A 56,718-nucleotide genomic window follows, 5' to 3' on the forward strand; every position below is an offset into this window, starting at 1 on the left:
TATTGCTCCTGCAGGCTGGCCAGGAGCTCCAGCTCCTCCTTCAGGCTCGTGAAGAGCCTCTCGCGGGTCTTGATAGCCGTATCTGACGTGTCGAGCAGCTTGGCGAAGAGCTCGTTCGCCTTGTCGGGGCTGGTTTGGCTGAAACGTCTGTTGGTGTTCATCTTTCCTCGCAAGACATCAAGAAATGGGTCCTGCCGACTGCGGCATGCGACGGTCGTCGCGCTCGCACGCAAGAAGGAGGTCCGGATATGGAACGCAGTGGAAACGAAGCCGCAAACTTCAACGCCGGCCCGTGGACTTGCCTTCTGACATAGGGCGAGAGCCAGTCTGCGGGCTCAATGCTGCCGATGTCCAGGAGACGAGCGGCCGCATGTTGCAATGCGGCATGAAGGAAGAACCGCGATGCGCTCAGGCAGTTCCCTTCTGAAGCTCAGGCAACGGTCGAGAGGCGCACGAGGGCATCGACGAGCGGATCATCCGGCTCGGCGAGGCCGTTGATGACGTCGAAGTGGTGGGCGCCCGGAACCTCGTACAGGTTCGTCACGACCCCGGCCTCTCCCCATTGCTCCGCAACCATGCGGCTCTGCCGCCGGAATTCATCGCTCTCCGCTCCGCCGACGGCTGCGATCAGATGGCTTCCGACGGGAGCCGGGCTGTGGATCGGGCTCAGGCGACGGGCCTCCTTCGGGATCAATCCGAGCGCTTTGTTGATCGAGGTCGGCACGAGAGGGACAAGGTCGAACAGGCCCGAGATCGGGAGCGCGGCCCGTATGGCCCTCCTCGCGGCTGCCTCGGGCCCTGCCATCAGGCAGGCAGAAAGGTGGCCGCCGGCCGAATGCCCCGAGGCCACGATCGCCCGGCCCGTCCGGTTTATGACGAAGTCCGCCGCCGCTTCGATCTCGCTGACGATGGTTGCGAGGCTGACCGCCGGAGCGAGGCTGTAGCTCGGCACCGCCACGGTCAGGCCGCGAAGGTTGGCCCCTCGGGCGAGGTGGCTGGCCGATGACTTGTCGAGGGCCTGCCAATAGCCGCCATGGATGAACAGGACCACGGGACCCCCGAGATCGCCGCCCGCAGGATAGAAGAAGTCGATCCTGTTGCGCTCGCCGGCCCCGTAGGGAAGATCGAGCTCGCACTTGGCCGAGGCCCGGTAGGCGGCCGCATCCCGGTGCCAGGCTGCAATGTGGGCCGGATGGTCCGGCACTCGGGCGCGATTGTTGTATTCGGCTTCGAGATCGATCTCGGGATGCAACATGGCGTCGGCTGCTCCGCTCAGACGTGGAGATAACGATCCTTCAGGGTCGTGTCGGCCGTGAGTTCGGCGCTGGTGCCCGTCCAGACGGAGCGCCCCTTCTCGACGATCACATGTCGGTCGGCGAAGCCAGCCAGCGCATCCACGTTCTTGTCAATCACCAGGATCGACTGCTTCTCGCCCCGAAGACGCTTGAGGCAGGACCAGATTTCCGCCCTGATCAGGGGAGCGAGACCCTCAGTCGCCTCGTCCAGGATGAGGAGCTTTGGGTTCGTCATGAGCGCTCTTCCGATGGCAAGCATCTGCTGCTCGCCTCCCGAGATCTGCGTACCCAGGTTGCTCCTGCGCTCCTTCAGGCGTGGAAACAATTCATAGACCGACCCCAGGGTCCAGCGGCGGCCGGTGCGGGTTGCCGATGTGGCGATGAGATTTTCCTCGACCGTGAGCGTCGGGAAAATCTGCCTGCCCTCCGGGACGAGGCCGATTCCCGTCTGCGCGACCCGGTAGGGCGCCTGCCCGGTCACCGCCGCCCCATCGAAGCGCACCTCGCCCCCCATGGGACGGAGCAGTCCCATGATCGACCGGATGGTGGTGGTCTTTCCCATCCCGTTGCGCCCTAGAAGGGTGACGACCTCTCCGGCGCCGACGTCGAGGGAAATGTCGAACAGGACCTGGGCCGCACCGTAGCCCGCCTGCAGATGCCGGACCGACAACATCAGACCATCTCCTCCTCGCCCAGATAGGCGGCGCGCACCTCGGGATTTGCCCTGATCCGTTCCGGCGTATCGGTCGCGATCAGCCTGCCGTAGACGAGAACACTGACGCGGTCTGCAAGGGAAAAGACCGCATCCATGTCATGCTCGATGAGAACGATCGTCATCTGTCCCTTCAGCCGCTTCAGCGTCTCCACCACGCGTTGGGAGTCGTCGTGGCCCGTTCCCGCGAGAGGCTCGTCGAGGAGCAGCAGCTTCGGCTTGGTTGCCAGCCCGATCGCAAGCTCGAGCTGTCGTTTCTCACCGTGCGAGAGGAGGCCTGCCGGCACGCGCGCTCTGGTCGCCAGGCCGACGAGGGACAAGCACTCCAAGGCCTGCTCGTTCAGTCCGTCCTCACGAGTGGCGTTGCCGAAGAAGCGGAAGCTGGAGCCCGACCGGGCCTGCACCGCCATCGCGACGTTCTCCAGCGCCGAGAAGCCGGGGAGAACCGACGTGATCTGGAACGATCGGGCGAGCCCCAGCCGTACCCGCTGGTGCATGGGCAGGCGCGTGATGTCCTGGCCGTCGAACAGGATCTGCCCGGAATTCGACCCAAGCATGCCGGAGATCTGGTGGATGAGCGTCGTCTTGCCCGCGCCGTTCGGCCCGATGATGGCGTGAAGCTCTCCGGGGCGGACGCCGAGGCTCACATCGTCCGTGACGACCAAGGCTCCATAGGTCTTTTTCAGGTTGCGGATGTCGAGCAGGTTCTCAGCCATGACGGCCTCGCCGCAGAAGTCCCATGATGCCGCCGCGGGCGAACAGCACGATCAGGATGAGGATTGGGCCGAACACCATCTTCCAATTCTCGGCCAGATGGGAGCGAAAGGCGTCGTCCATCATGAAGCTTGCCCCATGGAGGATCTCCGGCAGGAATTCCTCGAGCAGAAGGAAGAGGGCCGCGCCGATGATGGCTCCGTGAAGCGATCCGAGGCCGCCTAGCACCACCATGAAGATCAGCTCGCCGGAGCGCTGCCAGGTCATGAAGGCCGGGCTTACGAACTCGGCCTGGTTCGCCATCAGGCAGCCCGCGAGTCCTGCTATCATGCCGCTGATCACATAGGCCGCCAGCTGGTACCGGAAGGGATGAAAGCCGATGGCCTCCATGCGAGCCGGGTTCTCCTTGGCGCCGCGAAGAACCCGCCCGAAGCGGGAGGCGACGACCGATCGGGAGAACGCATAGCTCCCGAAAAGGCAGAGCAGGCTCACCCAGTAGAAGGCGGCGTCGCTCTTCAGGAGCGGAAAGCCCCCTACGAGGCTGCGCGACGGGAGCGTCATGCCGTCATCACCGCCGTAGGCCGCAAGGGACGTGGCGAGGAAGAACAGCATCTGGCCGAAAGCCAGGGTGATCATGATGAAGTAGACGCCCTTCGTTCGGAGGGAGATCGCCCCCGTCACGAGCGCGAACAGGGCCGAGCCGATGAGGGCGACGGGAACCTGGATCAGAGCGTCCTCGATGCCGTGGCTGGCAAGAATGCCCACCGCATAGGCTCCGATCCCGAGGAAGGCCGCATGGCCGAAGCTGACCAGGGCTCCGTAGCCGAGGATCAGGTCGAGCGACATGGCCGCGATGCCGAAGATCATCACGCGGGTCAGCAGGGACAGGACATAGCCTTCCGCGCCGGAAGCGGGCGCCAGGAGCGGCGCCGCCGCGAAGGCGGCGAAGAGGACGATGGGGACGAGCTCCGGCCGCCAGCCTGGGGAGCGGACGGAAACGGGTTGAGTCTGGGCGAGTTCGGTCATGGCTTCGCCCTAGCGTTTAGCGGGGAAGAGGCCCGAGGGCCGGAAGAACAGGACGGCCGCCATGAAGATGTAGATCAGCATCGGGGCGATGGCGCGTCCGGTCTGGCTCGCCGTTGCGGGGTCGAGGAAGATCCGCAGGAGATTGGGCGCGAAGGTGCGCCCGACCGTATCGACCAGGCCGATCAGGAGGGCGGCCAGGAACGCTCCGCGGATGGAGCCGACGCCGCCGATGACGATCACCACGAACGCCAGGATCAGGATGTTGTCGCCCATGCCGGGTTCCACCGACAGGATCGGCGCGACCATGGCGCCTGCAAAGCCTGCCAGCATGGCGCCGAAGCCGAAAACCACCATGAACAGCCGCTGGATGTTGACCCCGAGAGCCGAGACCATCTGGGCGTTCGTGGCGCCGGCGCGAACCAACATGCCGACCCGGGTATGGCTGACGAGCACATAGAGCAGGCCCGCAACCGTGAGGCCGGCCGCAATGATGGCGAGACGATAGACCGGATAGAGAAGGCCGTTCGCGATCTCGACGGAACCCGACAGGATCTCCGGCACCGGCACGTTCAGCGGGGCGGCGCCCCAGACGAATTTCACCGCCTGGTTCAGGAACACGATGACGCCGAAGGTGGCGAGAACCTGATCGAGATGGTCGCGGTCATAGAGATGCCGGAAGATGAGCACCTCGAGCAGCAGGCCGAAGGCGAGGGCCGTCGGGAGCGCAAGAAGAAGCGCTAGCGCGAAGTTCCCGGTCCAGGCGCTGAAGGCGGCAACCAGATAGGCCCCGACCATGTACTGCACGCCGTGGGCAAGGTTGATGAAGTCCATCACGCCGAACACCAGGGTCAGTCCGGCCGCGATGAGAAAGAGAATGAGCCCAAACTGTATGCCGTTCAGGGCCTGGACGAGAAGGAGGGTTGTGGTCATCGGCGCTTCACTGACGGCGGACGAGCATCAAGCGTGACTCCTTTGGGGAGCTTTACGAGCCGAAGCGGCTCAAGGCGCGTTTCGAAAGCGGTTGCGCCTCGCCCCGAGACTGCAAGGGGCGAGGCGCAGAACAATGCTGCCGCTTAGTTGGTGGCAGCGCATTCCTTCGCATAGGCGTCGGCGTAGTCGTCGAACACCTTCTCGACGATCTCCGTCTGGAACTTGCCGTCGGAGCGCTTGGCCGCCTTCACGAGGTAGAAGTCCTGGATCGGGAAGCCGTTCGCCCCGAACTTGAAGTCGCCGCGCAGGGACTTGAAGTCGGCCTTCTTGATCGCGGCGCGGACCGCGTCCTTGTTGTCCATCTTGCCGCCGGTCGCCTTCAGGGCGCTGTCGATCAGCAGCGCGGCGTCATAGGCGTGCATCGAGTAGGAGCCGGGCACGGAGTTGTAGGCTCCCTCATAGGCAGCCACGAACTTCTTGTTCTCCGGCGTATCGAGGTTGGGCGCCCAGTTCGAGCCGCCGAGCATGCCGATGGCTGCGTCCTGCTGCGCCGGCAGGGTCGACTCGTCGACCGTGAAGGCGGACAGGAACGGAATCCGGTCGGCGAGGCCCGCGGCGCGGTACTGCTTGACCAGGTTCACGCCCATGCCGCCCGGCATGAAGGTGAATATGGCGTCGGGGCTCATCGAGGCGATCTTGGCGAGCTCCGACTGGAAATCGAGCGTGTTGAGGGGAACGTAGGATTCCTCGACGATCTCGCCCTTGTAGTGGCGCTTGAAGCCTGCGAGGGCATCCTTGCCGGCCTGATAGTTCGGCGCAAGGAGGTAGACCTTCTTGTAGCCGCGGTCCTGCGCGACCTTGCCGAGCACCTCGTGGTTCTGGTCGTTCTGGTACGAGGTGGCGAAGAAGTAAGGATTGCAGCTCTTGCCGGCGAGGTTCGAGGGGCCGGCATTCACGCTGATGTAGAAGGTGTTCGCATCGACGATCGGCTTGTGGACCGCAACGGCGACGTTGGAGAAGATCGGTCCGACCACGAAATCGACCTTGTCGCGCTCGAGGAGACCTTTGACCTTCGTCACGGCGACGTCGGGCTTCAGCTCGTCGTCGACGATGATGACTTCCGCCTCGCGACCGCCGAGCTTGCCGCCGAGGTCCTTCATGGCGAGCTGGAACCCGTCGCGTGCCTGCTGACCGAGAACGGCGGAGGGGCCGGAAAGGGTCAGGAGCAAGCCGATCTTCAGCTTTTCCTGCGCCAGAACCGGCGAGGCAGCCAGGCCGAGAGCCGCTGCGATGCCGAGGGTCTTGATCGTCCGATTCATCATGTACTCCCGAATGGCTGTTCCCTGCGCGCGTTGTGCCGCGCTGCGTGATTGTGTCCGGCGGGGACGCGAAGGAGCGCCTCGCCGGAGAGCGGCGGTACTGTGCCGCAAAATCGGCCTGCCGAACACTCCCTTTCGGCGGCACCGGATGCCTGCATCCCCATGTTTGGGATTGCCAAGCAATATTTGAAGCTTTAAATAATTTTCGGAATTCTTCAAGCGGATTGTTCCGCATGGCGACCGTGACGACGAGGCTGTGATTTCGAGGCTGCGCCTTGGTTTGCGGGGCGGGAGCGATCGGTCCTCATCCCTCCGGGAATCACGTTTCGCCGACGACCTGAGAGGACAAGGCGATGGCATACACGGCCCAAGTCGACACCTTCGCGAGGGACAATCTCCCGCCTCAGGAACAATGGCCGGCCTTCCTGTTCACCCGGCCCGAGCTGAACTATCCGGACCGGGTCAACTGCGCAGTGGAGTTTCTCGACCGATGGGTGGCGGAGGGGCGAGGCGAGGAGGCTTGCCTCATCAGCCCCCACGAGACTCTGACCTATCGCCAGTTGCAGGAGCGGGTGAACCGCATCTGCAACGTCCTCGTGAACAAGCTCGGCTTCGTGACCGGCAACAGGGTCCTCCTGCGGTCCGCCAACAACCCGATGATGGTGGCGCTCTACCTTGCAGTGCTCAAGGCCGGAGGCGTCGTCGTCGCGACCATGCCGCTCCTGCGCGCGAAGGAGATCGCCTACCCGCTCAACAAGGCGAAGGTCACGCTGGCATTCTGCGACCATCGCCTGTCGGACGAGATGGAGCGGGCCCGCACCCTCGCGGCGGATCTGAAGCACCTCGTCTATTGGGGCTCAGGTGCGCCCGACAGTCTGGAGAGCCTGATTGCGGACGCTTCGCCCGAATTCCAAGCTGCCGATACGGCCGCGGACGATGTCTGTCTCATCGGCTTCACCTCAGGCACGACCGGCGAGCCCAAGGGCACGATGCATTTCCATCGGGATATGCTGGCCATCTGCGACGGCTATGCCCGCAACGTGCTGCGCGCGCAGGCAAGCGACCGCTTCATCGGCTCGCCGCCGCTCGCCTTCACCTTCGGGCTCGGCGGCATCGTCCTATTTCCGATGCGGATCGGTGCTTCGACCGTGCTGCTGGAGAAAGCCGGTCCGGACGAATTGCTGGACGCCATCACGGAGCACAAGGCGACGGTCTGCTTCACGGCGCCCACCGCTTATCGCGCCATGCTGGGCAAGCTCGAGGGGCATGACATCTCGTCCCTGCGGAAGTGCGTCTCGGCTGGCGAGCCGCTGCCGAAGGCAACGTTCGATGCCTGGTTCGAAACCACTGGCATCAAGCTGATGGACGGCATCGGCGCAACGGAGATGCTGCACATCTTCATTGCCGCCACGGAGGACGAGATCCGCCCCGGCTCGACCGGCAAGCCTGTTCCCGGATACGAGGCACAGGTCATCGATTTGGACGGACGTCCCGTTCCTCCCGGCACGATCGGCCGCCTTGCCGTCCGGGGCCCGACCGGATGCCGCTATCTCGCGGACGAGCGGCAGCGCAACTACGTCCGCGACGGCTGGAACGTCACCGGCGACACCTATGTCATGGATGAGGACGGGTACTTCTGGTACCAGGCGCGGTCCGACGACATGATCGTGTCATCGGGCTACAACATCGCTGGCCCGGAAGTCGAGGCAGCCCTTCTGACCCATCCCGCCGTCGCCGAATGCGGCGTGGTCGGCGCCCCCGACAATGGGCGCGGTATGATCGTGAAGGCCTATGTGGTGCTGAGCGAAGGCTATGAGCCCGGCCCGGATCTGACGAAGCTGCTGCAGGAGCACGTGAAGGCGGAGATCGCTCCCTACAAGTACCCGCGGGCGATCGAATACGTCGAGGCCCTGCCGCGCACGCAGACCGGCAAGCTCCAGCGTTTCGCGCTGCGGCGGTTCGCGGAGGAGGGCGCTCGTCCGGAGCGTGAGGTCTCGCACGCCTGAAAGCCTCGATCAGCAGGCTTGAACAAAAATTACTTTAAGCTTAAAATAAATTCGACATCGGCCCAGGTGGGGTTCTCATGAAGACGGCGATCATCGGCGGCGGCCCGGCGGGACTTTACCTCGCGATCCTGCTCAAGAAGCAGTGGCCGGATACGGACATCACGGTCTACGAGCGCAATCGTGCCGACGACACATTCGGCTTCGGCGTGGTGTTCTCGGATGCCACGCTCGACAATTTCGAGAAGTACGATCTTCCGAGCTATCAGCGGATCACGCGCGAGTTCGCCTATTGGGACGACATCGCAATCCACTTCAAGGGCACGGAGCACCGCATCGGCGGCAACGGCTTCTGCGGCTGCTCGCGCCGGACCCTGCTTCTCATCCTGCGGGATCGCGCGGAGGAACTCGGCGTCGATCTCCACTACGAAGTCGATGTGGATGACGAGAGCCTGTTTGCGGATGCCGACCTCGTGGTCGTCGCGGACGGCATCAACAGCCGCTTCCGCGAGCGCTATGCGGAGCACTTCCAGCCCGAGGTGGACCTGCGGCCCAACAAGTTCGCCTGGATGGGCTCGACCCGGCCGCTCGACGCCTTCACCTTCATCTTCCAGGAGACGGAGTGGGGACCCTTCATCGCCCATGCCTACCAGTACGAGGCTGGTCGCTCGACCTGGGTCTTCGAGACGGATCCCGAGACTTTCGAGCGAGCGGGGCTCGACCGAAAGTCGGAGGCTGAATCCGCCGCCCTCATGGAAGAGATCTTCGGCTGGTTCCTGCAGGGCCACAAGGTTCTGACCAACCGTTCGATCTGGCGCAACTTCCCGATGATCCGCAACAAGCGCTGGGTTCTGGGCAACAAGGTGCTCCTGGGCGACGCCAAGGCAAGCGCACACTTCTCCATCGGATCGGGCACCAAGCTCGCCATGGAGGACGCCATTGCCCTCTACGAAGCTCTCCGCAAGGACCGGTCGGTGGCCGGCGCGCTGGCGATCTACGAGACGGGACGGCGCGAGGAGGTCGAGAAGACCCAGCATGCCGCCGACGTCTCCCTGGTCTGGTTCGAGCACGTGGCCCGGTTCTGGGACTTCGACCCGGTGCAGTTCGCCTTCGGGGTGATGACCCGGGCCAAGGCGATCACCTATGACAACCTGCGCCTGCGCGCCCCCGACTTCGTGGCGGATGTGGACAGGACCTTTGCAAGGCAGGTGCGCGAGCGCGGCTTCGACGTTTCGGTCGATAAGCCGACGGTGCCGATGTTCCAGCCCTTCCGGCTCCGGGACATGACGGTCGCGAACCGGGTCGTCGTGTCCCCCATGGACATGTACTCGGCCAAGGACGGCGTGCCCGGCGACTGGCATCTCGTCCATTACGGAGCGCGTGCGACGGGTGGGGCCGGACTCGTCTTCACGGAGATGACCTGCGTCTCGCCGGAGGCGCGCATCACCCTCGGCTGCACCGGAATGTGGAACGACGAGCAGGAGGCGGCCTGGAAGCGGATCGTCGACTTCGTCCATGCGAACTCGGCCACCAGGATCTGCCTGCAACTCGGCCATTCCGGGCGCAAGGGCGCCACGAAGCTCATGTGGGAAGGCATCGACCGGCCGCTAGAGGAGGGAGCCTGGGACATCTGCTCCGCTTCTCCAATCCCTTATTTCCCCGACAGCCAGGTGCCGCGTGAGCTTACGCGCGCCGATATGGACGTGATCAAGAGGCAGTTCGTCGAAGCGGCGAAACGGGGCGAGCGGGCCGGGTTCGACATGTTGGAACTGCACTGCGCCCACGGATATCTGCTCGCGAGCTTCCTGTCGCCGCTCACCAACCGCCGCAGCGACGAGTATGGCGGCTCCATCGAGAACCGCCTGCGCTTCCCGCTCGAGGTCTTCGACGCCATGCGCGAGGTCTGGCCGGCCCACAAGCCGATGTCGGTGCGCATCTCGGCGACCGATTGGGCGGAGGGCGGTCTGACGGGGGAGGAGTCCATCGAGATCGCCCGTGCCTTCGCGGAGCATGGGGTCGACCTCGTCGACGTCTCGACCGGCCAGACGGTCCGTGAGGCAAGGCCGATCTACGGCCGCATGTTCCAGACCCCGTTCTCGGACCAGATCCGGAACGAGGCTCACGTGTCCACCATGTGCGTCGGAAACATCACCACCGCGGATCAGGTCAACACGATCCTGGCCGCCGGCAGGGCCGATCTCGTGGCGCTTGGCCGGCCGCACCTGGTCGATCCGTTCTTCACCATGAAGGCGGCGGCGTGGTACGGCGCACAAGACATCCATTGTCCGCCGCAATACCTTGCCGGAAAGGACCAGATCTTCCGCAATTCCGTGCGCGACCGGCAGGATCTCGAGGACCTCAAGATCAAGGCAAAGCCGAAGACTCGGGCCGAGTTGAAGATGGAGGCCGCCGAGAAGCCTCTGGCGGCGGAATGACATGACCGCAGGGACCCTTCACGGCCGGCACGCGGTGGTGACCGGCGGAGGCCGGGGCATCGGCCGCTCCATCGCAGGCGCGCTCGTCCGTGCCGGCGCCACCGTCACGGTGACCGGACGCGACCGGGCACGATTGGAACAAGCCGTCTCCGAAGGCTTCGCTCATGGCGCGGTGGCGGCGGATGTGACGGACCCGGCCGCCGTGCGCTCTGCGGTCGATGAGGCGATCTCCCGGCACGGTCCTGTGGATCTGATGATCGCCAATGCGGGCGCGGCCGTCTCGGCGCCCTTCATGAAGTCTGATCCCGCACTGTTCCGGCAGATGCTGGACGTGAATCTGCTCGGCGTCACGAACATGGCCCAGGCCGTCCTGGGTTCCATGACTGATCGGGGCTTCGGGCGCATCGTCGCGGTGGCGTCGACCGCAGGCCTCAAGGGGTATCCTTATGTGAGCGCCTATTGCGCCGCCAAGCATGCGGTCATCGGGTTCGTTCGCGCTCTCGCGCTGGAGACGGCGCGAACCGGCGTCACGGTGAACGCCGTCTGTCCAGGTTTTACGGACACCGATCTCGTGGCAGACAGCCTCGACCGGATCGTGGCGAAGACCGGGAGAACCCGCGAGGAGGCGCTTGCCGAGTTCGTGAAGCACAATCCGCAGCAGCGCCTGATCGACCCGAGCGAGGTTGCCGATGCGGTCCTTTGGCTGTGCGGGGAGGGCGCCCGCTCGGTGACGGGACAGGCGATCGCCGTGGCCGGGGGTGAGGTATAGCATGGACGACCAGACCATTCCCCTCGACGCCGAGACCAAGGCGGTCGAGATGCCGGAGCATCACCGGGACGAACTGCGGCTCTGGCTACGGCTTCTCACCTGCTCGACCCTGATCGAGGGCGAGATCCGCCGGCGCCTACGCGACCGGTTCGACGTCACCCTGCCGCGCTTCGACCTGATGGCCCAGCTCGACAAGGCGCCCGACGGAATGACCCTGTCCGATCTGTCGAAGCGCATGATGGTGTCGAACGGCAACCTGACCGGCCTCGTGGACAGGCTCGTGACCTCGGGCCACCTGGAGCGCCGGGTCTCGGAAACCGATCGCCGCGCCCAGATGGTTCGCCTGACCAAGGCCGGGCAGGACGAATTTCGCTCCATGGCGGCCGAGCACGAAGGCTGGATTGCGGATCTGTTCGGGGACTTGACCCAGAAGGAGCAGAAGGACCTCATGCGCCTGCTCGCCAAGACCAAGAACTCCGCCCGAAGGGCGATGATGGGAGGTTCCCAGTGACGCACTACGCCAACGCGGTCACGCTGCCGCTTGCCGAATATCGGCCCCGCCATTTCCTCCTGGCGGTCGAAGGCCCCGTCGCGACCGTGACGCTCAACCGGCCCGAGAAGAAGAACCCGCTGACCTTCGAGAGCTATCGGGAGCTGACGGATTTCTTCCACGCCTGCGCCAGGGACGAGCACGTGAAGGCAATCGTCGTCTCGGGCGCCGGCGGCAACTTCTCGTCCGGCGGCGACGTGTTCGAGATCATCGGTCCGCTGGTCGAGATGAACACCAAGGGATTGACCGCCTTCACGCGGATGACGGGCGAACTGGTGAAAGCCATGCGGGCTGCGCCCCAGCCGGTGATCGCAGCCGTGGAGGGAATCTGCGCCGGCGCCGGCGCCATCGTCGCGATGGCATCCGACCTGCGGCTCGCCGCTCCGAGTGCCAAGGTGGCCTTCCTGTTCAACAAGGTGGGGCTTGCCGGCTGCGACATGGGGGCTTGCGCCATCCTGCCCCGCATTGTCGGGCAGGGGCGCGCCTCGGAGCTGCTCTATACCGGTCGTTTCATGAGTGCGCAGGAGGGGGAGCGCTGGGGGTTCTTCAGCCGCATCGTCGACGGTGCGGACCTGCTCCGTGAGGCGCAGGCACTGGCAATGGCGATCGGCACCGGGCCGACTTACGCCAACACGATGACCAAGCGCATGCTCGCCATGGAATGGGCCATGTCCGTTGAGGAGGCGATCGAGGCCGAAGCGGTGGCGCAGGCGCTCTGCATGACGACCGAGGACTTCGCTCGGGCCTACCGCGCCTTCGCCGCGAAGGAAAAGCCGGTTTTCCAGGGAGATTGAGGTGATCGATTCCAGCTTCCTCTCCTGGCCGTTCTTCGAGGAGCGCCACCGCCGGTTCGCGGGCGAGTTGAGTCTGTGGGCCGCCGAGCAGGTTCATGGCCTCGCGGATCATCACGATGTGGACGCCTCCTGTCGCCGGATCGTGGCGGAGCTCGGCGGGGCCGGCTGGCTGCGGGCGGCGGTTCCCCACGCCTACGGCGGGCTCTATCCCAGCTTCGACGTACGGACGCTCTGTCTCGCCCGCGAAACGCTGGCCTATCAGGACGGGCTGGCGGATTTCGCCTTCGCCATGCAGGGCCTTGGTACCGGTCCGATCACGCTGTTCGGTTCCGAGGAGCTGAAGCGGCGGTATCTGCCTCCGGTCGCTCAAGGGCGGAGTATTGCAGCCTTCGCCCTTTCCGAGCCCGAGGCTGGATCCGACGTCGCGGCCATGAGCACCACGGCGGTCCCGGATGGGCCTGACCATGTGCGGATCGACGGCACCAAGACATGGATCTCGAATGGCGGGATCGCCGACCATTACGTGGTCTTCGCCCGCTCGGGCGAGGCGCCCGGCGCGCGGGGGCTGTCGGCCTTCATCGTAGATGCGAAAACCCCCGGCCTCACCGTCGAGGACCGGATCGAGGTCATCGCTCCGCACCCGCTCGCGACGCTGCGCTTCGACAACTGCCGAGTTCCCCTTGCGAACCGCATCGGCGGACCCGGAGAAGGCTTCAAGGTTGCGATGGCGACCCTCGACGTCTTCCGCTCCACGGTCGGGGCGGCCGCCCTCGGCTTCGCTCGACGGGCCCTCGATGAGGCCTTGCGTCATTCCTCGTCGCGACATCTGTTCGGCGCCCCCTTGAGCGATCTCCAGATGACGCAAGCGGCGCTTGCCGACATGGCGACCCTGGTCGACACGTCCGCGCTTCTGGTCTACCGCGCAGCCTGGACCAAGGACCAGGGTGCGGCCCGCGTCACCCGCGAGGCCGCCATGGCGAAGATGCACGCGACCGAGGCGGCCCAGAGCGTGATCGACAAGGCCGTTCAGGTCTTCGGCGGGCTCGGTGTTACCAAGGGCGTCAAGGTGGAGGAACTCTATCGCGAGATCAGGGCGCTGCGCATCTACGAGGGGGCGACGGAGGTGCAGAAGATCGTCATCGCGCGCGAGATTTTGAAGATGGCTGAGGCCGGGGCCTCCCCCGTTCGTCAGCAGGCCCCGGGAGTATAAGGGATCTGGTCATGGATCAAGGATCCGGAGCAAGCGAACGGATGAACACGACCGTCGACGATCGCGTCTGGCGGACGAGCGTTCCTATTCGTTTCTCCCACTGCGACCCAGCAGGGATCGTCTACTTCGCGCGTTATTTCGACATCCTGAACGGGGTCGTCGAGGATTGGTTCGGAGAGGCGCTCGGGATCGACTATCACGAGATGATCGGCCCGCGGCGGATCGGTCTAGGGTTCGTGAGCGCCGGAGCCGATTTCGCAAAGCCCGGCTTTATGGGCGACAGGCTCGATTTCTCCGTGCTTGTAGAGCGGATTGGCCGCTCATCTCTCACGCTCAAGATCTCTGCCACTCGCTCGTCGGAGCCGGTCCTGCAGGCCCGGCTCGTGATGGTGACCACATCGCTCGAAACCCATACATCCGTCGCGCTGCCCGAGGACCTTCGAGCCGCGGTGGAACGCTATCAGGAGACTTGCCAGTGACCGTTTCTCTCAGCTCCGGCGTGCCGCCGACCGCAGACGACGTGCCTAAGGTCCTTCATCCCAAGCATTGGCCCGTGCCCAAGGGCTATTCCAACGGCATGATGGCCGAGGGGCGGGTGCTCGTGACCGGAGGAATCGTCGGCTGGAACGAAGCGGGCGAGTTTCCGGACGGCTTCGTGGCGCAGGCCCGGCAGACCTTCGAGAACATCCTCGCAATCCTCTCCGAGGGAGGTGCGGGTCCTCAGCACATCGTGCGCCTCACCTGGTACGTGGTGGACATCGACGAATACCTTGCCAGCCTCCGCGAGCTCGGTCGCGCCTACCGGGAGGTGCTCGGCACCCATTATCCTGCCATGGCGCTGGTCCAGGTCGTTCGTCTGGTCGAAAAGCAGGCCCGGCTGGAGATCGAAGCGACCGCCATCGTGCCGACGGCGCGATGAGGCCCTGATCGCGGGCTACCACTTCACGAGGTAGTACTTCGTCTTCACGCGATGGGGTTCACGCGCCTTGCTAGGCCATGCGATCGGCGAGATCGGGAGTTCGCTTCCTCGACTCGTGAACGGGAAGGCGTCATCGTTCTCGGGCGGATCGATCAGCTCCCAGTTGTCATACAGATCGAGCGTGCCGCTGCCAGGTAGCCCCTCGGCAAGATATGGCCGGATTTCGACCCAGGGGCGGCCGTGGAGCCTTGGGATGACGTTCGTCACTCGCCCATAGAAGTTCGTGAGCGGGCAGCGGACGTAATCCCCGATCGCCGGTGCCCGGGATTTCTCCTCCCAGAGGGCGGCTTCGGCATGCCGGAGCTCCTCCCGGAGCCTGGCAATCTGAGCCTCTAGTTCTTCGATGCGTTTGGTCATGCGACACCCAGGCGGAGGTTGACGTTTTGTTAACCATGATGGGATTCGCACGGCCCCTTCACAAGTCCACCTATCCCTTTGCGCCTTTTGCCTTTTCGGGACTGCCTCGAAGCCCTGCGGCTCCGGGCTGCAATGACGGCCATATGCGAGGGCCCGGCGATTTGCTTCGCTTGATTAGGATGGACGAGACCGCCCGGGCTCACCATCTCTGTTCGAGTGAAGACGCGAGGTCCGCTCGGGTCGCGAAACCGTGAAGGTGAGATGGATAAGGATCCAACGATCTGCGACGTGGCGGCCGCTCATGCGCCGCCAAACAGCCTTTTTTGTCCAGCTCACATTCAGTATGGCCCGTTTAGACCAAGAAAGACATTCGGTCCGCCGCCTGGCGGCCGATCACGAGAGCGGAACCACCTTTTTGCCTGAACTCTATTGCATTCGGGCGTGCCGATGAGCGCCATTCTGGTCAAGATCTTCGCAACGGCACTGACGCTCAGCCAAGTGGTCGTCGAGCCGGAGAACGTGAGGACGTCCTTCGATCCGGTTCGCGATCAGGGCGAGGTAACCCGGATCCTCAAGGACGGCTGCGCCCATATGCGGCGTGCGTTCGACATCGAAGACATCAATCTCGATGAGTTGATCGAAACGGCCATGGAGGATCCACAGGGCATCACGGGCGACTTGAAGGTGCTCCAAGGCCTCAGCTTCAACGATCTCCACGCGAGCTACCGCCAGTTCTGCAAGAACGAGGCCGTCCAGCCGCCGCCGGTCGATCTCGGGGCGGTCATTCAGTACTATAACAGTGCGGTGGCCGATCTTCCGGACGTCGGCAAGCTCAAAGGCTTGAAGCTCCCGGGAGTGAGCGTGATCCTCGACGGGCAGGGCAAACGCTTCGCCGAAGTCTATGAGCCCGACCATCGGAGGCAATGGGTTCCTCTCACCGACATTCCTGCCTCCGTGCAGCTGGCCTTCGTCGCCGCGGAGGACAAACGCTTTCGCCAGCACAAGGGTGTCGACGAGCGCGGCGTCATCCGTGCCTTCATGAACAACATGGCGAAGCCCGGTCGGCCGGCAGGCGGATCGACGATCACGCAGCAGGTCGCCAAGAACCTGCTCGTCGGGGACGACGTCACCTACGAGCGCAAGATGCGCGAGATGATCGTGGCATCGCGCATCGAGCGGACGCTCAGCAAGGACGAAATCCTCGAGATCTATCTCAACTCGATCTATCTCGGCCGTGCCTCCTGGGGCATCGAAATGGCGGCCCGAAGCTATTTCGGAAAGCCGGCAAAGTCGCTCACCGTTTCGGAGGGTGCGCTGCTCGCGGGTCTCCCGAAGGGGCCGAACTACTACAACCCGGATCTGTATCCCGAACGGGCGCGGGAGCGCATGGCCTATGTGCTGAGCCGGATGCAGGAGGATGGCGCCCTGTCGGCCGATCAGGCGAAGCAGGCGCTCGGAACCTTTCCGAGCATCATTCCCTTCGAGCGTCCGCAGCGCAGCACCGGCTTCCACTTCGTCGATCATCTCACCCGGGACGTCAGGACGCTGGCGGGCATCGAGAGCCTGACAGGATCCTCCTACACCGTGCATTCCACGCTGAATCCGGCACTGCAGCGATCCGCCGAAGCGGCCCTGCAGGAGGGGCTTGCCCGCTATGAAATGAGCATCGGCCGACAGAAGCTTCAGGGCGCCGAGGCGAATCTCGCATCCGCGGTCAAGAGCCAGAAGGAAAAGGCCGAACCTGGAGCAACTCCTGCATGGCAACGCGCCCTCGAGACGGCCCGGCTGCCGCTGTATGACGTGCATTGGCGCGCCGCGATTGTCCTGGAGCAGGGCAAGGACCGCAAAAGCGGCATGAAGGTTGGTCTCGCCGACGGGCGCATCCTTCCTCTGACCGCGTGGGATGAGGCGCGGCGCAGCCTCAAGCCGTATGACGTCGTAAGGGTCAACGTCGTCGAGCCCAAGGGTAAGACCGGCGCCCGCGCGGAGCTCCGGGCGCCCCCTTCCGTGCAGGGGGCGGCCGTCGTCATCGAGAACAAGACCGGGCGCATTCTCGCAATGGCGGGTGGGTTCTCCTACCCGCTGAGCCAGCTCAACCGGGCGACGCAGGCGCACCGGCAGCCGGGCTCCGCGATCAAGCCGCTCACCTATCTGGCTGCCCTGGCAAAAGGGCTCCAGCCGAATACGCTTGTTTGGGACGCACCTGTCACCCTGCCGCCGGTCGGCGGAAATGGGCGCTCCGGCGATTCCTGGTCTCCGAAGAACTACGATGGCGGCCGCTCGGGAATCCTCACGCTGCGGCGTGCGCTGGAGAACTCGAAAAATCTCGTGACGGCTCGCCTGCTCGACGGTGGGATCGAGACGGACCCGGAGCAGAGCCTTCGCAGAGTCTGCGAACTGGCTCTCGAGGCGCAGCTTTATGTCGAGTGCGTGCCGCATTACCCGTTCGTCCTCGGTGCGCAACCTGTTCGGATCCTGGATCTTGCGGCCTTTTACGCGGCGATCGCGAATGAAGGCTCGATGCCGACACCGCACGCCTTCGAGACCCTGGAGGAGGGCGGGCGCACGATCTATCGCCGGAATGCACCCGCGCTGATTCCGCTCGGCTCCGCAGATCGGGCCGCTTTCTATCAGCTCAAGACCATGTTGCAGGGCGTCCTGGAGCGCGGCACCGCGCGCTCCCTCAAGTCGCTCGCGCCGTACGTGGCCGGCAAGACCGGCACATCCGACAATGAGAACGACGCTTGGTTCGTCGGCTTCACCAATGACGTCACGGTTGCTGTCTGGGTCGGGTACGACAACGCCGACGGAAAGCGGCGTACTCTCGGAAGAGGGCAGACGGGTGCGAAGGTCGCGGTTCCGATCTTCAAGAGCATCATCGAGGCTGCCTGGGTGCACCATGCTCCGAAGACCGAGCTGAGCCCGCCCTCGCCGCAGGCGGCGCGCCAGCTCATCGCCTTGCCGATCGATCTCGAAACCGGAGACCGGATCACCGAAGGGCGCGGCAGGGCCTTCACCGAGTATTTCCGGCTCAACCGGTTCGGGCAGCTCCGGGAAACGCAGTTCCAGCTCGTGCCCCAGGCCGAGGCTTATGCCTTCCGCCATCCGGAGCCCTGGAGCGATGGCGAGGAGGCTGGAGGGTACGGGGAGCCGTACGGCGGACCCTATGCACAGCAGCCGGGCTGGTTCGAGGGGCCAAGCGCTCAGGCCCCGGCGCCACGCTATCCGGACGCCGGCCCGTGGTGGGAAGAGGAACCATCCCGCCGTCCGCGACGGGTCGATCCTGAGTATTTCTGGGGAAGCAGGCGAGTTTACTGATGGAAGTGATGATGTCGATGGTCCGGACCGGCCTGGTTCTGGTCGCGGTCGCAGCCCCTATGGGCGTTTCTCTGGCACAGGACTTCAGGGTCGAAGAGGTGCCTTCGGCTACAAGCGTCCCGATCGAGCGGCTGAAGGACCGAACCATCGCCTTCAGCGATCATCGGCAGGACAGCGTCAACGACTCTGGAAACGGCCTGATGAAGTTCGAGGACTGGGCTCGTGCCAAGGCGCTGGAGAAGCGGTTCCTGAGCCCCTTTCCGGAGTACAAGGAGCCGACCATTCAGGTCACGGTTCACGGCCTGACCAAGCCGTACACGGAGAAACTCCACGTCTATGTAGTCGAGGCGCGATTCCAGATCGACAAGCCGCCAGGCGCTCTCGATCTCTCCCGTTACGCTCGGCTCGACATGCTGGAACGGGTCGATCCATCAATCAAGCACCGAACCATCACGGCGGACCAAGCCCGACCCAACGTGGATCCAGGGAGCGCCCATAACCGCAACCCGAAACGGCGATGGTGCGAGGCGCCGCAGGCCCTCTGCATCGAGTCCAGGTATCACTTGGAAGGAAAGCTGCCCGCCGGCGTTCGGCTGGCGAACAAGCTGGAAGACGACGGCAAGAAGATCTCCGAATACATGGAATTCCAGAGCGAGCTTCGTGTCGTGCCATTGGAGGAGATCAACCAAGCGGGGCTCATGCAACTGACCGAACTCAATGCCCCGATTACGGGTGTTCTCGAGCAGACGCTGTTCGACGTCAATCAGGTGATGCAGTTCGGCAAGCTTCTAGCGGTGCTGCAGGAGAGTCCGGCTGCTAAGGGCAAGACCGTGGCAACGGTGCTCATGGCCTTTGGGGTCGAGTCGGACGTTCTCGAACGAAAGCGCGAGTTCGAGAATGTGCCGGTGCTCCGCAACCTGATCCCCGTTCAGGTTCTTATGGGGAAGAGCTCGTTCAACACCGGCAACTCGATCAGTGCCGGCCTGCCGGACTACACGCGAAACCGCATCCGTGCGATCGCGGAACTTCTGCAGAAGTGAAGGTCAAACGCCCCCAAAAGACCAACGGCCACGTCGACCGAGCGACGCGCGTACATCCGGCGTCATCGCTCCGGTCCGTGGCCGTTTCCGGTCGAGCGAGTAATCGCGACCGGGGTGAGTGCTAAATGGTGTCGGAAATCAAGACTTCAAGCCACTTGGCGTGATTTCAGGCGGAAGGCTCCGGCCTCATGCCCTCACGGATCGTCAAATCCTTGTCGAGCCGGACGGCCTTGTCTTCGCGAAGCTCGCGCTTCGCTCGCCGCAACTGCTTTTCGACCTTTTCCAGCGCGATCTTGAACGCAAGATAGCAATCCTTGTCCTGCGCCTCTGCACTCATCATCTTGAGCGCTCCCATCTGGATGTTCACAGTGCAGCGGAAGTAGATCCCCTCCCGGCCGACGTGAACGGAAGCCGTGTTGAGGTGCCCGAAGTATTTGCCTGCGACACGAGTGATCCCCTGTTGGGCATGCTCACGAAATGCATCGCTCAGGTCAACGCTCGAGCTCTCGATGGTGATTGCGTTCTGCAGGCCTTCCAGGTCCATTCCGTGCTCCTCTTGGACATCACAGTTGGTGAAACGGCCCTAACCTATGTTGGTTTCCGTGTTCGTCGATACTTTCGACTCCCCCGAGGCCCGGCTCTGCTCTTCAGGCTCCGGGCCGCCCGACCCTGCAGGACAGGCTTGTTCAACTCTTGATTAGAACCATGCGCTGCTCGCGAAGTGCTCGTTGCAGCCTAAATGGGTCTGAAGCTTATTTTCCTAACCTAGAGGTGTGTGGTGCTTCATTATCTCTATTCCTGCATTTTCCCGGCAATTCTGGTGCTAAAAATGAGATCAGCCGTCTGAGACGGTTGACGCCTCAGTTTTCTTAGAAGATCTAAAGTGCATCACACACGCCAAGTCTTGGAGAAACTATGGACCAGGCCGACCAAAAGAGAGTTGATTTTGTCGAGCTGACTGCGGACATCGTGTCGTCCTACGTGACGCACAACTCCGTCCAGAGTGGCGACTTGGCGGGATTGATCGCGTCGGTGCATGCGGCGCTCCAGGGACTTGGAACCACCAAGCAGCCCGAGACGGAGCGGCCTCAACCCGCCGTTCCGATCCGCAAATCCGTTACGCCGGACTTCCTTATCAGCTTGGAAGACGGCAAACCGTACAAGACGCTCAAGCGTCACTTGGCGAAGCTCGGCCTGACCCCGGAGGAATACCGGGAGAAGTGGGGCCTCCCGCGGGACTATCCCATGGTCGCCGCCAATTATGCGCAGCGGCGTTCGGAACTCGCCAAGGGCCTTGGGCTCGGCCAGAGCCGCAAACAGGCTGCCGCATCGTCGGCATCGACCGATGAGACGGTCAGCACGCCGGCCGATACTGATGCGAAACCGAAGCGTCGGGCCGCTGCCAAGAAGGCCAAAGCGAGCAAATAAGCCTCGCTAGTCTCTCTTAACTTCACTCGAAGCCCGTCATAAGCCTCGTCCACGCCGGCGGGGCTTTTGCTTTTTTGCACGAGTTCGGCCGATCGCAATAATCATGCAAGCTCATTCTTGATCAGATGATCCGCGGGCCAATCTCGTCCTAGTTACCTCCTGGGTACTAATACCAGGGCAACACTAATAGAGTAGTTCAATATAATCCTGAACTAGGTACTTCATCTTGTGTTTCTCTTGCCGAGGCTTCATCCCTCGCTGGAGTTAACAATGAGATATTTTTACTTCCTAACCAGTGTCGCCGTTTTATCGTCATCAAGTGTATCGGCTGCTGATCTGAATTCCAGCCAGAGGTTCGGCAATCCTGGTTATCAGAGTGAACCTGCCGGCAAGGCCCAGCAATATCGGCGTTCGGCAAGACCGGGCGCGGCAGGGCCGAACGACGTGGCGTACACAGGCGCAGTCGAGCCGCGGCCCACTTCTGCGCCAGGTCGAACACGCCCTCGAAGCGACGTGCCGGCAGTCGGGTCTCTTGCTTCAACTTCTGTTTACACGGAAGGGGTCGATGCGGCCTACGTTCACAATTGTCGTCCGATCCTGATCCAGGGATTTCTCGGCCAAAGGCGGGTCTGGGAGTGTCCGACCGCTGGCGCCAGAAGTGTTCAGGCGATCCCAGGCCTCGGCACTCCGACCACGACGGGCGACGGGCGAAATGACGTAGACGCATCCGCCTCGCAAAGCGCAGGGCCGGTGACTGGAGGCGGCGCCGCGCCCGGCCAAGGCGGAGGAACGTCGGGGGGCGTGAGTTCTGGAGGAAGCTCGGGCTCCTCCGGCGGAGGCGGATCGGGTCGTGGTGGCGGAACAGGGGGTGCATCCGCCGGAGGAGGCGCAAGCAGCCCAGCCGGGCCATCACCCGCGGGCGGTGGTACGCCGCCTAGCAGTTCCGGTCCGGAGCCGGGCGTCAGCCCAGGCGGGGGAACGCCACCCGGCGGCGGGACAGCCCCGGACGCCGGTTCAAATCCGGGCGGCAGCACGAACCCCGGTGGAGGTACAAATCCTGGCGGTACGGATATCGGGGGCGGATCTAACCCGGGAGGTGGCACGACCCCCGGAGGTGGCACTAACCCAGGAGGCGGGGGTCACCACGGCGGGCACCATGGAGGAGGCCACGATCATGGGGGCGGAAAGCCTGGCGGCCATGATGGCGGCTGGGGTGGCGAAGGAAGCTGGGGCGGAGGCCACAGCGACGGTCATCATGGAGGTGGCCGGCCCGGAGGCGATCGCGGCGACGGCTGGGGCGGAGGAGGCTGGGGTGGTGATCGCGGGGATCATCATTGTGGCGGTCGGCCCGGAGGCGGTGACGATCGCGGCTCGGATCGAGGAGGCGGAAAATCAGGGGGCGACCGTGGAGGCGGCAAGGCCGGCGGGGATGACCACGGAGGAGGGAAGTCCGGCGGGGACCGCGGTGGACGATCGGGTGGTCATGGTGGCGACCGATCCGGTGGCGGAGATCATGGCGGTCGGGGCGGCAATCACGGAAACGAGCGCTAGACCGTCTGAGAGAAGGGGCGCCTCCGCGCCCCTTCTCCTGAGTTGCTGGCCGAAAATGCTGACACGTCGAAGATCGGCATGCCCTCAGTCGTCGCAAGAGCGACTCGTGGATCAGCGGCGGCGGTTCGACCGCCGCTGACGGGACCGGTTTGGGGAGCGCTCTCCAGCGGAATAGAGGCCGTAGAGTGCCAGGCCGGCCAGCACACCGGCGCCGAGAATCAGAAGCGGGTTGGATCTCACGGAATTGGCCACGCCCGTCATGCCTCGCTCAATCGCATAGCGGGGAGCGGAGGTCTCGATGAGGTGCTGGACCCGGTGTCGATTCTCTTCGCGGGTATGGACCAGTACGTCGTAGCCCTCGTCGCGCGGGTGCCGCTGGAGCTCGATGCTGTTGCGGGCGAATCCGCTGGTCACCAGGCGTTGGACGGCTTGGTCCGCGGCTTTGCGCGATGAGAACGAGCCCGAGGCAACGGTGGTGTTCGGCATTGGTTGAAATCCTCATTTCCTAGCTGCCACAGCAATCCCCAAGGACCGCGAAGGTTCCTGGGCGGGAGGCTTAGGGCCGGGGTGGGCTGAGGGCTGCCTGGGGACAAGACAGGCCTGCGAGGGGGGAGGGGAGTAACCCTAACCCTCTTTTTACCTGTCGGATCCACAGTGCTGGTCCACATCCGCTGCGGAGCGTCATGCCCCGCTCCAACACTTCAGAACCCATGCAATCGACACGAAAGCCTTTGTCTGCCCCGCTCTCAGGCCCTGATTCGCGTCAGGCCGACGTTCATGATCAGTCCGGTGTTCTCTCGCCCCGCCGAACGGGGGCACCAACCGACGTGCGACCTGCAGGTTCTGCTCCGGACCAGGCGGCCAGCGCGTCGTCCAAGGATACCAAGGCCGGCCAAGGAAATGAGCCGGCCTGGTGGCAGGCCTTCGTGGTCTCCGCTGGCGTGACATCCACAAGGACACCGGAGCGCATTCTCCGGGAGCGCAGCGGGCGCTCAACGGCTCCCACTGACCGTGAGAAGGCTTCTGCGACGCCCGTGCACCCCCCGAGGCTTTCCGCTCCGTCCCCAGCGGCTCAGCGCCCGAAGCAGCCGGCTCAGGAAGAGCCGGTCGTCCGCAACCAAATCGCGGCGCTGCGATCGGCTTACGCGACGCGAGCAGCTCATGACGCTCCCTCTCCGAACGGCGGACAAGCGCCGACGACGTCTCACGTGCCGGGTCCGGCCAAGCCGAGCGCGGAGGGTCCGAAGCCGGTGCGCGAACAGAACAGCCACGTCGAGCCGCAGAGCCCGAGTGTCGCGCAGGTCCCACTGACCGAAGTGCCGTCGCAGATGGAGGAGCTTCGGTCTGCTCCCGTTGCGATGACTTATCCGGTTTCCTTCTCGTGGTCTCTCGGAGGGTATCAGATCGAGAGCATGTCCGTCTCGGTGCAGACCGAGGCAGATCGGCAGCCCGAGTTGGCGGCAATCGAGCCCGAAAGCACGATGCCGGACGTCCAGCCGGCTTGCGTCGTTGAGCCCGAGACTGCGTCCGCTTCAGAGGATGACGGAGAGGACGTCGACCCGGGCTTTCTGGCCCTTTATGGCGAGGAATGGCCTGCCGCCCGCGCCTCAAAGGTGCGGCAGGAGGCCGATACCAGGGAGGAGGCGGTCAACCTTCCAGTTTTCATCCCGGTCGTGCCCCAGATCTTTCCGGTCGCCGCAGCAGATAATGACGATGAGGCAGTAGCCGTCGCCGCCGCTCCGGAAAAGCCGGAGTCTGTCGTCATGCCGCTTCCGGCCCCGGCGCCCGAGCGGCGGGCCGAAATGCCCGTGTCGCACGGCCCTTATGAGTTGCCGGACATCAATTTCCTGGCGGAACCGCCGGAGCGGGACGGGCCGGCCCTGACCGAGGATATCCTTGAGGAGACGGCGGGCCGCGTGGAGAAGGTGATCCGCGACTTCGGCGTGAAGGGCGAGGTCATCCATGTTCATCCGGGCCCGGTCGTGACGCTCTATGAGCTGGAGCCGGCGCCCGGCATCAAGTCCTCGCGCGTCGTTGCGCTCTCGGACGACATCGCCCGCTCGATGAGCGCGGTCTCGGCCCGCGTGGCGGTGATCCCGGGGCGCAACGCCATCGGCATCGAGCTTCCCAACAAGGAGCGTGAGACCGTCTATCTGCGTGAGCTTCTTTCGAGCCCTGATTTCGAGACTTCGAAGCAGAAGCTGCCGATCTGCCTCGGCAAGACCATCGGCGGCGAGGCGGTGATCGCCGACCTCGCGCGCATGCCGCACCTGCTGGTGGCCGGCACCACCGGCTCGGGCAAGTCCGTCGCCATCAACACCATGATCCTCTCGCTCCTCTATCGGTTCAAGCCGGAAGAGTGCCGTCTGATCATGGTGGATCCGAAGATGCTGGAGCTCTCCGTCTATGACGGCATCCCGCACCTGCTCACCCCGGTCGTCACCGACCCGAAGAAGGCGATCATCGCCTTGCGGTGGGCGGTTCGGGAGATGGAGGACCGCTACAAGAAGATGTCGAAGCTGGGGGTGCGCAACATCGACGGCTTCAACGCCCGTGTCTCGGAAGCCAAGGCGCGCGGCGAGGTGATCACCCGCACGGTGCAGACCGGCTTCGACAAGGAGACCGGCGAGGCGATCTACGAGGACGAGGTCATGGATCTCGAGCCCCTGCCCTACATCGTGGTGATCGTCGACGAGATGGCCGACCTGATGATGGTGGCCGGCAAGGACATCGAAGGCGCGATCCAGCGCCTGGCCCAGATGGCCAGAGCTGCCGGCATCCACGTGATCCTGGCGACGCAGCGCCCGTCGGTGGACGTGATCACCGGCACGATCAAGGCGAACTTCCCGACCCGGATCTCCTTCCAGGTGACGTCGAAGATCGATAGCCGCACCATTCTGGGCGAGATGGGCGCCGAGCAGCTGCTGGGCCAGGGCGACATGCTGTACATGGCGGGCGGCGGGCGCATCACCCGTGTGCACGGGCCGTTCTGCTCCGACGAGGAGGTCGAGAAGGTTGTCGCCCACCTCAAGCGCCAGGGCAAACCCGTCTACCTCGAGGCCGTCACGGCGGACGAGGATGAGGAGGAGGCCGAGATCGAAGAGACGCCGGTCTTCGACGAGGGCGACATGGGCCTCGGCTCTGCGGATCTCTACGATCAAGCCGTTGCGATCGTCCTGCGCCACAAGAAGGCCTCGACCTCCTACATCCAGCGCCGTCTCCAGATCGGCTACAACCGCGCTGCTTCCATCATGGAGCGGATGGAGAAGGAGGGTGTCGTCGGGCCGGCCAACCATGCCGGAAAGCGGGACATCCTGATCGGCCAGGATGGTTTCGAGGACTGAACGAGCTGCGACACGAAAAGGCCCTGGCAATCGCCGATTGCCAGGGCCTTTCGCTTTTCAGGCGGATGCGGCGCGGATCAGCTCAAGAGGCTGACAGCGAAGCGGGCGCAGACGATCAGGAGGAAGATGCCGAAGGCAACCTCCAGCTTACGCTTCGAAAGAGCATGGGCAAGGCGAACGCCCAACGGGGCCGTCCACGCGCTGGTCGGAACGAAGGCCACCATGCCGAGCAGCGATACGTAACCGAGCGCGAGCGGGAACTGGAGCGCCGCCACGTCCGGATATTCTGCCGCGCGCGGCCAGCCGGCATAGATGTAGCCGATCGCACCCGGAATCGAGATCAGGATACCCAGGCCGGACGAAGTCGCGACCGCTTGGTGGATCGGGCGGTTGTAAAACGTCATGAACAGGTTGGAGAGCTGTCCTCCGCCGATTCCCATCAGGGCCGAGAGCACGCCGATGATCCAGCCGTAGATCACCATGATGGGTTTCGAAGGCATGTCGAGGCCGAAGCGCCAAGTGTCCTTGCCGAACAGGAGGCGGATCGCCGAGATGCCCGCCACCCCCACGAAGACGGCCTTGAACAGGTCGGCCGGAGCATAGCGCGCGACGTAGCTGCCCATGATCACACCGACAATTACCGGGACGGCCCAGACCCGCAGGATCGACATGTCCACTGCGCCCTTGGCGCGGTGCGCGTTGAACGACCGGATCGATGTCGGGATGATGATCGCGAGCGAGGTGCCGACGCAGAGGGGCATCCGCACCTCCTCCGGTACCCCGACCATGCGGAAGAGTTCGTAGAGGACAGGCACGGCCAGCGCGCCGCCGCCGACGCCGAAGACACCGGCTAGAATGCCCGTGATGGCTCCCGCCACCAAGAGCGACGCGACGAGCCAGCCGAGATCGAGAAGAGGAATACCAAACATGGGCACCATCACACGGCCACAGATGGGCCGTTTCGAATGGAAGTGCCTCCCCGCGTGCGGGAAGGGGAATCAAAACTGGCTCTATACGGAGATCGAGCCGATCGACTGTGCCTTCTCCTGGATCTCCCGCGCACGCTGATCGATCCAGCTCCGGTCGGTGATGCCGCCCGGATTGGCCCTCGTCGCCATGGCTTCCATGAAGGCCAGGAAACGCTCGTGCGCGACGCCGTAGAGACGACGCAGTTCCTGCAGCGGCTCGGGATGATCGTCAACCCGAAGGTCGAGAACAGGATAGGGCTCGGTGCGCCAGATCTTGATGGCGGCGGACTGCTTGCCGCGCTTGTCCCCGCCTTCGGCCTGACCGGAATCGAGCGATGCCATGAGCCGATCGGCGAAAGGAAGGTCGGTTCGCCGCTTGAACGTGTCGAGCGTCGCCTCGATGACGGTCGGGCCCGCCAGCATGTTTCCAGCCACGGAGACGCCTTCGTCGGTCAGGTGCCCGCACCAGTCGACGCAGTTCCGACCGGTGTGAGCCGCGGTGCGGCCTTCGCGGTCGATGACGTGAAGCTGGCGCTGGTCCTTGCCCGGGTCGCCCGCCGTGAGAACCATGACGATTTCCTCGGCGCTGCGCCCTTCGGCTAGCAGCTTGAGGCCGTCATAGCCATAAAGCGGATTGACGAGAGCCTGCGTCGCGAGGGCACCGATCTGGGCCGAACCGTAGGGGCAGAGAGCCCCTACGGCGAAGAACTTGGTGGTGACAGCAACGCCGAAGGCGCCGGTCTCCGTGTCCTTGGCGATGATCGACCAGGTCATGATGTCGTCTCCTTACCGGCCGACTGCATAGGCCTGCATGAGACGCGGCGTGGCGGCGCCGTGCAGAAGGCCGTCCTTGTCGCGGCTCGCGGCGACAAGGCGTCCGACCGTCCAGGCCGGCGCGACCTCCACATCATGCCCGCGCGAACGCAGATCGTTCAGCACTCCCTCGCCGAAGGTCTCCTCTGCCATGAGATGGCCGGGCTTCTGCTCACGCGGATAGAACGATGAGGGGAAGTGCGCCGTGTGCGACATCGGGAGATCGATAGCCTCCTGAAGATTGAGGCCATGATGGGCGTGGCGGAGGAAGAGGAGGAGCTGCCACTGCTCCTGCTGGTCGCCGCCCGGAGAGCCGAACACCATGTAGGGTTCGCCGTCCTTCTCCGCGAGGGTGGGGGTGAGCGTGGTACGCGGGCGCTTGCCGGGCTCGAGGCTCGCCGGAAGGCCGGGCTCGAGCCAGAACATCTGGGCGCGCGAATTGAGCATGAAGCCGAGTTCCGGAATGACCGGCGAGGATTGCAGCCAGCCACCGGACGGCATCGCGGCGATCATGTTGCCGTGCCGGTCGACCACGTCGATATGGACGGTGTCGCCGCGCCGCGCGGAACGCATGGAGGCGAGGGTGGGTTCGCCACCCGACACCTTGCGATCGGTCGTCGAGAGCTCACGCAGGGCCTTCAAAGCGCGCTCGACTTGAAGCTCGTAGCCATCGACGCGGCCGGGGCGCAACTCGAGAGAGGCCTGATCCGTGATGAGCTTGCGGCGCTCATCATTGTAGGCGTCCGATAGCAGGGTCTCGATCGGCACCTTCACAAAGTCCGGATCGCCGTAATAGGCCTCGCGGTCTGCGAAGGCGAGCTTCATCGCCTCGGTGACCGTGTGGATGAATTCCGCGCCCGTCGGCCCCATGGCCGCGAGGTCGAAGTCTTTGAGAAGGGCGAGGGTCTGGAGGAAGACCGGACCCTGGCCCCAAGGCCTGATCTTGTTGACGCGGAAGTTGTGATACTCGTAGGTCTGCGGGGCATCGTAGCTCGCCGACCACGCAGCCATGTCGTCGCCCGTGAGCACGCCGCGATGGCGGGCGCCGCTCTGGTCCATGGCTTCGGTTTTGCGCACGAAGGCGTCGATCGCCTCGGCCACGAACCCCCTATAGAAGGCATTCCGGGCGCCTTCGATCTGCGCCTCGCGGTTGCCGCCCTTGGCCTCGCCCTCGCGGATGATGCGCTTCCAGGTCTCGGCAAGCTGCGGGTTGCGGAAGAGCTGACGGGGCTTGGGTGCTTCGCCTTCGGGCAGATACACGGCCGCCGAGGTGACCCACTCCGTCTCGAAGAAGGTCTTCAGGTCCTTGATGGTGTTGGCGACGCGGGGCAGGAGAGGGTGGCCCTGCTCGGCATAATAGATGGCCGGCTCCAGCACGTCCCTGAGGGACATGGTGCCGTGATCGCGCAGCAGCAGCATCCAGGCATCGAAGGCGCCGGGGATCACCGTGGCGAGCAGGCCGTTGCCCGGGATCAGAGACAGGCCTTCGCTCCTGTAGTGCTCGATCGTGGCACCCTTCGGGGCCGTGCCCTGTCCGCAGAGAACCTCCACCTTGCCGGTCTTCGAGGAGTAGAAGACCGCCGGAACCTCGCCTGAGGGACCGACGAGATGCGGCTCGACCACTTGGAGCACGAAGCCGGTCGCGACGGCAGCGTCGAAGGCGTTTCCGCCTCGCTCGAGCATTGCCATGCCGGCGGCCGAGGCGAGCCAGTGGGTCGAGGTGACGACACCGAAGGTGCCGAGGATTTCAGGCCGTGTGGTGAACATGCGTTTCGTCCGGGGTTGAGGTTCTTATTGTTCGCGGGGATCGAGCGCGTCGCGCAGTCCGTCGCCGAGGAGGTTGAAGCCGAGCACGATGAGAAAGATCGCGCCGCCGGGGAAGACAGACATCCAGGGTGCCTGATCCATGAAATTCTTGGCCGTGTTGAGCATGGAGCCCCAGGAAGGGTTCGGGGGCTGCTGGCCGAGACCCAGGAAGGACAGGCTCGCTTCGGCGATGATGGCGGTTGCGATCGTCAACGTACCCTGCACCAGGATGGGAGGCAGCACGTTCGGAAGAACGTATCGCAGGAGAATCCAGAAGTCGGGCAGGCCGATGGCCCGCGCGCCTTCCACATAATCCTCCGCTTTCACGCTCAGAACCTGCCCGCGCGTGAGGCGTATGAAGATCGGCATGGCCGAGAGACCGATGGCGATCATCGCATTGGTGAGGCTGGGGCCGAGGAAGGCTGCAAGAGCGATGGCGAAGATCAGGAACGGAATCGCCAGCATGGCGTCGGTGGCGCGCGAGATGACCGCATCGACCCATCCGCCGAAATAGCCGGACACCAAGCCGAACGGCACGCCGAGGAGGATGGCGATGGCCACGGAAACGACGCCCGCCATAATGGAGGCGCGGGCGCCCCAGAGCATGCGGGAGAACATGTCGCGGCCGAGTTCGTCCGTCCCGAACCAGAACATGGCGGAGGGCGCCTTCCGGATGCTGGTGAAGCTCGGCTTGATCGGGTCGAACGGCGCCAGATAGGGGCCGATGATGGCGGCGAGGACGAAGAACAGGACGATCACGGCCCCGACCACGGCGCTCTTGTTCTTCAGGAACTTGGAGAGGACGCGGCTGCGCTTCTTGGGCAGCGCGACCTCGTCGGCGACAGCGACGGCGGCGGTCATGCGGAATGCCTCAGGCGTGGGTTGACGACGACGTAGAGCACATCGGCGAGAAGGTTCATGATGATGAACCCGACGGCCGTGCACAGGACGACCCCCTGAACTACGGCATAGTCGCGGTTGAAGACCGCATCGACGATCAGCTTGCCGAAGCCCGGAATGGTGAAGATCTGCTCGGTCAGAACGGCGCCGGCCAGGAGCTCGCCGAACAGGAGGGTCGAAAGGGTCACAATCGGCATCAGCGCATTCCGAAGCGCGTGCTTCAGTATGACCTTGCGCGAAAGCAGGCCCTTGGCGCGCGCGGTGCGGATGTAGTCGGACCGCAGGACGCCCAGCATGGCACTGCGGGTATGCCGCATCAGGCTGGCAGCCAACCCGGTGCCAAGAACGAAGGCGGGCATCAGCATGGTCTTGATGTTGAGCCACAGATCCTCCGTCGGCGGCACGAACCCCGAGGCAGGAAGGAGCTGCCAGCGCACGGAAACCAGCATGATGAGCATGATCCCGAGCCAGAAGTTCGGGATCGAGAGACCGGAGAGCGCGATCACGTTCGCCGCGTAGTCGACGGTGGTGCCCTTTCGGACCGCCGAAATGATGCCTGCCGGGATGCCGATGGCGAGAGCGACGATCATGGCCATGATGGCGAGCTCGATGGTCACCGGAAGCTTGCTGAGGATGAGGTCGAGAACCGGAATATCCGTGCGCAGAGAGATGCCCAGATTTCCCCGCATGGCTTCCGTGATCCAGACGAAATACTGGACCGGAATCGGATCGTTGAGGCGGTAGCGCTCCCTCAGGTACTCGAGCACCTGCGGATCGCGCTCCTCCCCGGCCATGGTGAGGACGGGATCGCCGGGCAGAAGCTTCTGCAGGGCGAAGACGAGCACCGACACGATGATCAGGGTCGGGATGGCAATCAGTATACGTCGTCCGATATAGCGAAGCATCGGCGCAAGGGACCTGCGTCAGGAATGGTGGAGCGTGCCCGGCTGTTCATGGCCGGGCACGCGGACTCTGGTTCATCAGGAGGCGAGCTTGACGCCTTTCAGTCGGATCATGCCATCCGGGTAAGGCTTGAAGCCCTCGAGCTTCTTCGTATGGGCGAAGGGCCATGGTTGATAGTAGAGATAGATGATCGGCAGCTCGTCCTTGAGGATCGTCTGGGCCGAATCATAGAGCTGCTTGCGCTTGGTCTCGTCATTGACGATGCGGGCTTCGTTCAGCAGGCGGTCGACCTCGGCGTTGCAGTACTTGCCGTCGTTCAGGCCGCCCTTGCAGGTGACGAACGGATGGATGTTGCCGTCGGGATCGACGCGACCGGACCATCCGATGGCGTTGACCTGGAAGTTGCCGGCCTGCGCCTCCTTCTGCATGGCGGCGAACTCGGTCGGCCGCAGCGAGATGTCGAAGCCGGCTTCGGCCGCCATCGCTTGGATGATCTCAGAGATCTGCTGGGTCGTGGTGCTGGTGCCGAAGGTGAGCTCGAACTTCACCCGGTCGACGCCAGCCTCCTTGAGCAGCTGCTTGGCCTTCTCGACGTTGCGCTTGTTGGCGGCGAACTTCTTGTCGTTGTACGGGCTGGCCTCCGGGAAGGGCTGGCCCGCCGGCGGGAAGATGCCCTGGCCGACCACCTCGTTGATCACGTCGCGGTCGATAGCGAGCTCGAGCGCCTGTCGCACCCGCTTGTCCTGGCCAAGCGGGCTCTTGGCCTTGTCGCCGTTGTTGGTGTTGATGGTCAGGCCCTGGTAGCCGATGCCCGAGACCGGCGCGAAGGTGAGCTTCGCGTCGCTCTTGACCGCCGGAACGTCGCTCGGCGCGAGCCTTTCCAGAAGATCGAGATTGCCTGAGCGCAGGTTGGCCAGGCGGACGGTGGTGTCCGGAATCGGCTGGAAGACGATGCGGTCGAAGTTGTAGTTCTTGGCGTCCCAATGCTCCTTGAAGCGCTCCAGAACGATGCGATCGTTCTGCACGCGCTCGACGAACTTGTAGGGACCGGAGCAGACCGGCTTTTGACCGAAATCCGCCGAAGCAAGCGCCTTGGGCGACATGATCATGCCCGCACGGTCGGAGAGCTGAGACAGGAGGGTCGCGTCAGGCCGAGAGAGGTTGATCTTCACCGTCATGTCGTCGACCACGTCGACGCTGTCGACGGAGGTCAGCTCGCTCTTGCGCAGGGAGTCCGGCAGCGTCTTGGCGCGCTCGATATTCGCTTTGACGGCCGCAGCGTCCATCTTCTCGCCGTCGTGGAAGGTCACGCCCGGTCGGAGCTTGAAGGTGAGCGCCTTGCCGTCGTCGCTCCAGCTCCACTCCGTCGCCAGTTCGGGCGTGAACTTCAGGTCGGGGGTGATGTCGACGAGCTTGTTGCACAGCGACGTGAACACGATGCGTCCGACGAACGTACGTGCGCGGTGCGGGTCGAGCACATCGGGATCTTCGTTCAGGCCGATGCGAAGGGTCTGGGCCGAAACGGCCGTGCTCATCAAGAGCCCGGCCGCAAGGGCCATCAGGGATAACTTTTTCATTGTCTCTCCTCCACTTGTCTCTGGATCAAGGGCTCGTCGCGACGGGCTTGTCCTGCCGTTCACGCCAAGTTCTGTAGATCGCCAAGCGCTTTGCCAGCGCCGGGCTGGGGGGCGGAGCGCTGATCGATCCTGCTCCCGCACCCTGGATTTCGCGCCAGAAATGGCACGCGACCCGCCGTCCGTCGGGCGCCTGCTCCAGCGCCGGATGCTGTTCCTGGCAGATCCCACGCGCATGAGGGCAGCGGGTATGGAAGCGGCATCCGGAGGGCGGTGCGGCGGGGCTCGGAACATCACCCTGCAGAAGGGCCTTCGGCTTCCGATGGGTGGGACTGGGGCTCGGGATCGCAGCCAGGAGCGCCTGTGTGTAGGGATGCAGGGGATTATCGAAGAGCGCGTCTGTCTCCGACAGCTCCACGATCTCGCCGAGATACATCACCGCGACCCGGTCGCTCATATGCCGAATGACGGCAAGGTCGTGCGCCACGATGACGAGCGTCAGGCCAAAGCGTTCCTTCAGATCCTCGAGCAGGTTGACGATCTGCGCCTGGATCGACACGTCGAGTGCCGACACGGGCTCGTCGCCAACGATCAGCTTCGGATCGCCGGCAAGTGCGCGAGCGATGCCGATGCGTTGCCGCTGGCCGCCCGAAAACTCATGAGGATAGCGGTCGGCATGGGTCGGGAGCAGGCCGACCGTGCGCATCAGGTCCGCGACGCGTTCACGCTTGTCTCTGCCGCTGGCGAGACCGTGCAGCCATATCGGCTCCGCGATGATGTCTCCCACATTCATTCGCGGGTTCAAGGACGCGTAGGGATCCTGGAAGATGATCTGCAGTTCACGCCGCAGGCGGCGAAGCTCGGTCTTGCTGAGCTTGAGGATCGACTTGCCTTCGTAGAGAACGTCGCCCGCAGTCGGCTCGATCAGCCTCAAAAGGAGCCGGCCCAGGGTCGACTTCCCGCAGCCGGATTCCCCGACAATGGCGAATGTCTCGCCGCGCTGGATCCCAACCGATACGCCATCGACCGCGCGAACAATGGTGGGCGTGGAGAAGAGGCCTCCACCGCCGAAGTGCTTCACGAGGCCTGCGCCCTCGAGGATGACATCATTTGTGGCGGGGGCGCTCATCAGGCTGCTCCACGGTGTTCTTCGAGAGGGGCATACCAGCAGCGCGCCTTGTGACCGGGCCGGATTTCGGCGAGCGGCGGCGGGTCGTTGGCGCAGCGGGAATCGGCGAACGGGCAACGCGTGGTGAACCGGCATCCCTTCGGCATCAGCTCCGCCGGCGGCACGGTTCCGCGAATGGTCGCAAGGCGCCCCTGACGGCGTCCGAGTGATGGAACGGAACCCATCAAGCCGATCGTATACGGGTGCTGCGGATCCTCAAAAATCGCCTCCACCGGGCCAGTCTCCACCACGCGACCGGCATACATGACGGCCACCTCGTCCGCGACCTCCGCGACGACACCGAGGTCGTGCGTGATCAGGATCATGGCCGTGCCGGTCTCCTCCTGAAGGCGGCGGATGAGCGTGAGGATCTGCGCCTGGATGGTCACGTCGAGAGCGGTGGTCGGTTCGTCGGCGATGAGAAGCTGCGGATCGTTGGCCAGCGCCATGGCGATCATGACACGCTGGCGCATGCCTCCTGACATCTCATGAGGGTAGGCTCGCAGGCGCTTCTCCGGCGCCGGAATACGCACCTTCTCGAGCATGTCCAGCGCACGTTCCATCGCGGCGGCCTTCGAGATCCCGCGATGGCGCACGATGCCTTCGGCAATCTGGTCGCCGATGGTGAAGGCTGGATTGAGGGATGTCATCGGCTCCTGGAAGATCATCGCCATCCGGTCACCCCGGATATCGGCCCGCTCGCGCTCGGACAGAGTCAGCAGATCTTGTCCGTCGAAGAGGGCCCGACCCGCCACGATGCGGGCCGGCGGCGTCGGCAGAAGTCCCATCAGAGCCAAGGACGTTACGCTTTTGCCGCAGCCGGACTCTCCGACCAAGCACAGCGTCTTGCCCCTTGCGACGGAGAACGACACGTCGTCGACGATGTTGACGTCCTTCGGAGCGCCGTCGAACCTGACCGAGAGCCCTTGAACGGTCAACAGAGCCTGCTCTTCCGAGGAGATGGCACGACCCGAGCCCTTCACCTCCCGAAGATGCGGAAGCGTTGCCTCATGTGCCATGTCGGAGCTCACTCTTGGTGTCGTTGATGGTTTCATGCGCGCGCCCGTCCTCGTCGGCGACAGGGCTGGTCATCACCCGGAGCAGGCTTTCTCGAACCGCCTCGAGGTGTTCTCTCATGGCGCGCTCCGCCGCATGGGCCTCGCGCTGCGAAATCGCCGCAATCACGCGCCGATGCTGCTCGACATAGGCCGATAGCCGGTCCTTGGAGCGCGCCCGCTCACGCAGAACCTGCCAGTTCGTATCCTGGCGAATCCGGTCGATCATGTCGAAGATGGCCAGGAGGAGGCTGTTTCCCGCAGCCTCGGCGATCGCCCTGTGAAGAGCGCTGTCCCAAAGCTCGTATCCATCGGCATCCGAACTCGACGCGGTCTTTTCCGCGAGGTGAAGCAGACGTTCGACATCCCCGTTGGAGGCGCGGAGACTAGCGAGACGGGCCAGGATCGGCTCGATTTCGAGACGCACATCCATGACTTCGAGCGGATTGGTGCGGTTCGACAATTCCTCTAGGCCCGTCTCCGTATGAACCGGGCGAGGCCCCAGGAATGTGCCCTTTCCCTGATGGCGCCAAATTCGGCCTTCCGCTTCGAGCACCTCGAGGGCGCGCCGCAATGCGCGACGGCCGATGCCGATCTGCGCGGCGAGATGGCGCTCCGGCGGCAGGCGCTGATCCGCGGCGAACCGCCCTTCGTCCAGAAGTATCCGCAACTGCCTCAGCGCGAAGTTCGAGCTGTCCGATAGAGCCGCAGCGTTCGTCATCCTACAAGCCGAAACGATCCAATCTTATCATTGGTGCGCTGGTTTGTGAAAATTTGTTACAAAAACCAACACTTCCGTGAAACCAAGCTAGCTCAGGCTCGAACCAATTTGCAAATGGTTTCATGTCGATTGTGGAGGCAGGGCTGCCAAAGCAGTGGGCAAACGGCACCTCACTGGGCAGATCCTCGGTCTCGGTGAGGAGTGGCGAACTCAGGCAAGCTGCCGCCGACTGCGGAATCGATTTGAGGGCGGCGGATCGCCGGGCTTCTCCATGCGGCATCGCCGGTTGTGCTTTGCGCACAACCGGCGATGCAAGTGCCGTTCCCGAGATATGTCGTGTTGAATTGTGTGCCGTCAGGCTGCGAAAGCCTTGCGATGTTGCTGCTTCCGAAGCTCCGCCAAGAGGTTCACATATGGTTCGCGGCGTTCCCGATGGCGCTCCTGCAGCTTCTCCTTGATGTACTTCTTCAGCTCGTCGTCAGTCGTGCTGCGCTTGAGCTTGTTCAAATCGTCTTCGTGCTGAAAATCGATGTTGGCAAGAGTCCGAAGGAGTTCCTGCATCATGGACTGAATATTGGGGCAGTATGTCCTGTGATCGCTTCGGTATTCCATGACGTTTTCGTCGCGAACTGGGTTGTTGTGCATATCCCCTCCGGGTGCGAATCGAAGTACGTAACATCACCTTTGTCCATGATCGCGCCGCGACCAGCATCTCGTACGAATACCACGGATGGTACCGTAATCCTTTCGGGTGAAGCCGAGAACGAACGGTGGGTGGCTTGATGATTGAAGATCTTCCCAACGGCTAAGACTATCATTCGGGATCTTATTCATTTGGGACAATGCAGCTCCGATCCAATCACCTTCCATCGGGTCTTTCAGTGCAGGGGCGCAGAGAAAGAGCGATACTCGATATCGTAAAAATTCCTATTTTATATTTGTTGTTTGCAACAAGTTCCATCCTATCGGGAGCAGTTATTAGAAAGTATGGATTATTAGCCCTGAATAGTTAGGTCATTGCCGCCATAGGTCTTCCATAATTACTCGCGTTGTCATGCGAGGCCTTAGGATGGTTGGTGCTGTTCCTGTTGCGCGTACGGGGGATCAGAACGTCGATGGTCTGCTCGTCGGAACGCGATGGAATGCTGAGTTCCTTAGCTACAGCTTCCCCACGAGCGGCTCACTTTATGGAAAATCCTATGGTTGGGGCGAAGCGGAGGATGGCTTCGAGGCTTTCAACCCAGGTCAGATGGCGGCGGTCAGGGCGGCGTTCCGCATGGTCGCGGCCGTCTCAAATTTGAACTTCAGCGAGGTGGCCGAGACGTCCGGCGATCACGCACTCCTTCGCTTCGCCATGTCCGATGCTCCCGGTTCCGCTTGGACCTATTCGCCCGATTCGAGCGAAGAGAGCGGAGACACCTGGTTCAGGAATGCGGGCGGTTGGTACGACACTCCGGTCCCGGGCAATTATGCCTTCTACACGGTACTTCATGAGATGGTTCACGGGATCGGTCTGAAGCACGGTCACGAGGCCGCTGGCTTCGGCGCAATGCTCCCGGACCGTGACTCAATGGAGTATTCGATCACCACTTATCGCTCATATGTCGGAGCCAGTGCCGCGCATGTCGAGAACGAAGCCGTCGGCTATGCGCAGACCCTGATGATGTATGACATTGCTGCCTTGCAGCATCTCTATGGCGCCAACTACGCGCAGCGCAGCGGCAACACGATCTATCGCTGGAGCCCGACGACCGGAGAGACATTCATCGATGGAGCAGGGCAGGGGGCGCCGGCGGGAAACCGGCTCTTCATGACCGTATGGGACGGCGGCGGTAACGACTGCTACGACTTTTCCAATTACGAGACCGGGGTGCAGGTCGACCTTCGACCGGGTGAGTGGTCGAAGACGTCGAGCGGGCAACTCGCCTATCTCGGCGGCGGGCAGTATGCACGCGGCAGCATTGCCAATGCGCTCCTCCATGAAGGGGATGCCCGCTCCTTGATCGAGAATGCCATCGGGGGGCGCGGTGCCGATCAGATCACCGGAAATGAGTCTGCGAACAGCTTGTCCGGCAGGGAGGGCGCGGATCGCCTGTTCGGCCTCGATGGGAGCGATATCTTGAGCGGGGGTGCCGGAAACGACCGGCTCGCAGGAGGTGCAGGGCGGGACAGGTTCGTCTTCGACATGCGTCCTTCCAAGACGAGCAACCGCGATCACATCTCGGATTTCGTTGTTGCTGACGATACGATCGTGCTGCAGAACGCCGTATTCACGAAGCTGGGCAAAGTGGGCAAACTCTCCTCCGGAGCCTTCTGGGCCGGAACGGCGGCTCATGATGCCAGCGACCGGATCATATATAGCAAGGGAGCGGGATCGCTCTTCTATGACTCCGATGGCTCAGGGCGCAGCGCCCCCGTGCTTTTCGCGACGATCGGAAAGAACCTGAAACTGACCCATGCCGACTTTCTCGTGATCTGAAGATCCTTCGCGGCTGATGGGGCGACAAAATTAAACGGGGACGGCGGTACATCCGCGCCATCCCCGTTTGGTAGGACCCGCCGTTATCGGCGGGTCCGGTCAGAATGGAAGTTTATCCTTAACGATAGGTTAAGCGTAGCCGTAAATTTACATTCCTTGGGAAGTCGCCGGCGGGTAGCCGGCTGGATCCGCCGGAGGCAATTAGAAATAAGAGGTGGCGGAAATCCTCGGGTTCTCTTCAGCTTGATCGAGCATGGCAATTGCCGCTCGGGCAAACTCCCTGAAGGGCTCCTTCAGGACTTCGGGCTCGCGCTCCCAACCTCTGGCACCTTCCTGCAGGTCGTAAAATGCTTTGGCGACGGCGTCGACCGAATCAAACTCTTCGCTCATACCAGTGCCCCAATCGATTCTTAGCGTTAACGTAATTAAACAACATAACCATACATCATGAGGCTTGCCTAGAGCTTGCCTCGCAATGAGCTGTCGGACGTAATTCTATTTCGGGGTAGGGTATTCGCCTGAGGCGGACGTGGGCGGCGGGAGCCCATCATGCTCAGGTATGACTAACGCTAGGGTATAAGGGGGATTCTAACGGGGCTCGCGTTCCAGATACAGATAGGTCGGATCGAAATCGGCCACCTGGATCAGTCGGTTCCAATCGAGGATCGTCACGACATCGCCCTGCCAGGTGATCAGCCTGTCCGTACGCAGTTCCTGGACCACGCGATTGACATGAACGGTCGAAATCCCAAGTGTGTCGCCCAGCTCGGCCTGGGTGAGCGGCAACTGGAAGCTGTAGCCGTCCGTTCTCTGCACGGCCTGGAGGCGCAGGAAAAGCTCGCAGATCAGGTGGGCGAAATGACCAAGAGCCGAGCGACGCCCCATCGCGACGAGCCATTCGCGGTGAGTTGCGCTGTCGATCAATGTGCTGAGCCACAGGAGACGGGTCAGGTGAGGGTGGCTTTCGGTGATCCTTCGAATGTTGTCGTGGGAGACAACCGCCACCTGACAAGGCGTGAGGGCGATGACGCCGTGATCCAGCTTCTTCAGAAGATGGCTATGCAGGTCGACGAAATCTCCAATCACGTGAAGTGCGGTGATCTGCCGGCGGCCATTCATCAGGATCTTATAGCGAGCCGCAAAGCCCTCAAGGAGCAGGTTGCTTTCCGTCAGTCGTGATCCCTGGCTTACAATGTCCTCGTCGGCGCGAAACTCTCTCATCCGCGAGATCATGCTCTCCAGGACGCGCTTCTCCTCGGAGGAGAGCACGTCATGGTGTTCGAGCTTCAAGACAAGCGGGTTGATCATTCAGGCGATTTCCTGGGCGCGTTCGGCCGATTGCCGGCAGTCGGGAAGAGCTGGGCAGTTGGCTTCTCGTCGCACTCGCCAGAGGCGGCAATTAAATTTGTTAATCCCACGGGGCGAGGGCCGTGTTGCCTCCCGGGCCACCAGCAGGGGAATGCGCCCGCCGGCGACCGAAATGACCAAGCTGTTGCTTGGCTGCTAACATAGGTGAATTTCCCCGGCGGCGAAAAATGAAACGCTGGAAATGTCAGGTGGGGCCAAGGTCTTGGGATCAGTGATCCTGTGCCCGGCCATTCCACCGCGGGAAGGCAGGGAATGTCCGAGTTATCCAGGCAGGAATGCAGACGGACTGTCCTCGTGACCGAGGATGACGCCATTGTCGGGTTCGACTTGACGGACATACTCGAGGCGGCCGGGTACCGGATAGCAGGTCCGGTGAACAGCTCGGCTAAGGCCCTGGATTGGTTGAGGGCGAATGTGCCGGACGCTGTGGTTCTGGATGTTGTGCTGAAGGACGGATCCTGTACCGAAATCGTCCGGGAGCTTCGCCGCCGGCAAATTCCGTTCCTCATCTATTCCGGCCGCCGGCAACATCAGGCCGATCTGGATTTGAGTGACGCGAAATGGCTGGAAAAGCCAGCAGCCCACCACGACATCCTGACGGCCTTGGCATGTCTGCTGGGAACATCCGGCTCCTGAATGGAACTGCGCCGGGGTGGAACAACCGGACGGCCCTTCCGTTGCGCCATTGCCTCGACGGAGGATTTCCATGCAGTTCGGGCTGCCAGTTGTTCTATTCATCGCGGCGGGGAGTGCGGCCCTTGCTCAGGCGCCACATACGGCACAGGCAATGCCTTGTCGTGAGATCGTCTCGATAATCGCTTCACAGGGTGCTGTCGTGCTTCGGACAGGTCCGAACACCTATGACAGGTTCGTAGGCGGGCCGGGAGGCTGCCCGCTGAATCAGTTCACCGAACCGGCTTGGATCAAATCGGCCGACCGAGCACAATGCTTTATCGGGTATCGCTGCCGAGATACGGACCTCGACAATGGGCAATGACGTAGCCCTAGAGGCCTTGCTCGCGCTGGATGGCGGCACGCGTGATCCGGTCCGTGCCGATGTCATCCGACTCGTTGATGCCGAGGATCTCTGAAAGGCGGGTCCGGGCACGGTTGATCCGGCTCTTGATCGTTCCGACGCGGGCATTGCAGATCTGTGCGGCTTCCTCATAGCTGAAGCCTTCTGCTGCCACGAGGAGCAGCGCTTCGCGCTGGTCGAAGGGCAACTGAGCCAGCGCGGTCTGAAGGTCTTGTATATCGAGCCTGCCCCCTTGCTCTGGCGGGCTGCTCAATCGGCTGGCCATAGCTCCGTCAGGATCTTCGACTTCGCGCTTTCCCTTGCGGTAGTTCGTGTGGAACTGATTGCGCAGGATCGTAAAGAGCCACGCCTGCATATTGGTGCCCGGCTCGAAGCGGTGGATGTTGCTCAGACCCCGGACGATCGCTTCCTGCACAAGGTCATCGGCTTGGTCGATATTGCCCGTCAGAGAGATGGCGAAGGCACGCAGGCTTGGGATGGACTTCAGAATGTCGTCGCGGAGTTCGGGCGAGAGCGTCATTGACCCTCGTCCTTCTTCGGCGTGTCCAGTCGTTGGAGCAATTTGAGGAGGTGGTCCGGGATAGGCTCGGCCTTGAGAGAGTCGTACATGGCGCGCAGCCCCTGACCAATCACCTCCTGAATATGAGTGGTGGAATGCGGCTCCTTGGGAACCTCGCCATTGCCCTGGCGGCCAAGCGGGCGCTCTAACTCATCTTCAGACATGAACGAATTGGGCACAGCTCACTCATTAAGCCCTAAACAAAGATCCACGCCCGAGGTCATAAACCGCGAGCCGGCGGAGGCACCGGGCTCAATCCTTCCGCGAGTGAAGGTAGAATGAGAGGTGGGAATTGCATTTACATAGGTTAAGGCGATCTCGAGTCCGCAGATTCCAGGCCCAAAGGAGGTGCAGCCTATCCGCTCAAGGTTGATCTTGATTTTCGCCGGGCAAGGGGTGTAGCCAGAATGCCTTACCTATATTGCGTTGGCGTGCGGTGACGTCCGATCCTCATATGTTCGGCATGACTCTAGCCGAGCGCAGTCTTGGGAGTGCTTTCGAGGACAAACTGTTGATCGGTCACCTTCCTGCCGGTGCACCGGCAGGATCGAGCCTAAGTTCATTGACGACATGATTTCAGCAAGGTCAGCCGAGAACGGAACCTCGTCACGGGGTGGCGAGAATCCCGGCCGTGATAGCCCCGATCAGAGCCCCCGTCAGAACGATGCCGTCATGGGTTCCAAGCTGCCAGCGGGAAGGCTCACCCGCCCCATGAAGCCATAGGGTGCTTCCGAGAGTCGCCAGAGACCATCCGGTGCCGAGGAGAACGGTCGCGACCGAAAAGCCTAGAACCCCTGACGACATCGTGAAGGCCAGGACGGCAATCCCCAGGAGAAGAGCAGCCGTGGCTGCGACGTGAGCCGGACGGATCACCGTCGGTGCGCAGGCCAGCACGAGGGAAGGGGCATACATCGCCATGATGTGCCAAGCGATTGTCTCAGGAACCGCCTCGCTGAGGCCGCAGCCCACCATGGCGATCGGCGTCGCGCCCATCAGTCCTGTCATCAGGAACCAGGCCAATGCGCTGATACCTGTCGGCAAAGCCAGCCATTGCCAACGGAGGGGAGCACTGTGCTCGCTCAAAAGCCGCTGCCGCAGCCGACGGTAAGGCAGGGCTGCCGTGCATGCCAGCGTGAGTAAATGGGTCAGAGACGCCACAACCGCGATTCCCACGAAAGCGTGGGTGGAGAGTGAATCTGCCTTTGTCGCCAATGTCGGTGCGATGATTGCCGCAATGGTCGCGGCTCCGAAGACCAGCAGGGCGGCACGTCCTCCACGCCCTCCCATCGGAACGGCCGCGTGCCGGTAGAACAGGCTGAATCCCCCGGCTGTGCCCAGCCAGAAAGCTCCGAGCACCAGGGCTCCGAAATGCATCTTTATCAAGGCCCAGACCAGGATCAGGCCCCCGGCCGCCCCGAGCGACGCTCCAAGCGAAAATGCCGCCCGCCGGCCGAACGAGTCGAGCAGGAGCGACGCCGGCAGGCTCGCCAGCACAGCACCCGCATAGAACGCCGTAAATGGCAGGGTGGAAAGGCTCCTGCTCGGCGCAAAGGCGAGCCCCGCCAGAGGCAGAATGCTCAACGTGAGCACCTGGGACAGAATCGACAGGGCAAACCCGATGGCGAGGAGCGCCACACCGCGGCGATCGGTGTCCGTCCTGTCGAGAACGCCGGGCTCGCAGACGCAGTCGAGCCGGCCTGCCCGGGATACGCTAGCCGAGGCGGTCACGACCGGAGATCGTCGTCGGAGAGGACGCGAACCGCGGCGCCCTGGATATCGTCGTATTGGCCGTTCCTCAGCGACCAGAGGAAGGCCGCAAGCCCGGTCAGCCCGAGGATCAGTGCAGCCGGCACAAGGTAGAGAAGCACGTTCATGTTTCAGGCTCCTTGGATGACGAGATCGGGGCGTGGAGCGGCAGACTCAGCCGGGCCCGAAGCGCCTCGCGCCCGAAGGGCATTGAGCGTGACCAGCGTCGACGAGCCGGACATGGCAAGGGCGGCGACGAGGGGGGTCACATAACCGAGAAAGGCCAGTGGCACCGCGACGAGGTTGTAGACGAGGGCAATCCTGAGGTTCTGCTGCATCAACCGATGGGCGCGCCGCGAAATCGCGACCGTCTCGAGAACCGGACGGAGACGATCTCCCAGGAATACGGCATCCGCCTGCGCCTGGGTCAGGTCCGCAGCCGAGATCGGGGACAGCGATACGTGCGCGGAGGCGAGGGCCGGCGCGTCGTTCAGGCCGTCGCCCACCATCATGACCTTCCGGCCGTCGGCTTTGAGGGCCTCGAGAGCCTCGATCTTTTCCGCAGGGTTGCAGCCGCCGCGCCACATTTGGATCCCGAGCGCCGCTGCAATCGGAGCGACTGCTTCCGGCCGGTCGCCTGAAAGAATACGGCAGTCGAGCCCACGTTCCCGCAACGATCGGACGACGTCGACCGCATCCGGACGCAAGGCTTGCTGCACGAGAAGGATGGCTCGTTTTTCGCCCCAGGCAAAAGCGATGACTGAAGCGCTTGGCCAGTCCGCGGCCGCATCGCGCGCAAGTTCCTCTGCGCCGCAAAAGCCGGGACTTCCGAGGCGCACTTCCACTCCGTCAACGACCGCATGGACACCCTGTCCGTGCTCCTCGACAGCGCCATCGAACGGACGGCGGTTGCGCGCCTCCTGGGACACGGCGGCTGCGAGGGGATGATGGCTCGAGAGACCGAGCCGCGCCGCCGCTTCTAGGAGGTCCGGAGCTAAGGTCCCGGCATTGACGACGCGCATCTCGGGCAGCGTCAGCGTGCCCGTCTTGTCGAAGACGACCGTATCCACGACGGCCAGACGCTCCAACGCGTCACCTGCATTGAGGAACACACCTGCACGGAAGAGTGCGCCGGAAGCCACGACCTGCACGACCGGTATCGCAAGAGCGAGCGCGCACGGGCAGGTGATGATGAGAACCGCGACGGCCGTGATAATCGCGTCGTGGACGGAGGAGCCGGTGGCGATCCAGACGATGGCCGTCAAGGCGGCGGCCAGATGGACCACCGGCGCATAGGCACGGGCGACCCGGTCGGCAAGCTGGACATAGCGTGACTTGGCTGAAGCGGCGTTCGCGAGAAGCCGCTCGACTTCGTCGAGCAGCGTCCCTTTGCCGGCGGCCGTCACGCGGAGCGTGAGAGTTCCATCGTAATTGAGGCTGCCGGCGTAGACCCGGCCACCAACTTCAGTAGCCCGGCGAGCGGTCTCTCCTGTCACGAGGCTTTCGTCGATTTCGGATGCTCCTGACAGGACGATTCCATCCACGGCGATGCGCTCTCCCGGACGGACAAGCACCTTGTCACCGGGATCAAGGGCAGCCGTCGGAACAAGAACGACCTCGCCATCCTGCCCGATCCGGTGTGCGACCTCCGACTTCAAGGCCGCAAGGTTACCCGCAACGGCGCGGGTCTTGCGTCGCATGGCTTGGTCGAGGTAGCGGCCGCACAAGAGGAAGAATAGGAGCATGACCACCGAGTCGAAGTAGGTATGCTCTGCGTGATTGAGGGTCTCAACCACGGACATGGTGAGCGCGAGCATGATGCCGATGACGATCGGCACGTCCATATTGGTGCGGCGATTGCGCAGGGCCCCGAGCGCGCTCCGGAAGAATGGCTGGCCGGCATAGGCGACGGTCGGCAGCGCGATCAGAGCGGCAAGCCAATGAAACAGGTCACGCGTTTCCTGGGTGATATCGGTGACGTTTCCGGACCACACGGACACCGCCAGCAACATGATGTTCATGGAGGCGAAGCCGGCGACGGCCAAGCATTTCAGAAGCCATTGCGCCCGCCGTGCCTCTTCCTCCTCGACGAGGCGAGACTGGAACGGATGAGCGCGGTAGCCCAGGCGGCGAAGCTCTTCCACCAGCATTGAGGGCGCGACGGCGCCATCCCGCCATTCGACGGACAGACGATGGTTCGTATAGTTGAGGCGAGCGTCCAGGACGCCATCGAGGCGCTCCAGCCCATCTTCGATCTCATCGATGCAGGCGGCGCAATCGATACCCTCCACTGCGAGGTCCAGATGAGCCGTTCCGTCGCCCGGACGCTTGACGAAGACGGAAAGATCGAGAGCTTCAGTCATCGGACCGCCTCAGAGTGTTACGCGGCTCTTGGAGCGGAAGGCCGTGTCTCCATCGCGCATCAATTCGATCACAAGATCCCATTGTCCTTTTGGCGCAGCGGCCAGGCCCTGGAAGCGACCCGCTTCGGTTTCGTTTAACTCAAGAGTGACGTCGCGCCGTCGGTCCGTCGGATAGGAGAAGCGAGCGACGGGGGTCAACCCTGAGATGGGGCGGGCCTCCGCGTCCTTGACCGTGACGATCACCTGCGTTCCGTCGGCATTTCTTTGGAGAGTGACATCGACCCCCCAATGGCGGGCATCCTGAGCGTGAGCTGCCGTGACATCGCTCATGAAGTTAAGCCCAGCCTTGTAGGAACTCTCGGTCTCCACGCCTCCGAAGCTCGAAATAGCGACGCGGATCAGCACCACGTTCATGGCAAAGATGATCCCGAAGAAGGTTACGAGGCACGCCAGGACCATCCGGCCGGTGAGCTGGCGTGGCGGACGTGAAGGGGCGAGAGAGGCCGACATCGGTTGGTTCCTATCGAGGAGCTTTGAAATGGTCGTTGGCATAGGCGGCCTCACCGCTGGTGAGATCGGTGATGACGAAGCGCACATCCGTCGTCTCGCCGGGGTGTTCTCCCACGGCCGTAACGAGGACCCTCATCTCCAGGGTCTGGTCGGGACCAACGCTCACGATCGGGCGGCCCTGCTGGTCGATCCGGCCGGCGACCACGTCGACCTGAGCACCGGGAAGACCTTCCACATTCAAGGTATAGCTGCGCTCTTCCAGGTGCTTGTTTGCGACACGGACGGTGTAGGCATTGCGGATCGAGCCGTCCGAGAGGCGCACGAAGACCGGATTTCGATCATGCATCACGCTGACGTCGATCGACGTGCGCATGGCAAGGGCTGCGAGCATGACGAAGCCGACGACAGCGATCATGCCTGCATAGAGAATGGTTCTGGGGCGAACGATGCGACGTATCTCGGGCCGACCCTCGATTCGCGCCTGGACGTTCATATCCGTGTCGTAGGCAATGAGACCCGTCGGGCGGCCGATCTTCGCCATGACGGAGTCGCAGGCGTCGATGCACAGGCCGCACTGGATGCAGTCGAGCTGGAGCCCGTTCCTGATGTCCACTCCGGTCGGGCACACGGCCACACATTGGACGCAGTCGACGCAGTCGCCGGCAGGGAGCCCCTGCTTCCGAAGAGCGTCATTTTTCTTGGCCGATCCGCGGGGCTCCCCACGATCATAACGATAGGTCACGTTAAGGGCGTATTCGTCGGTCAGCGCAGCCTGAATGCGGGGCCAGGGGCACATGTAGGTGCAGACCTGCTCGCGCATGAAGCCCGCCAGCGTGTACGTCGTGAAGGTGAGGATTCCGATCCAGATATACGCGACGGCTGGAGCCTGAAACGTCGCAAGATCCTTCACCAGGGTTGGCGCGTCTGAGAAATACAGGACCCAGGCACCGCCGGTCCACCAGGCGATCATCAGCCAGATCGTATGCTTCAGCACCTTCTGTCCGACGGTCTTTACGGTCGGCTTTTCGCCGGCTTTCCGCATCCTCTCGCGGCGGTCGCCTTCGACCCAGCGCTCAACCGCATAGAACAGGTCCGTCCAGACGGTCTGCGGGCAGAGATAGCCGCACCAGATCCGGCCGGCGACTGCATTCATCAGGAACAGAGCCAGAGCGGCAAGAACCAGGAGGCCCGTGATATAGTATACCTCTTGCGGCCAGATCTCGATGAAGAAGAAATAGAACCGCCGGTTCGGAAGGTCGGCTAGGATCGCCTGATCGGGCGCATTGGGGCCCCTATCCCAGCGAATGAAGGGGAGGAGATAGTAGATGCCGAGGGTGATGGCGAGCACGATCCACTTGATCGTGCGGAACCGCCCTTTCACCGATTGCGGATAGATCTTCTTGCGAGGAGCATAGAGAGGTGCTTCCTCGTCAGAGGCGTGAGCCACAGGAGTTTTGGCAAGAGGGGCGTCAGCCATCGAATCCGCCGCGTCATCTCATAGGTTGATGACAATCCCATACGAGAGGTCTCGGCGAGCGGCCTTGATTTGGGTCAAAGCAAAGGGCCGGCAGTCTCCTGCCGGCCCTTCGATGCATTGCGATGGCGCCTGGATCGTCCTCAGCGCCTTTGATCGCCTCCGAGCGAATGGACGTAGACCGTGAGAGCCTTGACCGTCGTATCGTCGAGCCGCTCGTGCCAAGCGGGCATGACGCCGCCACGTCCATTCCACAGCCCTTCCATGATCACGGTCTTGTCGGAGCCGAACAGCCAGATCTGGTCCGACAGGTTCGGGGCGCCGAGTTCCTTGTTGCCCTGGCCCTTGTCGCCGTGGCAGGCGGCGCAATTATCGGCGAAGAGCTTGGCGCCGGCCGCAAGGTCGACTCCCTTCTCGGTCGGAAGGCCCGACAGAGACCGCACGTAGTCCGCGACCTGGGAAAGTTCCTGCCGCTTCAGCATCCCGTCACGCCCGAAGGCCGGCATGGCGCCTTGGTGGCCCTTGTCGGCCGAGAAGCGTGCCCCGTGGCGGATGGTCTGCTCGATTTCAGGGAGCGACCCGCCCCAGAGCCAGTCGTCGTCGTTCAGGTTCGGGTAGCCCTTGGCGCCGCCGCCGCCGGCTCCATGGCAGGCCGCGCAGTTGTCGCCGAAGGCGGCTTTCCCCTGGGCCCGGGCGAAGGCGAAGAGTTCCGGGTTCTGCTGGATCTCCTCGACCGAGGCCTGAGCGAGCTTCGCCGTCATTCCGGCGCGTTGTGCCTTGAGAGCATCGAGATCCTGGACGATGGCGTCTCGGGATTGCCAGCCGAGAACCCCTGTCGTGTAGGACGATACCAGAGGCCAGGCCGGGTAGGCGATGCAATATCCGATGGCCCAGACGATGGTGACGTAGAACGTCCAAAGCCACCACCGCGGCAGAGGATTGTTGAGCTCCTGGATATCGTCCCAGGTGTGGCCGGTCGTGGTCACGCCCGTGACGGCATCGACCTGTTCATGGGTTTCGTGAGCCATGGATCAGTCCTCCTGGAGAGGCATGCGGGCCGCTTCATCGAAGCGGTCCTTCCGCGAGGGAGCGAGGGCGTAGACCAGCACGCCGAGGAAGACCAGGACGAAGTAGAGAAGCCCCCAGGTCTGAGCGAAGCCGGCGAGGAATTTATAAGTTTCGAGCATCTGTGCCTCCTCAGCGCACGTTCGCCTTGTTGTCGTAGAGCTTGAAGTCCACCTGGGTTCCCAGCATCTGCAGGTACGCGATCAGGGCGTCCGCTTCGGTGATCCGCTGGGGATTGGCGTCGTAATCGCGCGCCGCCGCCTTCGGGTACCGCTGCGCCAGAGCCGCCGCATTCGGGTCGTCGGTCGTAGCTTGGATCTTCAGGTCGACGTCGGCCTTCGCGATCATGTCGGGCGTGTAGGGCACGCCGAGGGCGGCCTGCACCTTCATGTCCTCCGCGACGCGCTCCACGTCGATCTCCCGGTCGGAGAGCCAGGGATAGCTCGGCATGATCGAGCCGGGCACCACCGCGCGAGGATCCTTCAGGTGGTCGCGATGCCACTCGTCCGAGTACTTGTTGCCGACACGGGCGAGGTCCGGGCCGGTGCGCTTGGAGCCCCACTGGAACGGCCTGTCGTACATGCTCTCGGCTGCCAGGGAGTAGTGTCCGTAACGCTCGACCTCGTCGCGAAGCGGCCGCACCATCTGGCTGTGGCAGTTGTAGCAGCCTTCACGCACGTAGACATTGCGCCCGGCGAGCTCGAGGGGGGTGTAGGGCCTGACGCCCTCCACCTTCTCGATTGTGCTCTTCAGATAGAAGAGAGGTACGATTTCCACCAAGCCGCCGATCGATATGACGAACAGCACGCCGATGACGAGGATGATCGAGTTGGTCTCGAAGATCTTATGACGGGACCAGAGTGACATGGTCGGTTCCTTTACTCCGCGGCCACGAGGACCGGCTGCGCGGGAAGGGCAGCTTCCTCAACGCTTTCAGCCGTAGTGATCGTCTTCCAAATGTTCCACGCCATGATCAGGCTGCCGATCACGAAGAGGGCGCCGCCCATTGCGCGGATGACGTAGAAGGGGTGCATTGCTTCGACGGTCTCGATGAACGAGTACTCAAGGAAGCCGAGGCTCGTGTAAGCGCGCCACATGAGGCCCTGCAGGATGCCCGCAACCCACATCGCCGAGATGTACAGAACGATGCCGAGGGTCGAGATCCAGAAGTGCCAGCTGACGGCCTTCATCGAATAGAGCTCCTTCTTGTTCCACAGCCACGGAACGAGGCAGTAGATCGCTCCGAAGGAGACGTAGGCGACCCAGCCCAGAGCACCGGAGTGCACATGGCCGATGGTCCAATCGGTGTAGTGCGACAGGGAGTTGACTGCCTTGACGGACATCAGCGGCCCCTCGAAGGTCGCCATGCCGTAGAAGGCCACAGACACCACCATCAGGCGCAGAACCGGGTCCGTGCGGAGCTTGTCCCAAGCCCCCGAGAGGGTCATGAGGCCGTTGATCATGCCGCCCCAGGAGGGCATCCAGAGCATGACCGAGAACACCATGCCGAGGGTCTGCGCCCAGTCGGGCAGGGCCGTGTAGTGCAGATGGTGAGGCCCGGCCCAGATGTACATGAAGATCAGGGCCCAGAAGTGGATGATGGACAACCGGTAGGAATAGACCGGCCGCTCCGCCCGCTTCGGAATGAAGTAGTACATGATGGCCAGGAAGCCGGCGGTCAGAAAGAAGCCGACCGCGTTGTGGCCGTACCACCACTGAACCAGTGCGTCCTGCACGCCCGACCACACGATGTAGCTCTTGGGCGAGAAGATCGAGACCGGGATGGAAGCGTTGTTGCCGAGATGAAGAACCGCGATCGTCAGGATGAACGCGAGATAGAACCAGTTCGCCACATAGATGTGCGGCTCCTTGCGGCGCATGATCGTGCCGAGGAAGACGAGCAGGTAGGCAACCCACACCACCGTGAGCCACAGATCAGCGTACCACTCGGGCTCGGCATATTCCTTGCCCTGGGTGATTCCGAGCAGATACCCGGTTCCGGCAATGACGATGAAGAAGTTGTATCCGAGAACCACGAACCACGGCGTGATGTCGCCTACCAGCCTGGCGCGGCAGGTCCGCTGCACCACGTAGAGCGAGGAGGCGATGAGTACGTTGCCGCCGAAGGCGAAGATGACCGCGGAGGTATGGAGCGGCCGCATGCGGCCGAACGACAGCCAAGCCGTGTCGAAATTCAGCGCCGGAAACGCCAGCTGGAGGGCGATCAGCAAGCCGATCGTGAAGCCCGCGATGCCCCATATGACAGCCGCAATGGTGCTGAATTTGACAGGTCCCATATTGTAGTTGGGCTTGCCGCCGATCGTCAGCGGCGGCAGTTCCGCTGGGCGATCGTAGTAGCGGTTTACGATCGTGAAAGCGGATGCCGCGAAGGCAGCCGTGAAGAGATAGGCATGGAAAGCGTATTCAGGCGTGTACGCCTTCGCCGCGATGATGAGGCACAGGAATGCCAGGACGGCAAAGGTCAGGGAGGATCCCGCCTCGCCGAATGTCATTTGTTTCGTAGGGGCTGCTGCCGCGTGAGCCATAGGCCAGAACCTTCTTACGGACGAGCAAGGCAGAAAGCTTCGCTCTTAATCGAAGGCTGTAGGTGTCGCGGGCCGGAGAGGCATTGATTCAGATCAAGGGCTCCCCATGGAGGGACCGGCTCCTAGAGGGGTGCGGCGTTGCGGATACGACCTTATGGTGAGAGGCGCCCGGTCGATTTGGAACCTCCCAGTGGGCCAAGGCTTTCCGCTAAGACCTGATCCTCAGCGCCCAGGAGCTGCCATGTGGAGCCACGAATCGGACCACGGCCCCGAGTTCGGCGATCTCGTCGTGGTGATCATAGGTGCTTCGAGCGGGATCGGGAGGGCAACGGCCCGCGAGTTCGCGAGGCGCGGTGCGCGCCTGGTTCTTGCCGCGAGACGTCGTGAATTGCTTCGGGAGGTCGCCCACGAGTGCGAGCGCCTCGGCGCTCAAGCGATTGCGGTCCCGACGGACGTCACGGATCCGGACGCCGTCTCCAACCTCGCAGATGCCGCCAAGACGTCTTTCGGGCGCATCGACGTCTGGGTGAACAATGCCGGAACCGGAGTCTTCGGCCCTTTTACCGAGGGACGAATTGCGGTTCATCGTCAGGTGATCGAGATTAATCTGCTCGGAACGATGTACGGCGCCGCAGCCGCCCTACCGATCTTCCAGCGGCAGGGGCATGGCGTTCTCATCAACAACATCTCCATGGGCGGATGGGCGCCAACGCCATTCGCCGCCGCCTACACCGCAAGCAAATTCGGGCTTCGAGGCTTCACATCGAGCCTCCGCCAAGAGCTGAAGGATCATTCCGGCATCCATGTCTGCGCCGTCTTCCCCTCGATCATCGATACGCCCGGCTTTGCCCACGGAGCGAACATGTCGGGCCGCGAACTCGAACTGACTGGGACGATCTATCCACCCGAGAAGGTGGCAGAGGCCGTTCTCGGCCTCGTCAGGCGTCCGAGGGACGAGGTGGCGGTGGGCTGGCCGGCCCGGGCGGCGCAGATCGCCTATGCGCTGGCACCTGGACCAACGGAGGATCTCATGGGCGCGGCGGTGCGTCGCTACCTCCGGAGAGCGCCTCCGGCCCCCAGGACGGAAGGGGCCGTGATGCATCCAGTCCCTTACGGGACCGGAGCGAGCGGAGGGCTTCGACAGAAGCGCAAGTCCGGAATCCATCTGTTGGGGCGGTCCCTCGGCCTTGCCTTTCTGGGGGCTCTTGCAGGCTTCGGAGGGGCCGCACTCGCACGAAGGTTGCCTTCTCGAGCGGATGCCTAGGAGGCACGGTTGCGGACTGGAACATTTCCGAAGCTTGGCCGTTAGTAGACGCTCTCGTACGACCGGCTTTGCTCATGGCTTTTCGGCTGATCTGCTTGATTATGGTGTTGATCGCCTCCGTTCCGGGTGCTGCCGGGGAGATGCCGACGATCAAGATCGGCCTGCTGAGGTTCGGTACAGTCGCGTGGGAGCTCGATACGATCCGGCATCACGGCCTCGACCGGAAGCACGGGATCATGGCAGCGCCGGTGGAGTTCGCCACGAACGAGGCTGCCAAGGTGGCGCTTCAGGCTGGCGCCGTGGATATGATCGTGACCGACTGGCCATGGGTTGCCCGCCAAAGAGGCGAGGGGGGCAGTTTCAGCTTTATGCCCTATTCGACGGCCGTTGGGGTCCTCATCGTTCCTCAGGCGTCCAGGATTACTGACGTTTCGGAACTCAGAGGGAAACGGGTTGGGGTTGCGGGCGGACCTCTCGACAAGAGTTGGCTGCTGCTGCGCGCCTTTGCCAAAAGGAACAAGGGACTGGACTTGGCCAAGGAGGCGGAGCCCGTATTCGGGGCGCCTCCTTTGCTGAATGAGGAACTCGCAAGAGGGCGTATCGATGCCGTCCTAACCTACTGGCACTATGCCGCGAGGCTTGAAGCGGCAGGAGCCAGGCCAGTGCTGACGGTGGCCGACATGATCCGGGGGCTCGGCGTGAAGGAGGAGATCCCAATGCTCGGATATGCATTCCGGGAGGGCTGGGCATCGGAGCATCCCGAAGCGCTCAAGAGCTTCATCGATGCCGCTCGCGAAGCGAAGGCTGTGCTGGCGTCGTCCGAAGAAGAGTGGAAGCGCCTCGCACCCGTCATCGGCGTCGGCGATGACGCAACCCTTGATGCGCTGCAGTCAGGATATCGTGCCGGCATTCCGCACCGATGGACGGGCGATGAGAGAAGGGCAGCGACCCGACTTTATGATATCCTCCGCGATATCGGCGGCGAGCAGCTCGTCGGCCAGGCGACCACGGTAGATCCCGGAACGTTCTGGCCGGCGGTCTCGTATTGAGGTTTCCGGTGCGCACAGTCGATCTGAGGAGCGGTGCGGGGTGGCAGGGAATCGTCTCCATCCTGCTGTTCATCTGCTTGTGGCACATCAGCGCCCTATGGGCCGGTAGCCGCCTCTTCCCCGGGCCCGTATCGGTACTGTCCAGCCTCCTCCAGGAGATCGAAGAGGGAGTATTGCCCTATCATCTGGCTATCACTCTCGCACGGGTCGCCCTGAGCTTCGTCATTGCGATGGTGACTGGCACCGCTCTCGGAATCGTCTTGGGCCGCTTTCGAGGGCTGGACCGCTGGCTCCACCCGTGGCTGATCATCCTTCTCAATGTTCCGGCCGTGGTCATCATCATTCTGACTTACGTCTGGCTTGGCCTCGTCGAGACGGCTCTGCTGGTGGCTGTCGCAGCCAACAAGATTCCAAACGTGGCCGTTACCCTTCGTGAGGGAGCGCGGGCTCTCGACAAGGACTTTGCGGAGGTGGCGCAGATTTACCGGTTTCGACCAGCGGTCACGGTTCGCGAAGTCATTATTCCGCAGCTCGCGCCATACCTGCTCGCGGCAGGACGCAACGGTCTCGCGCTGATCTGGAAAATCGTGCTTGTCGTCGAACTCCTCGGACGTTCGAACGGGGTTGGTTTCCAGCTCCAAAGCTATTTTCAGCTCTTCGACGTGACGCGGATCATTGCCTACGCGGCAGCATTCGTCCTTTGCGTGCTGCTCATCGAGCTTGCCCTTTTTGCTCCGCTTGAGCGCCGTATTGAGCGGTGGCGTCGATGAGCCTGAAGATCGACGTCGTCCGGAAAATCTATGCCCGCCAAGGTGATACGCCTGAACGGGTGTTGTTCGAGGGCCTCTCCCTTGAACTTGCAGACGGTGAGGTATGTGCCCTCGTTGGCCCGTCCGGTACCGGAAAGACGAGCCTGCTTCAGATGGTTGCGGGATTGGATGAGGACTTCACCGGAACGATTGAGGGGCGGCCGCCGGACATCGGATACCTCTTTCAAACCCCACGGCTCTTTCCTTGGCGAACGGCCCGCCAAAACCTGGAACTGGTGCTCCCGGGAAGGGTGGAGAGGGCAGGCGAACTCTTGGCGGAGGTCGGTCTTGCGGGATCGGAGGACGTGTATCCTCAGCGCTTGTCGCTTGGAATGGCGCGAAGGGTCGCGCTTGCCCGCGCCCTCGCAGTCGAGCCGAAGCTCCTCCTGCTGGACGAGCCATTTGCTTCTCTCGACACGGCTACGTCCAAGGGGATGCAGGACCTCGTGTCGGCTCAGTTGCAGCGATCACGCCCGACCACGCTTTTGGTAACGCACCATTGGCATGAGGCTGCCGCGCTTGCGGACCGTATCGTCGTCATCGACGGCTCTCCCGCCAGAATCGTAGAGAACCGTGCGGTGCTGAGGCCGAGGGCTGCAGAATGAGGTGGTTCCTTGTGCTGGTAGCGCTCTTCCTAGCCGGATCTGCAGCCGCGGACACTCAGACCATTCTCGTCGGACTGCTCGCTCAAGAGCGGGATGCGGCCCAGCCAGTCTCTCCCCTCGATCGCGATAGCTCGGACGAGGGTGTAGCCGGTGCACGGCTCGGCATTGCTGACAATAACACCACCGGACGGTTTACGGGGCAGCGCTTCGTTCTGATCGAACGAACCATCCCGCGTGGCAGCAATCCGACGGATGCCGTACGAGCCCTTGCAGAGAAGGGGGTGAAGTTCGTGATCGCGGATCTCGATGCATCTCTTCTGCTCGAGGCAGTGTCCACCCCAGAGGCACGCGATCTTCTTTTTCTCAACACTCGGGCGAGTGAGGATGCGCTTCGTGCCGAGTCCTGCCGGCCGAACCTTCTCCATACAGCGCCCAGTCGGGCGATGCTGGCGGACGCATTGGCGCAGTATCTGATGTCGAAGCGCTGGCGGCGCTGGTTCCTCGTGACGGGCAGGAGCCCTGGCGACAGGCTCATGGCTGACGCCGTACGCCGCGCTGCAACACGCTTTGGGGCTGAAATTGTTGTCGAGAAGGAATGGGCTTTCAAACCCGGAAACGCCCGGACCGACACTGGACACGTGACGCTCCAGACCGAGATCCCGGCCTTCACCCAGGTGGCCGACTACGACGTTCTCGTCGTGACCGACGAGGCAAACGAATTCGGCGAGTATTTGCCCGACCGAACCTTTCGGCCGCGTCCCGTTGCCGGCACGCACGGCCTGAAGGCGACGGCTTGGAGTCCCGTATCCGAACAATGGGGAGCGGCGCAGCTACAGGACCGTTTCGAAAGACTTGCAGGCCGGATGATGGGGGCGTTGGATTATGCGGCTTGGACGGCGGCAAGGTCGGTCGGGGAGGCTGCCTTCCGCTCGCGCAGCAGCGATCCTGCCGTGATGACATCGTACCTCCGTAGCCCCGACTTCATTCTTTCCGGCTTCAAAGGGCAGGGGCAGAGCTTCCGTCCATGGGATGGGCAGATGCGCCAGCCGGTTCTGATCGCGGGCCCGCGCATGCTTGTCTCCGTTTCGCCTCAACCCGGATATCTGCACCAAGGATCCGAGCTGGATACCCTCGGGTTTGATGGGAGGGAGAGCCGATGCAGGTTTTGATCGGCGCTGTTCTGATGCTCGCCATCGCCGTAAGCGCGGCCTCGGCGGAAACCGTCTATGTCTCCAATGAGCAGGACAACACACTCTCTGTGATCGATGGTACCTCGCTGACGGTCGTCGCGACGATCCCCGTAGGGCGGAGGCCGAGGGGCATCGGCCTCAGTACCGACAGGCAGAAGCTCTATGTTGCAGTGGGCGACGACAATAGGATCGACGTGGTCGACCTGAAGACGCATAAGGTCGGGGGATCGCTGCCGTCGGGCGACGATCCAGAGCTTTTTGCCGTCCACCCGGATGGCAGACGCCTCTTCGTGGCGAACGAGAATGACAATCTCGTCTCCGTGCTCGACATTCCGGAAAGGCGCATCATCACGGAAGTCGAGGTCGGCGTCGAGCCGGAGGGCATGGGCGTCAGCCCGGATGGGCGCTTCGTCGTGAATACGTCCGAGACAACGAGCATGCTGCACGTGATTGACGCCGAGACTCTCGAGCTCGTCGACAACGTTCTTGTCGATACCCGTCCGCGGGTTGCCCAGATCTCGGCCGACAACCGGCAGATCTGGGTTTCGTCCGAGCTCAGGGGATCTGTCTCGGTATTCGACGCCGCAACCAGAGAGCCTTTGGCGAAGATCGGGTTCGAAATCCCAGGCGTCCCGCGTGAGCTTGTTCAAGCGGTGGGAATTCAGCTGACCGCGGACGGCTCGCGGGCGTATGTGGCTCTTGGGCCAGCGAACCGTGTGGCCGAGGTCGATGCCAAGACATTCAAGGTGCAGCGGATGTATCTTGTGGGCCAGCGGGTATGGCATATAGCCCTGTCACCGGACGGCAGCCGACTCTATAGCGCCAACGGCAACTCCGGCGACGTTTCCGTCATCGATCTAAAGGAAAAGGAAGTGCTGAAGTCGATCGGCGTCGGGCGCTCTCCGTGGGGCGTCGTCGTAGCACCATGACAGCTCTGTTCGTCCAGGGGGTGAGCCATGGTTTTGGGCGGCGG

The 56,718-nt window shown here is 63.1% G+C and carries 55 protein-coding genes (2 of these 55 running past the window's edge); 22 read left to right on the forward strand and 33 right to left on the reverse strand.

The annotated features are described in order from the left end of the window. The 7 genes from DES45_RS07385 to DES45_RS07415 all read right to left on the reverse strand — a co-directional run. Positions 1-161, reverse strand: partial view of a phasin family protein gene (locus tag DES45_RS07385; protein WP_114769317.1) — the 5' end (the start) only. The gene continues 835 nt to the left of window position 1, outside the view; only the first 161 of its 996 coding nucleotides appear in the window; its start codon is at positions 159-161; the stop codon falls past the left edge of the window. Positions 162-430: 269 nt separating this feature from the next. Continuing rightward, on the reverse strand, positions 431-1,255 hold the full coding sequence (locus tag DES45_RS07390; protein WP_114769318.1) for an alpha/beta hydrolase: 825 nt from the start codon (positions 1,253-1,255) through the stop codon (positions 431-433). A gap of 17 nt (positions 1,256-1,272) precedes the next feature. Further along, entirely contained in the window at positions 1,273-1,968 is a 696-nt protein-coding gene (locus DES45_RS07395) for an ABC transporter ATP-binding protein (RefSeq protein ID WP_114769319.1), read from the reverse strand. Then, the gene (locus DES45_RS07400; RefSeq protein ID WP_114769320.1) at positions 1,968-2,723 is read right to left on the reverse strand and encodes an ABC transporter ATP-binding protein; all 756 of its coding nucleotides are present in this window, start codon (positions 2,721-2,723) and stop codon (positions 1,968-1,970) included. Before DES45_RS07400 ends, DES45_RS07395 begins: the two co-directional genes overlap by 1 nt. Next, positions 2,716-3,747: a branched-chain amino acid ABC transporter permease gene (locus DES45_RS07405; protein WP_114769321.1), complete on the reverse strand. Its 1,032-nt coding sequence runs from the start codon at positions 3,745-3,747 to the stop codon at positions 2,716-2,718. The genes DES45_RS07400 and DES45_RS07405 overlap by 8 nt, the downstream gene beginning before the upstream one ends. 9 nt (positions 3,748-3,756) lie before the next feature. Then, positions 3,757-4,677, reverse strand: coding sequence for a branched-chain amino acid ABC transporter permease (locus DES45_RS07410; protein WP_114769322.1), 921 nt, complete (start codon positions 4,675-4,677; stop codon positions 3,757-3,759). Between the two features lie 143 nt (positions 4,678-4,820). Further along, positions 4,821-5,996 carry an ABC transporter substrate-binding protein gene (locus DES45_RS07415; RefSeq protein ID WP_114769477.1) on the reverse strand — a complete coding sequence of 392 codons (1,176 nt, stop codon included), beginning with the start codon at positions 5,994-5,996 and terminating at the stop codon, positions 4,821-4,823. Positions 5,997-6,349: 353 nt separating this feature from the next. Between DES45_RS07415 and DES45_RS07420 the strand changes: the two genes are divergently transcribed. From DES45_RS07420 to DES45_RS07455, 8 genes are all read left to right on the forward strand, one after another. Continuing rightward, positions 6,350-8,002: a benzoate-CoA ligase family protein gene (locus tag DES45_RS07420; RefSeq protein WP_114769323.1), complete on the forward strand. Its 1,653-nt coding sequence runs from the start codon at positions 6,350-6,352 to the stop codon at positions 8,000-8,002. A gap of 77 nt (positions 8,003-8,079) precedes the next feature. Next, entirely contained in the window at positions 8,080-10,434 is a 2,355-nt protein-coding gene (locus DES45_RS07425) for a bifunctional salicylyl-CoA 5-hydroxylase/oxidoreductase (protein ID WP_114769324.1), read from the forward strand. Position 10,435: 1 nt separating this feature from the next. Next, a complete protein-coding gene (locus DES45_RS07430) occupies positions 10,436-11,203 on the forward strand; it encodes an SDR family NAD(P)-dependent oxidoreductase (RefSeq protein WP_114769325.1) in 768 nt (255 codons plus the stop codon). Position 11,204: 1 nt separating this feature from the next. Then, positions 11,205-11,714: a MarR family winged helix-turn-helix transcriptional regulator gene (locus DES45_RS07435; RefSeq protein ID WP_114769326.1), complete on the forward strand. Its 510-nt coding sequence runs from the start codon at positions 11,205-11,207 to the stop codon at positions 11,712-11,714. Further along, a complete protein-coding gene (locus DES45_RS07440) occupies positions 11,711-12,547 on the forward strand; it encodes an enoyl-CoA hydratase family protein (RefSeq protein ID WP_114769327.1) in 837 nt (278 codons plus the stop codon). Before DES45_RS07435 ends, DES45_RS07440 begins: the two co-directional genes overlap by 4 nt. Before the next feature lies 1 nt (position 12,548). Continuing rightward, a complete protein-coding gene (locus DES45_RS07445; protein ID WP_114769328.1) occupies positions 12,549-13,757 on the forward strand; it encodes an acyl-CoA dehydrogenase family protein in 1,209 nt (402 codons plus the stop codon). Between the two features lie 11 nt (positions 13,758-13,768). Then, a complete protein-coding gene (locus tag DES45_RS07450; protein ID WP_210210193.1) occupies positions 13,769-14,236 on the forward strand; it encodes an acyl-CoA thioesterase in 468 nt (155 codons plus the stop codon). Next, positions 14,233-14,676, forward strand: a complete 444-nt coding sequence (locus tag DES45_RS07455; RefSeq protein ID WP_245571573.1) for a RidA family protein — start codon at positions 14,233-14,235, stop codon at positions 14,674-14,676. The genes DES45_RS07450 and DES45_RS07455 overlap by 4 nt, the downstream gene beginning before the upstream one ends. Before the next feature lie 15 nt (positions 14,677-14,691). Here DES45_RS07455 and DES45_RS07460 read toward each other — a convergent pair whose 3' ends face one another. Next, positions 14,692-15,093: a hypothetical protein gene (locus DES45_RS07460; RefSeq protein ID WP_114769330.1), complete on the reverse strand. Its 402-nt coding sequence runs from the start codon at positions 15,091-15,093 to the stop codon at positions 14,692-14,694. A gap of 447 nt (positions 15,094-15,540) precedes the next feature. Between DES45_RS07460 and DES45_RS07465 the strand changes: the two genes are divergently transcribed. After that, positions 15,541-18,411 (forward strand): penicillin-binding protein 1A, encoded by a 2,871-nt coding sequence (locus DES45_RS07465; protein ID WP_114769479.1) that lies wholly within the window; start codon positions 15,541-15,543, stop codon positions 18,409-18,411. Positions 18,412-18,419: 8 nt separating this feature from the next. Then, a complete protein-coding gene (locus tag DES45_RS07470) occupies positions 18,420-19,451 on the forward strand; it encodes a hypothetical protein (RefSeq protein WP_114769480.1) in 1,032 nt (343 codons plus the stop codon). A 166-nt stretch (positions 19,452-19,617) separates the two neighbouring features. Here the strand turns inward: DES45_RS07470 and hpf are convergent, their stop codons facing one another. Then, positions 19,618-19,995: a ribosome hibernation-promoting factor, HPF/YfiA family gene (hpf, locus tag DES45_RS07475; protein WP_114769331.1), complete on the reverse strand. Its 378-nt coding sequence runs from the start codon at positions 19,993-19,995 to the stop codon at positions 19,618-19,620. A 371-nt stretch (positions 19,996-20,366) separates the two neighbouring features. Between hpf and DES45_RS07480 the strand changes: the two genes are divergently transcribed. Both DES45_RS07480 and DES45_RS25065 read left to right on the forward strand, forming a co-directional pair. Then, a complete protein-coding gene (locus DES45_RS07480) occupies positions 20,367-20,879 on the forward strand; it encodes a Ros/MucR family transcriptional regulator (protein WP_114769332.1) in 513 nt (170 codons plus the stop codon). Between the two features lie 1,114 nt (positions 20,880-21,993). Further along, a complete protein-coding gene (locus DES45_RS25065) occupies positions 21,994-22,569 on the forward strand; it encodes a hypothetical protein (protein WP_170151395.1) in 576 nt (191 codons plus the stop codon). Here the strand turns inward: DES45_RS25065 and DES45_RS07490 are convergent. Then, on the reverse strand, positions 22,542-22,916 hold the full coding sequence (locus tag DES45_RS07490; RefSeq protein WP_114769333.1) for a hypothetical protein: 375 nt from the start codon (positions 22,914-22,916) through the stop codon (positions 22,542-22,544). The two genes, DES45_RS25065 and DES45_RS07490, sit on opposite strands and share 28 nt — an antisense overlap. A gap of 764 nt (positions 22,917-23,680) precedes the next feature. On the opposite strand from DES45_RS07490, the gene DES45_RS07495 reads away from it, so the two are divergent. Further along, complete coding sequence (locus DES45_RS07495; protein WP_245571574.1) at positions 23,681-25,774, forward strand: DNA translocase FtsK; 2,094 nt, start codon at positions 23,681-23,683, stop codon at positions 25,772-25,774. Positions 25,775-25,851: 77 nt separating this feature from the next. Here the strand turns inward: DES45_RS07495 and DES45_RS07500 are convergent, their stop codons facing one another. The 10 genes from DES45_RS07500 to DES45_RS07545 all read right to left on the reverse strand — a co-directional run bounded on the left by DES45_RS07500 (position 25,852) and on the right by DES45_RS07545 (position 36,327). Further along, on the reverse strand, positions 25,852-26,703 hold the full coding sequence (locus DES45_RS07500; protein ID WP_114769334.1) for a sulfite exporter TauE/SafE family protein: 852 nt from the start codon (positions 26,701-26,703) through the stop codon (positions 25,852-25,854). Positions 26,704-26,784: 81 nt separating this feature from the next. Then, the gene (locus DES45_RS07505; protein ID WP_114769335.1) at positions 26,785-27,516 is read right to left on the reverse strand and encodes a DUF1028 domain-containing protein; all 732 of its coding nucleotides are present in this window, start codon (positions 27,514-27,516) and stop codon (positions 26,785-26,787) included. Positions 27,517-27,528: 12 nt separating this feature from the next. Beyond that, the gene (locus DES45_RS07510; protein WP_114769336.1) at positions 27,529-29,322 is read right to left on the reverse strand and encodes a gamma-glutamyltransferase family protein; all 1,794 of its coding nucleotides are present in this window, start codon (positions 29,320-29,322) and stop codon (positions 27,529-27,531) included. A 24-nt stretch (positions 29,323-29,346) separates the two neighbouring features. After that, the gene (locus tag DES45_RS07515) at positions 29,347-30,222 is read right to left on the reverse strand and encodes an ABC transporter permease (protein WP_114769337.1); all 876 of its coding nucleotides are present in this window, start codon (positions 30,220-30,222) and stop codon (positions 29,347-29,349) included. After that, positions 30,219-31,166, reverse strand: a complete 948-nt coding sequence (locus DES45_RS07520; RefSeq protein ID WP_114769338.1) for an ABC transporter permease — start codon at positions 31,164-31,166, stop codon at positions 30,219-30,221. Before DES45_RS07520 ends, DES45_RS07515 begins: the two co-directional genes overlap by 4 nt. 75 nt (positions 31,167-31,241) lie before the next feature. Continuing rightward, positions 31,242-32,741 carry an ABC transporter substrate-binding protein gene (locus tag DES45_RS07525; protein ID WP_114769339.1) on the reverse strand — a complete coding sequence of 500 codons (1,500 nt, stop codon included), beginning with the start codon at positions 32,739-32,741 and terminating at the stop codon, positions 31,242-31,244. A gap of 25 nt (positions 32,742-32,766) precedes the next feature. Beyond that, positions 32,767-33,867: an ABC transporter ATP-binding protein gene (locus tag DES45_RS07530; RefSeq protein ID WP_114769340.1), complete on the reverse strand. Its 1,101-nt coding sequence runs from the start codon at positions 33,865-33,867 to the stop codon at positions 32,767-32,769. Next, positions 33,867-34,925, reverse strand: coding sequence for an ABC transporter ATP-binding protein (locus DES45_RS07535; protein ID WP_210272206.1), 1,059 nt, complete (start codon positions 34,923-34,925; stop codon positions 33,867-33,869). The genes DES45_RS07530 and DES45_RS07535 overlap by 1 nt, the downstream gene beginning before the upstream one ends. Further along, positions 34,915-35,682, reverse strand: coding sequence for a FadR/GntR family transcriptional regulator (locus DES45_RS07540; protein ID WP_114769341.1), 768 nt, complete (start codon positions 35,680-35,682; stop codon positions 34,915-34,917). Before DES45_RS07540 ends, DES45_RS07535 begins: the two co-directional genes overlap by 11 nt. 354 nt (positions 35,683-36,036) lie before the next feature. Beyond that, on the reverse strand, positions 36,037-36,327 hold the full coding sequence (locus tag DES45_RS07545) for a hypothetical protein (protein ID WP_147282362.1): 291 nt from the start codon (positions 36,325-36,327) through the stop codon (positions 36,037-36,039). A gap of 424 nt (positions 36,328-36,751) precedes the next feature. On the opposite strand from DES45_RS07545, the gene DES45_RS07550 reads away from it, so the two are divergent. Next, positions 36,752-38,161 carry a M10 family metallopeptidase gene (locus tag DES45_RS07550; protein WP_170151420.1) on the forward strand — a complete coding sequence of 470 codons (1,410 nt, stop codon included), beginning with the start codon at positions 36,752-36,754 and terminating at the stop codon, positions 38,159-38,161. A 201-nt stretch (positions 38,162-38,362) separates the two neighbouring features. Here the strand turns inward: DES45_RS07550 and DES45_RS07555 are convergent, their stop codons facing one another. Next, entirely contained in the window at positions 38,363-38,551 is a 189-nt protein-coding gene (locus DES45_RS07555) for a hypothetical protein (RefSeq protein WP_114769344.1), read from the reverse strand. 198 nt (positions 38,552-38,749) lie between these two features. Further along, complete coding sequence (locus tag DES45_RS07560) at positions 38,750-39,469, reverse strand: Crp/Fnr family transcriptional regulator (RefSeq protein WP_114769345.1); 720 nt, start codon at positions 39,467-39,469, stop codon at positions 38,750-38,752. Between the two features lie 354 nt (positions 39,470-39,823). On the opposite strand from DES45_RS07560, the gene DES45_RS07565 reads away from it, so the two are divergent. Next, on the forward strand, positions 39,824-40,165 hold the full coding sequence (locus DES45_RS07565; RefSeq protein ID WP_170151421.1) for a response regulator: 342 nt from the start codon (positions 39,824-39,826) through the stop codon (positions 40,163-40,165). 368 nt (positions 40,166-40,533) lie between these two features. Here the strand turns inward: DES45_RS07565 and DES45_RS07575 are convergent, their stop codons facing one another. The 11 genes from DES45_RS07575 to ccoN all read right to left on the reverse strand — a co-directional run bounded on the left by DES45_RS07575 (position 40,534) and on the right by ccoN (position 50,795). Further along, positions 40,534-41,085, reverse strand: coding sequence for a sigma-70 family RNA polymerase sigma factor (locus DES45_RS07575; protein WP_114769348.1), 552 nt, complete (start codon positions 41,083-41,085; stop codon positions 40,534-40,536). Then, positions 41,082-41,303, reverse strand: a complete 222-nt coding sequence (locus DES45_RS24740) for a NepR family anti-sigma factor (protein WP_147282363.1) — start codon at positions 41,301-41,303, stop codon at positions 41,082-41,084. Before DES45_RS24740 ends, DES45_RS07575 begins: the two co-directional genes overlap by 4 nt. Positions 41,304-41,730: 427 nt before the next feature. Then, a complete protein-coding gene (locus DES45_RS07585) occupies positions 41,731-42,852 on the reverse strand; it encodes a hypothetical protein (RefSeq protein WP_114769350.1) in 1,122 nt (373 codons plus the stop codon). After that, positions 42,849-42,998 carry a cbb3-type cytochrome oxidase assembly protein CcoS gene (gene ccoS, locus DES45_RS07590; protein ID WP_114769351.1) on the reverse strand — a complete coding sequence of 50 codons (150 nt, stop codon included), beginning with the start codon at positions 42,996-42,998 and terminating at the stop codon, positions 42,849-42,851. The genes DES45_RS07585 and ccoS overlap by 4 nt, the downstream gene beginning before the upstream one ends. 3 nt (positions 42,999-43,001) lie before the next feature. Beyond that, positions 43,002-45,233, reverse strand: a complete 2,232-nt coding sequence (locus DES45_RS07595; protein WP_114769352.1) for a heavy metal translocating P-type ATPase — start codon at positions 45,231-45,233, stop codon at positions 43,002-43,004. Positions 45,234-45,242: 9 nt separating this feature from the next. Then, positions 45,243-45,743 carry a FixH family protein gene (locus tag DES45_RS07600; protein WP_114769353.1) on the reverse strand — a complete coding sequence of 167 codons (501 nt, stop codon included), beginning with the start codon at positions 45,741-45,743 and terminating at the stop codon, positions 45,243-45,245. Positions 45,744-45,753: 10 nt separating this feature from the next. Then, on the reverse strand, positions 45,754-47,220 hold the full coding sequence (gene ccoG / locus DES45_RS07605) for a cytochrome c oxidase accessory protein CcoG (RefSeq protein WP_114769354.1): 1,467 nt from the start codon (positions 47,218-47,220) through the stop codon (positions 45,754-45,756). Between the two features lie 140 nt (positions 47,221-47,360). Continuing rightward, positions 47,361-48,245 (reverse strand): cytochrome-c oxidase, cbb3-type subunit III, encoded by an 885-nt coding sequence (gene ccoP, locus DES45_RS07610; RefSeq protein ID WP_114769355.1) that lies wholly within the window; start codon positions 48,243-48,245, stop codon positions 47,361-47,363. A 3-nt stretch (positions 48,246-48,248) separates the two neighbouring features. Continuing rightward, positions 48,249-48,404 carry a cbb3-type cytochrome c oxidase subunit 3 gene (locus DES45_RS07615; protein ID WP_114769356.1) on the reverse strand — a complete coding sequence of 52 codons (156 nt, stop codon included), beginning with the start codon at positions 48,402-48,404 and terminating at the stop codon, positions 48,249-48,251. Positions 48,405-48,414: 10 nt separating this feature from the next. Beyond that, complete coding sequence (gene ccoO, locus DES45_RS07620; RefSeq protein WP_114769357.1) at positions 48,415-49,149, reverse strand: cytochrome-c oxidase, cbb3-type subunit II; 735 nt, start codon at positions 49,147-49,149, stop codon at positions 48,415-48,417. Between the two features lie 11 nt (positions 49,150-49,160). Continuing rightward, positions 49,161-50,795, reverse strand: coding sequence for a cytochrome-c oxidase, cbb3-type subunit I (gene ccoN / locus DES45_RS07625; protein ID WP_210210194.1), 1,635 nt, complete (start codon positions 50,793-50,795; stop codon positions 49,161-49,163). A 274-nt stretch (positions 50,796-51,069) separates the two neighbouring features. On the opposite strand from ccoN, the gene DES45_RS07630 reads away from it, so the two are divergent. The 7 genes from DES45_RS07630 to DES45_RS07660 form a co-directional block, all read left to right on the forward strand. Further along, positions 51,070-52,092 (forward strand): SDR family oxidoreductase, encoded by a 1,023-nt coding sequence (locus DES45_RS07630; protein WP_114769359.1) that lies wholly within the window; start codon positions 51,070-51,072, stop codon positions 52,090-52,092. Between the two features lie 101 nt (positions 52,093-52,193). Further along, on the forward strand, positions 52,194-53,141 hold the full coding sequence (locus tag DES45_RS07635; protein ID WP_210210195.1) for an ABC transporter substrate-binding protein: 948 nt from the start codon (positions 52,194-52,196) through the stop codon (positions 53,139-53,141). A gap of 8 nt (positions 53,142-53,149) precedes the next feature. Beyond that, positions 53,150-53,911 carry an ABC transporter permease gene (locus DES45_RS07640; protein ID WP_245571575.1) on the forward strand — a complete coding sequence of 254 codons (762 nt, stop codon included), beginning with the start codon at positions 53,150-53,152 and terminating at the stop codon, positions 53,909-53,911. Beyond that, positions 53,908-54,555 carry an ABC transporter ATP-binding protein gene (locus DES45_RS07645; protein WP_114769360.1) on the forward strand — a complete coding sequence of 216 codons (648 nt, stop codon included), beginning with the start codon at positions 53,908-53,910 and terminating at the stop codon, positions 54,553-54,555. Before DES45_RS07640 ends, DES45_RS07645 begins: the two co-directional genes overlap by 4 nt. After that, positions 54,552-55,724, forward strand: coding sequence for an ABC transporter substrate-binding protein (locus DES45_RS07650; protein ID WP_114769361.1), 1,173 nt, complete (start codon positions 54,552-54,554; stop codon positions 55,722-55,724). Before DES45_RS07645 ends, DES45_RS07650 begins: the two co-directional genes overlap by 4 nt. Next, entirely contained in the window at positions 55,712-56,674 is a 963-nt protein-coding gene (locus DES45_RS07655; protein ID WP_114769362.1) for a PQQ-dependent catabolism-associated beta-propeller protein, read from the forward strand. Before DES45_RS07650 ends, DES45_RS07655 begins: the two co-directional genes overlap by 13 nt. Then, positions 56,671-56,718, forward strand: the 5' portion of a protein-coding gene (locus tag DES45_RS07660; protein ID WP_114769485.1) for an ATP-binding cassette domain-containing protein. The gene runs 669 nt beyond the window's last position; the window shows 48 of its 717 coding nt (coding positions 1-48); the start codon lies at positions 56,671-56,673; its stop codon lies off the right edge, out of view. The genes DES45_RS07655 and DES45_RS07660 overlap by 4 nt, the downstream gene beginning before the upstream one ends.

Source organism: Microvirga subterranea, from assembly GCF_003350535.1.
Classification (GTDB): domain Bacteria; phylum Pseudomonadota; class Alphaproteobacteria; order Rhizobiales; family Beijerinckiaceae; genus Microvirga; species Microvirga subterranea.

Coding starts and splice junctions, on each gene's coding strand:
- DES45_RS07390 (WP_114769318.1), bottom strand. CDS start 1,255: ATGTTGCATCCCGAGATCGATCTCGAAGCCGAATACAACAATCGCGCC.
- DES45_RS07395 (WP_114769319.1), bottom strand. CDS start 1,968: ATGTTGTCGGTCCGGCATCTGCAGGCGGGCTACGGTGCGGCCCAGGTC.
- DES45_RS07400 (WP_114769320.1), bottom strand. CDS start 2,723: ATGGCTGAGAACCTGCTCGACATCCGCAACCTGAAAAAGACCTATGGA.
- DES45_RS07405 (WP_114769321.1), bottom strand. CDS start 3,747: ATGACCGAACTCGCCCAGACTCAACCCGTTTCCGTCCGCTCCCCAGGC.
- DES45_RS07410 (WP_114769322.1), bottom strand. CDS start 4,677: ATGACCACAACCCTCCTTCTCGTCCAGGCCCTGAACGGCATACAGTTT.
- DES45_RS07415 (WP_114769477.1), bottom strand. CDS start 5,996: ATGAATCGGACGATCAAGACCCTCGGCATCGCAGCGGCTCTCGGCCTG.
- DES45_RS07420 (WP_114769323.1), top strand. CDS start 6,350: ATGGCATACACGGCCCAAGTCGACACCTTCGCGAGGGACAATCTCCCG.
- DES45_RS07425 (WP_114769324.1), top strand. CDS start 8,080: ATGAAGACGGCGATCATCGGCGGCGGCCCGGCGGGACTTTACCTCGCG.
- DES45_RS07430 (WP_114769325.1), top strand. CDS start 10,436: ATGACCGCAGGGACCCTTCACGGCCGGCACGCGGTGGTGACCGGCGGA.
- DES45_RS07435 (WP_114769326.1), top strand. CDS start 11,205: ATGGACGACCAGACCATTCCCCTCGACGCCGAGACCAAGGCGGTCGAG.
- DES45_RS07450 (WP_210210193.1), top strand. CDS start 13,769: ATGGATCAAGGATCCGGAGCAAGCGAACGGATGAACACGACCGTCGAC.
- DES45_RS07460 (WP_114769330.1), bottom strand. CDS start 15,093: ATGACCAAACGCATCGAAGAACTAGAGGCTCAGATTGCCAGGCTCCGG.
- DES45_RS07465 (WP_114769479.1), top strand. CDS start 15,541: ATGAGCGCCATTCTGGTCAAGATCTTCGCAACGGCACTGACGCTCAGC.
- DES45_RS07470 (WP_114769480.1), top strand. CDS start 18,420: ATGATGTCGATGGTCCGGACCGGCCTGGTTCTGGTCGCGGTCGCAGCC.
- hpf (WP_114769331.1), bottom strand. CDS start 19,995: ATGGACCTGGAAGGCCTGCAGAACGCAATCACCATCGAGAGCTCGAGC.
- DES45_RS07480 (WP_114769332.1), top strand. CDS start 20,367: ATGGACCAGGCCGACCAAAAGAGAGTTGATTTTGTCGAGCTGACTGCG.
- DES45_RS07490 (WP_114769333.1), bottom strand. CDS start 22,916: ATGCCGAACACCACCGTTGCCTCGGGCTCGTTCTCATCGCGCAAAGCC.
- DES45_RS07500 (WP_114769334.1), bottom strand. CDS start 26,703: ATGTTTGGTATTCCTCTTCTCGATCTCGGCTGGCTCGTCGCGTCGCTC.
- DES45_RS07505 (WP_114769335.1), bottom strand. CDS start 27,516: ATGACCTGGTCGATCATCGCCAAGGACACGGAGACCGGCGCCTTCGGC.
- DES45_RS07510 (WP_114769336.1), bottom strand. CDS start 29,322: ATGTTCACCACACGGCCTGAAATCCTCGGCACCTTCGGTGTCGTCACC.
- DES45_RS07515 (WP_114769337.1), bottom strand. CDS start 30,222: ATGACCGCCGCCGTCGCTGTCGCCGACGAGGTCGCGCTGCCCAAGAAG.
- DES45_RS07520 (WP_114769338.1), bottom strand. CDS start 31,166: ATGCTTCGCTATATCGGACGACGTATACTGATTGCCATCCCGACCCTG.
- DES45_RS07525 (WP_114769339.1), bottom strand. CDS start 32,741: ATGAAAAAGTTATCCCTGATGGCCCTTGCGGCCGGGCTCTTGATGAGC.
- DES45_RS07530 (WP_114769340.1), bottom strand. CDS start 33,867: ATGAGCGCCCCCGCCACAAATGATGTCATCCTCGAGGGCGCAGGCCTC.
- DES45_RS07535 (WP_210272206.1), bottom strand. CDS start 34,925: ATGGCACATGAGGCAACGCTTCCGCATCTTCGGGAGGTGAAGGGCTCG.
- DES45_RS07540 (WP_114769341.1), bottom strand. CDS start 35,682: ATGACGAACGCTGCGGCTCTATCGGACAGCTCGAACTTCGCGCTGAGG.
- DES45_RS07545 (WP_147282362.1), bottom strand. CDS start 36,327: ATGCACAACAACCCAGTTCGCGACGAAAACGTCATGGAATACCGAAGC.
- DES45_RS07550 (WP_170151420.1), top strand. CDS start 36,752: ATGGTTGGTGCTGTTCCTGTTGCGCGTACGGGGGATCAGAACGTCGAT.
- DES45_RS07555 (WP_114769344.1), bottom strand. CDS start 38,551: ATGAGCGAAGAGTTTGATTCGGTCGACGCCGTCGCCAAAGCATTTTAC.
- DES45_RS07560 (WP_114769345.1), bottom strand. CDS start 39,469: ATGATCAACCCGCTTGTCTTGAAGCTCGAACACCATGACGTGCTCTCC.
- DES45_RS07575 (WP_114769348.1), bottom strand. CDS start 41,085: ATGACGCTCTCGCCCGAACTCCGCGACGACATTCTGAAGTCCATCCCA.
- ccoS (WP_114769351.1), bottom strand. CDS start 42,998: ATGAACGTGCTTCTCTACCTTGTGCCGGCTGCACTGATCCTCGGGCTG.
- DES45_RS07595 (WP_114769352.1), bottom strand. CDS start 45,233: ATGACTGAAGCTCTCGATCTTTCCGTCTTCGTCAAGCGTCCGGGCGAC.
- DES45_RS07600 (WP_114769353.1), bottom strand. CDS start 45,743: ATGTCGGCCTCTCTCGCCCCTTCACGTCCGCCACGCCAGCTCACCGGC.
- ccoG (WP_114769354.1), bottom strand. CDS start 47,220: ATGGCTGACGCCCCTCTTGCCAAAACTCCTGTGGCTCACGCCTCTGAC.
- ccoP (WP_114769355.1), bottom strand. CDS start 48,245: ATGGCTCACGAAACCCATGAACAGGTCGATGCCGTCACGGGCGTGACC.
- DES45_RS07615 (WP_114769356.1), bottom strand. CDS start 48,404: ATGCTCGAAACTTATAAATTCCTCGCCGGCTTCGCTCAGACCTGGGGG.
- ccoO (WP_114769357.1), bottom strand. CDS start 49,149: ATGTCACTCTGGTCCCGTCATAAGATCTTCGAGACCAACTCGATCATC.
- ccoN (WP_210210194.1), bottom strand. CDS start 50,795: ATGACATTCGGCGAGGCGGGATCCTCCCTGACCTTTGCCGTCCTGGCA.
- DES45_RS07630 (WP_114769359.1), top strand. CDS start 51,070: ATGTGGAGCCACGAATCGGACCACGGCCCCGAGTTCGGCGATCTCGTC.
- DES45_RS07635 (WP_210210195.1), top strand. CDS start 52,194: ATGGTGTTGATCGCCTCCGTTCCGGGTGCTGCCGGGGAGATGCCGACG.
- DES45_RS07645 (WP_114769360.1), top strand. CDS start 53,908: ATGAGCCTGAAGATCGACGTCGTCCGGAAAATCTATGCCCGCCAAGGT.
- DES45_RS07650 (WP_114769361.1), top strand. CDS start 54,552: ATGAGGTGGTTCCTTGTGCTGGTAGCGCTCTTCCTAGCCGGATCTGCA.
- DES45_RS07655 (WP_114769362.1), top strand. CDS start 55,712: ATGCAGGTTTTGATCGGCGCTGTTCTGATGCTCGCCATCGCCGTAAGC.